The sequence below is a fragment of the Corynebacterium sp. HMSC11E11 genome (assembly GCF_001807025.1).
Taxonomy (GTDB): domain Bacteria; phylum Actinomycetota; class Actinomycetes; order Mycobacteriales; family Mycobacteriaceae; genus Corynebacterium; species Corynebacterium freneyi.
In genome coordinates, this window is record NZ_KV787127.1 from 1 (window position 1) to 53,242 (window position 53,242).

At 67.9% G+C, this 53,242-nt stretch carries 46 protein-coding genes; 24 read left to right on the top strand and 22 right to left on the bottom strand.

The window, feature by feature from the left end:
• From HMPREF3121_RS03495 to HMPREF3121_RS03510, 4 genes are all read right to left on the bottom strand, one after another.
• Window positions 1-268 (bottom strand): HPr family phosphocarrier protein (locus HMPREF3121_RS03495; protein WP_070519909.1); only part of this gene is annotated, 268 nt, incomplete at its 3' end.
• A gap of 54 nt (window positions 269-322) precedes the next feature.
• On the bottom strand, window positions 323-2,419 hold the full coding sequence (locus tag HMPREF3121_RS03500; RefSeq protein WP_070519911.1) for a PTS fructose transporter subunit IIABC: 2,097 nt from the start codon (window positions 2,417-2,419) through the stop codon (window positions 323-325).
• Between the two features lie 43 nt (window positions 2,420-2,462).
• Window positions 2,463-3,428: a 1-phosphofructokinase family hexose kinase gene (locus HMPREF3121_RS03505; RefSeq protein ID WP_070519913.1), complete on the bottom strand. Its 966-nt coding sequence runs from the start codon at window positions 3,426-3,428 to the stop codon at window positions 2,463-2,465.
• Complete coding sequence (locus HMPREF3121_RS03510; protein WP_070519915.1) at window positions 3,425-4,204, bottom strand: DeoR/GlpR family DNA-binding transcription regulator; 780 nt, start codon at window positions 4,202-4,204, stop codon at window positions 3,425-3,427. The genes HMPREF3121_RS03505 and HMPREF3121_RS03510 overlap by 4 nt, the downstream gene beginning before the upstream one ends.
• A 344-nt stretch (window positions 4,205-4,548) precedes the next feature.
• Here HMPREF3121_RS03510 and ptsP point away from each other — a divergent pair, with 344 nt between their 5' ends.
• Window positions 4,549-6,273, top strand: a complete 1,725-nt coding sequence (gene ptsP, locus HMPREF3121_RS03515; RefSeq protein WP_070519981.1) for a phosphoenolpyruvate--protein phosphotransferase — start codon at window positions 4,549-4,551, stop codon at window positions 6,271-6,273.
• Between the two features lie 78 nt (window positions 6,274-6,351).
• Here ptsP and lexA read toward each other — a convergent pair whose 3' ends face one another.
• Complete coding sequence (gene lexA / locus HMPREF3121_RS03520; protein ID WP_070519917.1) at window positions 6,352-7,062, bottom strand: transcriptional repressor LexA; 711 nt, start codon at window positions 7,060-7,062, stop codon at window positions 6,352-6,354.
• A gap of 655 nt (window positions 7,063-7,717) precedes the next feature.
• Between lexA and HMPREF3121_RS12570 the strand changes: the two genes are divergently transcribed.
• Both HMPREF3121_RS12570 and nrdR read left to right on the top strand, forming a co-directional pair.
• The gene (locus HMPREF3121_RS12570) at window positions 7,718-7,900 is read left to right on the top strand and encodes a hypothetical protein (protein ID WP_168161361.1); all 183 of its coding nucleotides are present in this window, start codon (window positions 7,718-7,720) and stop codon (window positions 7,898-7,900) included.
• A gap of 102 nt (window positions 7,901-8,002) precedes the next feature.
• Window positions 8,003-8,452, top strand: a complete 450-nt coding sequence (gene nrdR / locus HMPREF3121_RS03525; protein ID WP_035121996.1) for a transcriptional regulator NrdR — start codon at window positions 8,003-8,005, stop codon at window positions 8,450-8,452.
• Between the two features lie 3 nt (window positions 8,453-8,455).
• On the opposite strand, the gene hrpA is transcribed toward nrdR, so the two are convergent.
• Window positions 8,456-12,517 (bottom strand): ATP-dependent RNA helicase HrpA, encoded by a 4,062-nt coding sequence (gene hrpA, locus HMPREF3121_RS03530; RefSeq protein ID WP_083291247.1) that lies wholly within the window; start codon window positions 12,515-12,517, stop codon window positions 8,456-8,458.
• Window positions 12,518-12,618: 101 nt separating this feature from the next.
• Between hrpA and HMPREF3121_RS03535 the strand changes: the two genes are divergently transcribed.
• Window positions 12,619-14,073 carry a Na+/H+ antiporter family protein gene (locus HMPREF3121_RS03535; RefSeq protein WP_070519921.1) on the top strand — a complete coding sequence of 485 codons (1,455 nt, stop codon included), beginning with the start codon at window positions 12,619-12,621 and terminating at the stop codon, window positions 14,071-14,073.
• 26 nt (window positions 14,074-14,099) lie between these two features.
• Here HMPREF3121_RS03535 and HMPREF3121_RS03540 read toward each other — a convergent pair whose 3' ends face one another.
• Window positions 14,100-15,104 (bottom strand): baeRF3 domain-containing protein, encoded by a 1,005-nt coding sequence (locus tag HMPREF3121_RS03540; RefSeq protein WP_083291238.1) that lies wholly within the window; start codon window positions 15,102-15,104, stop codon window positions 14,100-14,102.
• A gap of 627 nt (window positions 15,105-15,731) precedes the next feature.
• On the opposite strand from HMPREF3121_RS03540, the gene HMPREF3121_RS03545 reads away from it, so the two are divergent.
• Window positions 15,732-16,280 carry a hypothetical protein gene (locus HMPREF3121_RS03545; protein ID WP_070519925.1) on the top strand — a complete coding sequence of 183 codons (549 nt, stop codon included), beginning with the start codon at window positions 15,732-15,734 and terminating at the stop codon, window positions 16,278-16,280.
• Between the two features lie 194 nt (window positions 16,281-16,474).
• Here the strand turns inward: HMPREF3121_RS03545 and HMPREF3121_RS03550 are convergent, their stop codons facing one another.
• Window positions 16,475-17,809 carry a lipase family protein gene (locus HMPREF3121_RS03550; protein WP_168161362.1) on the bottom strand — a complete coding sequence of 445 codons (1,335 nt, stop codon included), beginning with the start codon at window positions 17,807-17,809 and terminating at the stop codon, window positions 16,475-16,477.
• 394 nt (window positions 17,810-18,203) lie between these two features.
• Here HMPREF3121_RS03550 and HMPREF3121_RS03555 point away from each other — a divergent pair, with 394 nt between their 5' ends.
• Together HMPREF3121_RS03555 and HMPREF3121_RS03560 are read left to right on the top strand one after the other, a co-directional pair.
• On the top strand, window positions 18,204-20,294 hold the full coding sequence (locus tag HMPREF3121_RS03555; protein WP_083291240.1) for a neutral/alkaline non-lysosomal ceramidase N-terminal domain-containing protein: 2,091 nt from the start codon (window positions 18,204-18,206) through the stop codon (window positions 20,292-20,294).
• A gap of 122 nt (window positions 20,295-20,416) precedes the next feature.
• Window positions 20,417-21,523 carry an MFS transporter gene (locus HMPREF3121_RS03560; protein WP_070519927.1) on the top strand — a complete coding sequence of 369 codons (1,107 nt, stop codon included), beginning with the start codon at window positions 20,417-20,419 and terminating at the stop codon, window positions 21,521-21,523.
• A gap of 480 nt (window positions 21,524-22,003) precedes the next feature.
• Here HMPREF3121_RS03560 and HMPREF3121_RS03565 read toward each other — a convergent pair whose 3' ends face one another.
• A complete protein-coding gene (locus HMPREF3121_RS03565) occupies window positions 22,004-22,528 on the bottom strand; it encodes an alkylhydroperoxidase, AhpD family (protein ID WP_070519929.1) in 525 nt (174 codons plus the stop codon).
• A 3-nt stretch (window positions 22,529-22,531) separates the two neighbouring features.
• A complete protein-coding gene (locus HMPREF3121_RS03570) occupies window positions 22,532-23,128 on the bottom strand; it encodes a peroxiredoxin (protein WP_070519930.1) in 597 nt (198 codons plus the stop codon).
• A gap of 216 nt (window positions 23,129-23,344) precedes the next feature.
• On the opposite strand from HMPREF3121_RS03570, the gene HMPREF3121_RS03575 reads away from it, so the two are divergent.
• A complete protein-coding gene (locus HMPREF3121_RS03575) occupies window positions 23,345-24,283 on the top strand; it encodes a hydrogen peroxide-inducible genes activator (RefSeq protein ID WP_070519933.1) in 939 nt (312 codons plus the stop codon).
• A gap of 65 nt (window positions 24,284-24,348) precedes the next feature.
• Here HMPREF3121_RS03575 and HMPREF3121_RS03580 read toward each other — a convergent pair whose 3' ends face one another.
• Entirely contained in the window at window positions 24,349-26,895 is a 2,547-nt protein-coding gene (locus HMPREF3121_RS03580) for a DEAD/DEAH box helicase (RefSeq protein ID WP_070519987.1), read from the bottom strand.
• 72 nt (window positions 26,896-26,967) lie between these two features.
• Between HMPREF3121_RS03580 and HMPREF3121_RS03585 the strand changes: the two genes are divergently transcribed.
• The gene (locus HMPREF3121_RS03585; RefSeq protein WP_246816054.1) at window positions 26,968-28,314 is read left to right on the top strand and encodes a lipase family protein; all 1,347 of its coding nucleotides are present in this window, start codon (window positions 26,968-26,970) and stop codon (window positions 28,312-28,314) included.
• Between the two features lie 76 nt (window positions 28,315-28,390).
• Here the strand turns inward: HMPREF3121_RS03585 and HMPREF3121_RS03590 are convergent, their stop codons facing one another.
• Window positions 28,391-29,542 (bottom strand): PAC2 family protein, encoded by a 1,152-nt coding sequence (locus HMPREF3121_RS03590; protein WP_070519937.1) that lies wholly within the window; start codon window positions 29,540-29,542, stop codon window positions 28,391-28,393.
• Window positions 29,543-29,718: 176 nt separating this feature from the next.
• Between HMPREF3121_RS03590 and HMPREF3121_RS03595 the strand changes: the two genes are divergently transcribed.
• Window positions 29,719-30,918 (top strand): DUF4192 domain-containing protein, encoded by a 1,200-nt coding sequence (locus HMPREF3121_RS03595; protein WP_083291241.1) that lies wholly within the window; start codon window positions 29,719-29,721, stop codon window positions 30,916-30,918.
• Here the strand turns inward: HMPREF3121_RS03595 and galE are convergent.
• The 6 genes from galE to HMPREF3121_RS03625 all read right to left on the bottom strand — a co-directional run bounded on the left by galE (window position 30,875) and on the right by HMPREF3121_RS03625 (window position 36,764).
• Complete coding sequence (gene galE, locus HMPREF3121_RS03600; RefSeq protein ID WP_070519940.1) at window positions 30,875-31,858, bottom strand: UDP-glucose 4-epimerase GalE; 984 nt, start codon at window positions 31,856-31,858, stop codon at window positions 30,875-30,877. The genes HMPREF3121_RS03595 and galE overlap by 44 nt on opposite strands.
• Complete coding sequence (locus HMPREF3121_RS03605; RefSeq protein ID WP_070519942.1) at window positions 31,855-32,541, bottom strand: iron-dependent transcriptional repressor DtxR; 687 nt, start codon at window positions 32,539-32,541, stop codon at window positions 31,855-31,857. The genes galE and HMPREF3121_RS03605 overlap by 4 nt, the downstream gene beginning before the upstream one ends.
• A 222-nt stretch (window positions 32,542-32,763) precedes the next feature.
• Window positions 32,764-33,753, bottom strand: a complete 990-nt coding sequence (locus HMPREF3121_RS03610) for a sigma-70 family RNA polymerase sigma factor (RefSeq protein ID WP_070519944.1) — start codon at window positions 33,751-33,753, stop codon at window positions 32,764-32,766.
• Window positions 33,754-34,046: 293 nt separating this feature from the next.
• Window positions 34,047-34,481, bottom strand: a complete 435-nt coding sequence (gene dtd / locus HMPREF3121_RS03615) for a D-aminoacyl-tRNA deacylase (protein ID WP_070519946.1) — start codon at window positions 34,479-34,481, stop codon at window positions 34,047-34,049.
• Window positions 34,482-34,563: 82 nt separating this feature from the next.
• A complete protein-coding gene (locus HMPREF3121_RS03620) occupies window positions 34,564-36,150 on the bottom strand; it encodes a DUF7782 domain-containing protein (protein ID WP_246816055.1) in 1,587 nt (528 codons plus the stop codon).
• 14 nt (window positions 36,151-36,164) lie between these two features.
• Window positions 36,165-36,764: a DUF3099 domain-containing protein gene (locus HMPREF3121_RS03625; protein ID WP_083291249.1), complete on the bottom strand. Its 600-nt coding sequence runs from the start codon at window positions 36,762-36,764 to the stop codon at window positions 36,165-36,167.
• A 97-nt stretch (window positions 36,765-36,861) separates the two neighbouring features.
• Between HMPREF3121_RS03625 and HMPREF3121_RS03630 the strand changes: the two genes are divergently transcribed.
• From HMPREF3121_RS03630 to HMPREF3121_RS03670, 9 genes are all read left to right on the top strand, one after another.
• A complete protein-coding gene (locus HMPREF3121_RS03630; RefSeq protein WP_035121909.1) occupies window positions 36,862-37,110 on the top strand; it encodes a DUF3039 domain-containing protein in 249 nt (82 codons plus the stop codon).
• On the top strand, window positions 37,107-38,843 hold the full coding sequence (locus tag HMPREF3121_RS03635; RefSeq protein WP_070519950.1) for a DEAD/DEAH box helicase: 1,737 nt from the start codon (window positions 37,107-37,109) through the stop codon (window positions 38,841-38,843). The genes HMPREF3121_RS03630 and HMPREF3121_RS03635 overlap by 4 nt, the downstream gene beginning before the upstream one ends.
• A gap of 90 nt (window positions 38,844-38,933) precedes the next feature.
• Window positions 38,934-39,509, top strand: a complete 576-nt coding sequence (locus tag HMPREF3121_RS03640) for a hypothetical protein (RefSeq protein ID WP_070519951.1) — start codon at window positions 38,934-38,936, stop codon at window positions 39,507-39,509.
• A gap of 43 nt (window positions 39,510-39,552) precedes the next feature.
• On the top strand, window positions 39,553-39,963 hold the full coding sequence (locus HMPREF3121_RS03645) for a hypothetical protein (RefSeq protein WP_070519953.1): 411 nt from the start codon (window positions 39,553-39,555) through the stop codon (window positions 39,961-39,963).
• A gap of 6 nt (window positions 39,964-39,969) precedes the next feature.
• Window positions 39,970-41,226, top strand: a complete 1,257-nt coding sequence (locus tag HMPREF3121_RS03650) for a DUF418 domain-containing protein (protein ID WP_070519954.1) — start codon at window positions 39,970-39,972, stop codon at window positions 41,224-41,226.
• A gap of 134 nt (window positions 41,227-41,360) precedes the next feature.
• Window positions 41,361-43,028 (top strand): SLC13 family permease, encoded by a 1,668-nt coding sequence (locus HMPREF3121_RS03655; protein ID WP_070519955.1) that lies wholly within the window; start codon window positions 41,361-41,363, stop codon window positions 43,026-43,028.
• A gap of 337 nt (window positions 43,029-43,365) precedes the next feature.
• On the top strand, window positions 43,366-43,935 hold the full coding sequence (locus HMPREF3121_RS03660; protein WP_070519957.1) for an LPXTG cell wall anchor domain-containing protein: 570 nt from the start codon (window positions 43,366-43,368) through the stop codon (window positions 43,933-43,935).
• Between the two features lie 60 nt (window positions 43,936-43,995).
• A complete protein-coding gene (locus HMPREF3121_RS03665) occupies window positions 43,996-44,826 on the top strand; it encodes a GDSL-type esterase/lipase family protein (protein WP_070519959.1) in 831 nt (276 codons plus the stop codon).
• Window positions 44,827-44,993: 167 nt separating this feature from the next.
• Window positions 44,994-45,593, top strand: a complete 600-nt coding sequence (locus tag HMPREF3121_RS03670) for a hypothetical protein (protein WP_141742957.1) — start codon at window positions 44,994-44,996, stop codon at window positions 45,591-45,593.
• Window positions 45,594-45,732: 139 nt separating this feature from the next.
• On the opposite strand, the gene HMPREF3121_RS03675 is transcribed toward HMPREF3121_RS03670, so the two are convergent.
• Window positions 45,733-47,316, bottom strand: a complete 1,584-nt coding sequence (locus tag HMPREF3121_RS03675) for an RNA polymerase sigma factor (RefSeq protein WP_070519962.1) — start codon at window positions 47,314-47,316, stop codon at window positions 45,733-45,735.
• Window positions 47,317-47,664: 348 nt separating this feature from the next.
• Window positions 47,665-48,420 (bottom strand): polyphosphate--glucose phosphotransferase, encoded by a 756-nt coding sequence (gene ppgK / locus HMPREF3121_RS03680; RefSeq protein WP_070519964.1) that lies wholly within the window; start codon window positions 48,418-48,420, stop codon window positions 47,665-47,667.
• Window positions 48,421-48,455: 35 nt separating this feature from the next.
• Here ppgK and HMPREF3121_RS03685 point away from each other — a divergent pair, with 35 nt between their 5' ends.
• The gene (locus HMPREF3121_RS03685; protein WP_070519966.1) at window positions 48,456-49,352 is read left to right on the top strand and encodes an inositol monophosphatase family protein; all 897 of its coding nucleotides are present in this window, start codon (window positions 48,456-48,458) and stop codon (window positions 49,350-49,352) included.
• On the opposite strand, the gene cei is transcribed toward HMPREF3121_RS03685, so the two are convergent.
• On the bottom strand, window positions 49,333-49,926 hold the full coding sequence (cei, locus tag HMPREF3121_RS03690; RefSeq protein ID WP_168161363.1) for an envelope integrity protein Cei: 594 nt from the start codon (window positions 49,924-49,926) through the stop codon (window positions 49,333-49,335). The genes HMPREF3121_RS03685 and cei overlap by 20 nt on opposite strands.
• Window positions 49,927-50,094: 168 nt before the next feature.
• Here cei and HMPREF3121_RS03695 point away from each other — a divergent pair, with 168 nt between their 5' ends.
• Window positions 50,095-50,391: a DUF4193 domain-containing protein gene (locus tag HMPREF3121_RS03695; protein WP_070519970.1), complete on the top strand. Its 297-nt coding sequence runs from the start codon at window positions 50,095-50,097 to the stop codon at window positions 50,389-50,391.
• A gap of 133 nt (window positions 50,392-50,524) precedes the next feature.
• On the opposite strand, the gene HMPREF3121_RS03700 is transcribed toward HMPREF3121_RS03695, so the two are convergent.
• Entirely contained in the window at window positions 50,525-51,043 is a 519-nt protein-coding gene (locus HMPREF3121_RS03700; protein WP_141742958.1) for a DUF3093 domain-containing protein, read from the bottom strand.
• Window positions 51,044-51,186: 143 nt separating this feature from the next.
• Between HMPREF3121_RS03700 and dut the strand changes: the two genes are divergently transcribed.
• From dut to HMPREF3121_RS12855, 3 genes are all read left to right on the top strand, one after another.
• The gene (gene dut, locus HMPREF3121_RS03705) at window positions 51,187-51,636 is read left to right on the top strand and encodes a dUTP diphosphatase (protein ID WP_070519993.1); all 450 of its coding nucleotides are present in this window, start codon (window positions 51,187-51,189) and stop codon (window positions 51,634-51,636) included.
• A 132-nt stretch (window positions 51,637-51,768) separates the two neighbouring features.
• A complete protein-coding gene (locus HMPREF3121_RS03710; RefSeq protein ID WP_246816056.1) occupies window positions 51,769-52,569 on the top strand; it encodes a DUF3710 domain-containing protein in 801 nt (266 codons plus the stop codon).
• Window positions 52,570-52,633: 64 nt separating this feature from the next.
• Window positions 52,634-53,242: TRAM domain-containing protein (locus HMPREF3121_RS12855; RefSeq protein ID WP_246816057.1), on the top strand; the 609-nt coding region annotated here is incomplete at its 3' end.

A 53,242-nucleotide genomic window follows, 5' to 3' on the forward strand; every position in this document is an offset into this window, starting at 1 on the left:
CGTCGTCGAGGTTGCGCTCGATGAGGGCGGCGATCTTCTCCACGGCGTCGGCGTCGTCGGAGGTGACGGTGACCTGGTCGCCGTGCTCGGCGCCGAGGGCCATGATCATCAGGGAGCTGGCGGCGTCGGCGGGCTCGTCATCGTCGTCGCCGTCGACGAGCTCGATGAGGATCTCCTCGTCGTACTCCGCCGCTGCATCGGCGATGAGGGTGGCGGGGCGGGCGTGCAGGCCGACGGTGGAGCCGACGGTGACGGTCTTGGAGGCCATTGGGAATGGTCCTTTCTGTCGAGCGGATTACGTGGAAGCCGTTGGTGAACGATTTTACGCGGATGCGGCGGCCGCGGCGGGGGCGTCCGCGGGATCGGCGCTCGCCGAGTCGACGGCGGTCTTGCGGGGCCACAGCTGCTTGGCCGCGGTGACCGCAATCGCGCCGACGATGGCGCCGATGATGATTGCGACGAACCAGCCGAGGACGTTGTCGATGGCGAAGAAGACGAACACGCCGCCGTGCGGTGCGCGGGACGCGGCGCCGAAGGCCATGGACAGTGCGCCGGTGACCGCGCCGCCGGCCATCATCGAGGGGATGACGCGCAGCGGGTCGGCTGCGGCGAAGGGGATGGCGCCTTCGGAGATGAACGATGCGCCGAGCAGCCAGCCGGCCTTGCCGTTTTCGCGTTCGGCCTGCGTGTACAGCGACGGGCGCAGCGCGGAGGACAGCGCCATGGCCAGCGGCGGCACCATGCCGGCGCCCATGACGGCGGCCATGACCTGCAGGGAGGCTTCGTCGCCGGTGGACAGGCCGGCGGTGGCGAACAGGTAGGCGGCCTTGTTGATCGGCCCGCCCATGTCGGAGCACATCATCAGGCCGACGATGATGCCCAGCAGGATCGCGGAGTTGCCGGACATGCCGCCGAGCCAGTCGGTCAGGGCGTTCATCAGGGAGGTCAGCGGTCGGCCGAGGAAGAGGAACATGATCAGGCCGACGCCCATGGAGGCGACGAGTGGCACGACGACCACGGGCATGAGCGACGCGAGCCAGCGGGGCACGCTCAGGGAGGTCAGCCACAGTGCGATGAGGCCGGCGAGGATGCCAGTGACCAGGCCGCCGAGGAATCCGGCGCCGATGGCCACGGAGATGGCGCCGCCGATGAAGCCCGGCGCGATGCCGGGGCGTCCGGCCAGGCCGAAGGCGATGAAGGCCGACAGGATGGCGACGATGGCGCTCATGCCGAAGTTGCCCGTGGCGAAGAGGATGGCGCCGAGGTAGAGCATGAGGCCGGAGCGGTCGACGACGGTGGCGGTGCCGTCGTCCATGGTGATTTCGTTGCCCGGCAGGTTCCAGGGGGTGTAGGCCTGCGAGACGCGGTCGGCGACGTCGGCGACTTCGTAGCCGCCGAACAGGAAGCCGAGGGCGAGCAGCAGGCCGCCGGCGGCGACGAAGGGGATCATGTAGCTGACGCCGGTCATGACGGCTTGCTGGATGCGCTTGCCCCAGCTCAGGGAGGAACCACCCGGGCTTGACGACGAGTCGGCGTCGTCGGCGCCGGCCGTGCCGGACACCCGCTTGGCGTCGGGGTTGCCGGCGGCGGCGATGGCCTCGTCGATCATCGCGGTCGGTTCGTTGATGGCCCGTTTGACGCCGGATTCGATGACGGGCTTGCCTGCGAATCGGGCGCGGTCCTTGACGCCGACGTCGGTGGCGAAGATGACGGCGTCGGCGGCGGCGATGGTCTCGGCCGGCAGCGGCTTCACCGCCGAGGAGCCCTGGGTTTCGACGGTGACCTCGACGTCGTCGCGGTCGTCGGCGGCCTGCGTCAGCGAGTCGGCGGCCATGTAGGTGTGGGCGATGCCGGTGGGGCACGCGGTGATGGCGACGATGCGGGTCACCGACTTCGTCGGCTCGGTCGGAGCCGGTTCCGGCTTCTTCGCCGCGGCGGTCGGCTCGGATGCGGTCTTCTGGGCGGTGCCGGCGATGCGGGCGTCGACGACGTCGACGATCTCCTCCGGCGTGGCCGCACCGCGCAGGGCGGCGCGGAAATCCTTCTTGACCAGCCCGCGGGCCAGCTTGGACAGGATTTTCAGGTGGGCCTTGCCGCCGCCTGCGGGAGCGGCGATGAGGAAGACCAGATCGGCGGGGCCGTCGGGGCCCTGGAAATCGACCGGCTTCGACAGGCGGGCGAAGGCCAGCGTCGGCTCGGCGACGGACTCGGAACGGCAGTGGGGGATGGCCACGCCGCCGGGGACGCCGGTGCCGGACTTGGCTTCGCGCTCCAGGGCGTCGGCGGCCAGTTCATCGGCGTCGGCGGCGCGGCCGGCGGTGGTGACCAGCGCCGCCAGATGCCGGATGACGGCTTCCGGGGCATCGCCCGGGGCGACGTCGAGGTCGACGAGCTCCGGAAGGATGACCTGGGGTGACATTGGGAACTCCTTTTCGAAGCGTGGGAAGGGGGGCGGCGGGTGCCTAGACTTCCCGGACGACGACGGCGCCGGGGTTCGTTTGATCGGGGCGGGGGATGGTGGTGCCGGGCAAGGCGGTGGCGGCCGAACCGTAGGCGACCGCCTGGGCCAGGGCACCGGCCGCGTCGAGCCCGTCTTCGCGGGCGAGCAGGTAACCGGCCAGGGAGCTGTCCCCGGCGCCGACCGTCGACAGCGGAACGATCGGGGGAGGGGTCGCGGCGAGGGCCGGGCCGTCGTCAAGCACGAGAACCGCGCCGGCCGCACCCAAGGTGACCAGCACTTCGCCGACTCCGGCGGCGTTGAGCTTCCGTCCGGCGGCGACGACCGGGGCCAGATCGCCGGCGGCGGCGCGGCGCTCCAACTCGGCGCCGTCGATCCCGGCGAGCTGGCCCAGCTCCAGGCCGTTGGGCTTCATGACCTCGGGCGCGGCGGCCGGGAAGGCCTCGCCCAGGGCGATCAGCGGCGCATCGGAGGTGTCGACGGCGATTCCGGCGTCCGGGTTGGCCTCTCGGACGCGGCGCACGCACGTGGCCCAGAAATCAACCGGGGCACCCGGCGGCAGCGAACCGGCGAGCACCACCCAGGACGCCTGCGGCGCATGGTGAGCCAGACGGTCGAGCATCCGCAGCGCATCGGCGTCGGCCAGGTGCGCGCCCGGGGTGTTGAGCTTCGTGGTGGTGCCGTCGTCTTCGACGATGGTGAGGTTCACGCGGGCTTCGTCGGGAAGATCGATGACCTCGTGGGGGATGTCGGTCTGCGCCATCAGCCGGGAAAAGAGCCCGGACTTCGCGGCCGGGTACAGCGCCAGCGTGTCGTGTCCGGCGTTGCGCACGGCGGCCGAGACGTTGATGCCCTTGCCGCCGGGCACGTCCGACTGCATGGACAGGCGGTAGACCCCGCCGCGTTCGAGCCGGCCCTTGACGGTGGTGGTGCGGTCGATGGAGGGATTGGCGGTGAGGGTGAGGATCATTGTGCGATCATCACCGTGACATCGTGATCGCGCAGGTCGTCGATGAAGCCCTGCGGGGCCGACGGGTCGGTGATGACGACGTCGATGTCGTCGAGAGCGGCGAAGCTGACCAGGAAGTCCCGGCCGAGCTTCGTCGAGTCGCACATCACCACCACCTTGCGGGCGTTGGTGATCATGGCGCGCTTGACCGCGGCTTCCTGCGGGTCGGCCGTGGATAGCCCGTGGTCGATGGTCAGGGCGTTGGAGCCGATGAACGCGACGTCGGCGCGCATGAGCGCCAGCGTCCGCAGCGCGGTGTCGCCGACGACGGCCTGGGTGATCGCGCGGACCTGGCCGCCGAGCAACTGCAGCTCGATGTACGGCGCACCCGCCAGTGTCAGGGCGCTGGGCAGGGAATTGGTGACCACCGACCAGTGGCGCTCCTCGGGGAAGGCCGCCATGAGTTCGGCGAGCGCCTCGGTGGTGGTGCCGGCGTCGAGGAAGATGCCGCCGCCGGAGGAGGGCAGGAAGTCGATGGCCGCGCGGGCGATGGAGCGCTTGGCGTCCTTCTGGGCCTTCTTGCGGGCGTCCACGCTGACCTCGATGGTCTGGAACGACTTCGCGGCGACGGCGCCGCCGTGGACGCGGTGCACGGCGCCCTCGGCGTCGAGCTGCGAGAGGTCGCGGCGGATGGTTTCCGCGGTGACGTCGAAGTGGTGCGCGAGGTCGGAGACCGTCACCCTGCCTTCCACGGCCGTCAATGAAGCGATTTTGCGCCTGCGTTCTTCTGCGTACACGTCGTCTCCTGTGTCGAGCCGGCGTCGCCGCCGGGTGATGCCCGACCGTGGAAGGCGTATGCCCGATTTCGGAACGGGGCTTGGGTGAGCTTCATCTGCGTTGGCCTGGCGTTTGCCGTGGTGGGCGCCTTCCAGGTGAACAGTTTTTGCTACTTACGATTGTGCCCGAATGTGTGGGAAAGTCAAGTCTTATTTGGGTTTCAATGTGGGATGTTTCGCGTAGTATTCGGGGTGAGAGATTCCCGTTCGGTCCCCGCGCCGATTCGGGCCCCGCGTGGGCCGCGGACGGGGCCGGTCGGGTGAAACGAACCACGCCGTCCCGAGGAGAGATCATGTCCCCGTCCATGTCTTCGCCCGACTCCGACAACTCGTCCACCTCGTCCGCGCCCGGGTCGGTGTCGCTGCAGGCCACCGCCGTCGTGCCGGGGGTGGGTTACGCGCCGGCGGTGTGGGTGCGACCCCGGCCCGAGCTGCCGCAGGAGGGCGCGGCGATCGTCGGCGGGGACGTCGACGCCGAGATTGAACGGTTCCGGGCGGCGGCGACGGCGGTGTCCGAACGTCTTGCCGCGCGGGCGACGCAGGTGGAGGGCAACGCCTCCGAGGTGTTGTTGGCCACGTCGAAGCTGACGTTGGACCGCGGGTGGCACCGGGCGGCGGTGAAGGAGATCAAGGCGGGCGTCGCGGCGGAGTCGGCGACGGTGTCGGCCATCGAGAAGTTCGTCGAGATGTTCATGGCCGCAGGCGGCGTCATGGCCGAGCGCACGACGGACCTGGAGGACATCCGCGACCGCGTCATCGCCGAGTTGCGCGGTGACGAGGAGCCGGGCCTGCCCGCGGTGTCGGGGGCGTCCGTGTTGCTTGCCGACGACCTGTCTCCCGCCGATACGGCGACGTTGGATCCGGAGCTGTTCGTCGCCATGGTCACCAGTCTCGGCGGGCCGACCTCGCACACGGCGATCATCGCCCGTCAGCTCGGGGTGCCGTGCGCCGTGGCCGCCGGGGCGGGGCTGAATGCGATTGAATCGGGGACGTTGACGCTGGTGGACGGCGCGAAGGGCGTCATCACCGCCAACCCGGACCCGGAGGATGCGCGGGCCGCCGTCGCCGAGGCCGAGCGGATGGCGGAGAAGATCGCCGCGTGGTCGGGCCCCGGCCGCACCGCGGATGGGGAGCATGTCCAGTTGCTGGCCAACGTCGGCGACGGCAACGCGGCGCGCATCGCGGCGGAGGGCGCGGCCGAGGGCATCGGCTTGTTCCGCACCGAGCTGTGCTTCCTGTCGGCCGCCACCGAGCCGACCGTGGAGCATCAGGCGGATATCTACGCCTCGGTGCTCAAGGCGTTCCCGGAGTCGAAGATCGTGTTGCGCACCCTGGACGCGGGGTCCGACAAGCCGCTGGCGTTCGCCAACCTCGATCACGAGGACAATCCGGCGCTGGGCGTGCGGGGCCTGCGCATCTCCCGGTCGAACTCGGGGCTGATGGAGCGTCAGCTCGACGCCATCGCGTTGGCCGCGGAGAAGGCCGGTCGCGGCGAGGATGCGCCCACGTGGGTGATGGCTCCGATGGTGGCGACGCTGGAGGAGGCCGAGTGGTTCGCGGACCTGTGCCGACGACGCGGGCTCACCCCCGGTGCGATGATCGAGATTCCCGCCGCGGCCCTGATGAGCCATGACCTGATGAAGGTGCTCGACTTCGTGTCCATCGGCACCAATGACCTCACCCAGTACGCCATGGCCGCCGACCGGCTGTCGCCGCACCTGGCGTACCTCACCGACCCGTGGCAGCCGGCGGTGCTGCGTCTGATCGACATGACGTGCCGCTCCGGCAAGGACTGCGATACGCCGGTGGGCGTGTGCGGCGAAGCGGCGGCGGATCCGTTGCTGGCGTGCGTGCTCGTGGGGCTCGGCGTGACCTCGTTGTCTGCTGCGGCGACGGCCCTGCCGGGCGTGGGCGCCCAGTTGGCGGAGGTCACCGCCGCCCAGTGCGCGGACGCCGCCCGCGCCGCCCTGGATGCGTCGGATGCCGACGGTGCCCGTGCGGCGGTGCGCGCGGTGCTCGGACTGGAGTAGCGCGAACGGGGGACGCGCACGCGAAAAAGAACCGGGACCCGAGCTCATGCTCGGGCCCCGGAGGAACTAGAGGAAGAACTAGAGGCGGCGCAGGACGCTGACGACGCGACCGAGGATGGTGACGCCTGCGTCGACGGGGATCGGCTCGAAGGCGTCGTTGTGGGGGAGCAGCCACGTGCCGGAGCGATCCTCGTGCCACTCCTTCACCGTGGCCTCGCTGTCGGCGTCGCCGTCGATCATCGCGGCGATGAAGTCGCCGTTGTTCGCCGTCTGCTGGGACTTCACGACCACCCAGTCGCCGTCGAGGATGCCCGCGTCGACCATGGACTCGCCGACGACGCGGAGCATGTACAGATCACCGGACTCGACGAGCTCGGCGGGCAGCGCCATGTGCTCGTCGATGTTCTGCTCGGCCAGGATCGGGTTGCCGGCGGCGATCTGGCCGACGATGGGCACGTAGGTGGGGGCGGTCGCACCCTCCGGGACATTGGGGACGTCGGCCGACTTCGGCTTCGGGCCCGGCTTCCCGGCGTGCGTGTCCAGCTGCTGCTTCAGATCGCGGACGTCGACGGCACGGGGCTTGTGGGGATCGCGGCGCAGCGCCCCCTTCTTCTCCAGCTCCTTGAGCTGGTAGGCCACCGACGACGTCGAGTTCAAGCCGACCGCGTCGCCGATTTCGCGGATGCTCGGCGGGTAGCCGCGAAGCGACACCGCATCCTGGATGACTTCGAGGATGCGCCTCTGGCGATCCGTCAACTGGGTCTTGTTCGACTGCTTCTTCTCGGCCATGTGTCCACTCCCACTGGTTCAGGTCGTGCTCGATCGCGTCGTGCTCGGTGTCGTCGTGTCGGGGGCGTCGTGTTCGGCGTCCGTCGCGCCGGTCATTCCCGCCCGCCGTTCGAACACGACCCTACACCAAAACCACCCGTTGTGGCACAACTGTTCGAAGTTTTCGCCCCCACCTCTGGACGCGCTCCCGTGGCGGTGCTATAAATCGAACGCAGGAACGGAGTCGAACATCCGTGCGGCACGTTCGAAAGGGATTATCCGCGTCGTTTCTTACGATGCCCGCAGATTGCCGGATGGAAGGAGCCAACCGATGACCGCCTTTATCGAAGATTACCGCATCGACACCCTGACCAGGGGAGAAGAGCAGCTTTGCGACGGGGTGCCCGCGTGGGTTCAGCAGCGTCCGGCAGCGGCGTCGGCCCGTGTCGGCACGTCCGTTCGCCGGTCCGCAGCTTCCGGCGATGTTCGACGTCGTGGTGGCTCGGATCGAACGGGGGTCCGCACGTCCCGTGGCCCGTCGAACGGCCGTCCGGGTGGCGTTCCGGGGGCTTCTCGGCGTCCGAACACAGGGCGAACGTCACCGGTGCCCGCACCCGGACACGGTGTTTCGAACATCGGCCACGTTCGGGGTAGCCGTTCGGTCGTCCGGGGTCCGGTGCAGGGAGTGCGCCGCAACGCCACGTCCATGGCCATCGTCGCGGGCATCGGCGCCGTGTTCGGTCTCATGCTCCACTTTTCCGGCCTGGGGGCGCCCATGCCGGACACTCCGCCCACTCCGACGTACGTCGGGGCGTCGAGCACGGCTGCGGAACCCGTGGCAGGCGGGGTCGCGAAGTAGGGGCTCGCCACAGAGGGGGTACCACGGAGGGGGCACCACGGAGTGGGGGACGAGTAAATGGGGTTGGCCGTACAGGAGGGTGCACGCCGTATGCTCGGAAGCGTGCATTGCCAGTTTTGCCACCATGATCAAACGAAGGTCATCGACTCGCGTCTCATCGACGACGGCATGACCATCCGCCGCCGGCGGGAGTGTTTGTCGTGCGGTAAACGATTCACCACGCTGGAACGCTCCCAGCTCGTCGTCGTCAAGCGTGACGGGGTCGTGGAGGACTTCAGCCGTGACAAGGTCATCCGCGGCGTGCGGCGGGCATGCCAGGGCCGTGACGTGCCGGAAGCATCGTTGAAGTTGCTCGCCCAACAAGTCGAGGAAACGCTGCGCTCGAAGGGCACGCCGCGCGTCAATTCCAACGACATCGGCCTGGCCATCCTCGAACCGCTGCGAGATCTCGACGAAGTCGGCTACCTGCGGTTTGCGTCGGTGTACAAGTCCTTCAGCTCCGCCCAGGACTTCGAAAACGAAATCCGGTCGCTGCGCGAACGCGACGCGTAGCACCTACCGCAACTTGTCGATGGCCTTCTTCGCCCTCTGCGGCGACACCGTGCGGGCCGTACCCAGACGCTGGGCGAACAAACTGACGCGCAGCTCCTGAATCATCCACCCGATGTCGCGGACGGCAGCCGACTTTCGGCGACCCTCCGGCAACGCAGCCAGGCGCTTCTCCAGATACTCCTTGACCTTGGTGACCTCGTCCTCCAATTCCGCATCACGGTCGGGATCGAGGGCCATGTCGGCCAGACGAATCTCCATCGCCTCCAGGTACCGGGACAGATGACGCAGATTCGCCCACCCGTGACGGGCGACCGCACCCTTGGGCAGCATGAACGCAAGCTGCGACCGCATGTCGTCGATCGCCGGGCCATCCCACTCGTCCAACTGCGACACCACCCGGTGATACACCGGAAGCATCTTCGCGATGCCCACGACGAGCTGACGAACCTGCCCCGCCACCTGCGGCTTCACCGTGTCGCGCAGCGTCGCGTACTCGGCGGGATCGCGGACCGGACCGCCGGCGTCGATCATCCGGTCGCGCACGACGGTGACCCGGCAGTCCTCGACGAGGCCCTCCGCCCCGCCATGCGGCCACGCGTCGACGGCGACCCGCTGCTGCAAGGGCAGCCCCTTGACCATCGCGGTGGTCTGCACGGTGCATTCGCGCAGCAGCATCGTCAGCGTCGCCGTCATCAGCGACGCCTTCGCCTGCGCCTCCGTCGGCACGACCTTCACCGCGACGCCGTCCTTGGTGGCCACCAGCGTCGGGTAGGCGGTGACCTTCTGGCCGTCGACGGTGTTCTCCACGGTCTCCGGCACGGCGCCGAGGTTGTCGGCGGTCCACTCCTTCACCGCCGCATGCTGGGACGAACCGGCCGCCTTCGCCACGGCCGTGGTCACCTGGCCGGCGCGCCGCTTCTGCAAGGCCAGCAAATCCCGGTCCTGGTCGGTGACGTCGCCGCGCCGGTCGACGGTGGCGAAGTTGAACCGAAGGTGCGGCGGCAACTTGGTCACGTCGAAGTCGTCGGCGTTGATGCCCGTGCCGCCCAACTGGCGCAGCGCATCGGCCAGCGACTCCCGCAGCGGCCGCGCGTACGGGGTCATCGACGCCAGGGCGCGTGCCGCGAAGTCGGGGGCGGGCACGACGGAGCGTCGCAAGGCCTTGGGCAGGGTGCGGATCAGCGATTCCACCAGCTCCTGCCGCAGTCCGGCCACGAGCCAGTCGAATCCCTCGTCGCGCAGGCCGGCCAGCAGCGGCACGGGCACGTGGAGGGTGACGCCGTCGTCGTCGGCCCCGGGTTCGAAGCGGTAGGACAGTTGGAAGTCGAGGCTGCCCTGCTGCCACAGGTCGGGGAACGCGGCGGCGTCGACGTCGTGGGAATCCGGGTTGACCAGCGCGTTCGGGTCGAAGTCGAGCAGGTGCGGGTCGGATTGGGACGTCTTCTTCCACCACCGGTCGAAGTTGGCGGCCGTGGTGGCGTTGTGCGGGATCTTCGCGTCGTAGAAGGCGTACAGGGTGTCGTCGTCGACGACGATGCCGCGGCGGCGGGCCTTGTCCTCGATGCGGGCGGCGTCTTCGAGTTTGGCGCGGTTGTCGGCGAAAAACTTGTGGTGGGTGGTCCACTCGCCGTCGACGAGGGCGTGGCGGATGAACATTTCGCGCGCGGCGGCCGGGTCGACGCGGTGGTAGGGCACGGCGCGGTCGACGACGACGGGCACGCCGTAGAGCGTCGACTTCTGGTAGGCCATGGCCGCGCCGCGCTTGGTGGACCAGTGCGGTTCGGAGTACTGGTGTTTGAGCAGGTGGGAGGCGAGCTTTTCCACCCACGCCGGTTCGATGCGCGCGGCGTCGCGGGCGAAGGTGCGCGAAGTTTCGACGATTTCGGCGGCCATGACCCACCGCGGCGGCTTCTTCGCCAGCGACGACGACGGGTGCACGAGGAACTTGGTGTTGCGGGTGCCGGTGAATTCCTTGCCTTCGCCTTCGCGCACGCCGATCTGGGACAGCAGGCCGGCCAGCAGCGATTGGTGGATGGCGTCGGGGGAGGGGTCGTTGCCGTCGACGGACCAGTTCCAGCCGAGGTCGGCGACGACTTGGTTGAGCTGGCGAATCAGGTCCTGCCATTCCCGCACGCGCATGTAGTGCAGGAATTCGCGTTGGCACATTTTGCGGAATTGGTTGCCGGACAGTTCGGCGCGCTTTTCCCGCAGGTGTTCCCACAGTTTGAGGTAGGACAGGAAGTCGCTGGTGGTGTCCTTGAATCGCGCGTGGGCCTGGTCGGCTTGGGCTTGCTTTTCCAGGGGGCGTTCGCGCACGTCCTGCAGGCTGAGGGCGGCGACGATGACGGTGACGGGTTTGAGCGCGCCGTTGGCGTTGGCTTCCACCAGCATCCGGGCCAGTCGGGGGTCGACGGGGATGCGCGCCAGTTCGCGGCCGGTCGGCGTCAGGGACAGTGCGTTGTCGGCGCCGTCGCCGTCGCCGTGTGCGTCGCGGGTGCCGGTGCGTTTTTTGCTTGACGACGTCCCGGCGGTGTCTTTGGCAGAGGCCAGTGCCCCGAGTTCGTCGAGAAGTTGCACGCCGTCGCGGATGGCCTTGTGGTCGGGGGCGTCGACGAAGGGGAACGCCGCGACGTCGCCGAGGCCGAGGTTGGCCATCTGGAGGATCACCGACGCGAGGTTGGTGCGCTGGATCTCCGGATCGGTGAATTCCGGGCGGGACAGGAAGTCCTCTTCGGAGTACAAGCGGATGGCGATGCCGTCGGCGACGCGGCCGCAGCGGCCCGAGCGCTGGTTGGCGCTGGCCTGGCTGACCGGTTCGACGGGCAGGCGCTGGACCTTGGTGCGGGTGGAGTACCGGGAAATGCGGGCTGTGCCGGTGTCGACCACGTAGTGGATGCCCGGGACCGTCAGCGACGTTTCGGCGATGTTGGTGGCCAGGACGATGCGTCGTGAAGCATGCGGACCGAAGACCCGGTGCTGCTCCGCATTGGACAGGCGACCGAACAGCGGCAGCACCTCCACGCCGCGCCACTTCTGGCCCTCGATGGCTTCCGCGGCCTCGCGGATCTCGCGCTCGCCGGAGAAGAACACCAGGATGTCGCCGTCGCCTTCCCGCATGAGCTCGCGGCACGCGGCGACGACGCCGTCGATCTGGTCGATGTCGGTGACGCGGGTTTCGGTCTGTCCGTTTTTGCGGGTGACGGTCTCCTCGACGACCAGCGGGCGGTAGCGCACCTCGACGGGGTAGGTGCGGCCCGATACCTCGATGATCGGCGCGGGTTTGCCGTCGGCGTCGGCGAAATGCTCGGCGAAACGCTCCGGGTCGATCGTCGCCGAGGTGATGATGACCTTCAGGTCCGGGCGCTTCGGCAGCAGCCGCTTGAGGTAGCCCAGCAGGAAATCGATGTTGAGGCTGCGCTCGTGGGCCTCGTCGATGATGATCGTGTCGTACTCGAGCAGCAGCCGATCACGCTGGATCTCGGCGAGCAGGATGCCGTCGGTCATGAGTTTGACGCACGTGTCGCGGCCGACCTTGTCGTCGAAACGGATGGCGTAGCCGACGTGGCCGCCGATCTTCTCGCCCAGCTCGTCGGCGATGCGCTCGGCGACGGTGCGGGCCGCCAGACGGCGGGGCTGCGTGTGGCCGATCTTGCCCAGCACGCCGCGGCCGAGGTCGAGCAGGATCTTCGGGATCTGCGTGGTCTTGCCGGAACCGGTTTCGCCGGCGATGACGGTGACCTGGTTGTTTTCGATGGCCTCGGCGATGTCGTCGCGGCGGGCCGACACCGGCAGCGACGCCGGGTAGGTGATCTCCGGGATCGACTCGCGGCGTTCCTCGACGCGCAGGCGAGCCAGCTCGATGTCGTCGGCGATCGCGTGGATCGACGCCGGCGCCGACGCGCGCTTGAGGCGGCGGCGGAAGCTGCGGGCTTCCGCGTGGGGCACCCCGTCCAGGCGCGCGTAAATGGGCCGCTTGTCCACGTGGGGGCGGGAATCGGGGGAGCGGCGGCCGCGTCGCTGACCGCTGCGAGGGGCGCGGCCGGAATTCTCGTTGTGCTCAGACATGGTTGCCAGCAAGGGTAGCCGCTGGCGGCGTTAGCAATCTCACTGGCACGGGCGGGGCCGTGATGCGGGAATGAATGCCATCGTCATTTAAGGTTTTTCTCATGAACTCCGTGTTGATCGCCGTTTTGGTGATGCTCATCCTCGCGATATCGCGCGTCCATGTTGTCCTGGCGCTCTTCATCGGCGCCCTGATCGGCGGTTTGCTCGGCGGCCTCGGTTTCGACGGGACGCTGGTGGCGTTCCAGGAGGGCCTGTCGGGTGGTGCGCGCATCGCGCTGAGTTACGCCTTGTTGGGCGCCTTCGCCATGGCCGTCGCCCAGTCGGGTCTGCCGCAGTTGCTGGCAAACAAGATCGTCGGCACGGTCACCGGCAAGGACCCGGAAGAAAACGCCAAGGCGGTCGGCGTCGTGAAGTGGTCGATGCTCGGCGGTTTCACCCTGATGGCGGTGCTGTCGCAGAACCTCATTCCGGTGCACATCGCGTTCATCCCGTTGATCGTCCCGCCGCTGCTGGTGGCCATGAACAAACTGAAGATCGACCGCCGGGCCGCCGCGTGCGCTCTGACGTTCGGCCTGGTGACCACCTACATGTTCATCCCGCTGGGCTTCGGTTCGATCTTCCTCAACGACATCCTGCTGGGCAACATCGAAAGCGCCGGCCTGGACACCAGCGACATCAACATCCTGCAGGCGATGGGCATCCCCGCCGCCGGCATGTTCACCGGCCTGCTCGTCGCACTGTTCATCAGCTACCGCAAGCCCCGCACCTACGCCGATGAGCCCATCGCCGACACGGGCGCCCGCGGCACCGCCGACGCCGATCGGGGCGAGCTGTTCCCGGCCGGTGCCGCCGATCCGGACGCCGCCGGCGACTACGCCGCCGTGGACACCATCGCGCGTGCGGCAACCGAGCCGATCGAGCGTCGCAAGGTGATCATCGCGGTGGTCGCGATTTTCGCCACCTTCGGCATCCAGGTGTGGATGCAGTCGACCGATTTCGAGGCCGACTCGCTGCTCATCGGCGCGCTGGCGGGTCTGGCGGTGTTCATGATCACCGGTGGCGTCAATTGGCGCGAGGCCGACGACGTGTTCACCGCGGGCATGAAGATGATGGCCCTGATCGGTTTCATCATGATTTCCGCCCAGGGCTTCGCCTCCGTGATGACGGAGACCGGCGACGTCGAGCCGCTGGTCGAGGCCACCGCCGAGATGTTCGCCGGTTCGCAGGCCGCGGCGGCGATCGCGATGCTCATCGTCGGTCTCATCGTCACCATGGGCATTGGTTCGTCGTTCTCGACGCTGCCGATCATCTCGGCGATCTACGTGCCGCTGTGCGCTGCGCTGGGTTTCTCGCCGCTGGCCACCGTCGCCATCATCGGCACCGCCGGTGCGCTGGGTGATGCGGGGTCGCCGGCGTCGGACTCCACGCTGGGCCCGACGGCCGGCCTCAACGCCGACGGACAGCACGACCACATCCGCGACTCGGTCATCCCGACGTTCATCCACTTCAACCTTCCGCTGCTGGCGGCGGGCTGGATTGCGGCGATGGTTCTGTAGGAAATCCGCGGCCGGTGCCCGCGTAGCTAGTACCTGCGCAGGGCTCCGAAGGGATTGCCGTCGTTCAACTCGTCGACGGCCCAGACTTCACCGGAGGTGTGCAGCACGTTGCAGATGGCGTCGTCCAAATCACGGGCGTAGGCGGGCTGGTCGAGTGCCTGCTCGGTCACCATCAGCGTGCCGATGCGCCCAACCTCGGAGGCGTTGACGATGTATTCCGGGTTGGCGGTGGCCAGGCCGGTGCCGATGGCGGCCGCGTAATCGTCGGTAAGCACGCTCGTGTGGCGCTGCACCTCACCGGCGCCCAGGGGCCAGGCCTTTTCGTGGATCTGCTTCGCATCCAGCTCGTCCGGATTGCCCGGTGCAACACCGAGGATGCGCACGTTGTTGATGTGCGTCGACAGCAGACCAAGGTATTCCTGCACCGATGCCAGCACGAGCGGGCGCTTGTCGTTGGAGAAACGCTTTTCCACCGCGCGGCCGGTAACGCGCAGGAACGCCTCGAGAACATTGTCCTCGCCGGTGCCGTGGCCGTGGTACAGGGCGTGCCTGCCGGTCGAACCCTGCGATTGCAGTTCCGGCTCCCGGGTGTACGCGCCGGCGACGTCGTCCTCGGAGGCCGGGATGTCGCCCAAAGGCAATTCCGTGACATGTGCTCGGTCGGCTTCGAACAGGCGAACCTTCGCGCGGCTGATGGCCAAAATGACGAATGGCACCTCACCGGTGACCAGCGGCAGCACGTGGCGGAAATTGAAGCTGTCGCCGACGGTCGCGTCCTTCGGGAAGGAGCGGTCGGTGCGGAAGCGGCGCATGCCATCGGGGGAGGAGAATACGACAAGGCCATCGCCCTGGAACTGCCAGAAGCGCCGGGAGCGGGCGAGCGATTCCACGGGCACGAGAATCGACTCGGCGTCGGCGTCCGGGTAGTTTTCCGCCAACTGCGTGCGGGCGTCGTCGATGAGGTGCCCGAAACGCTTCGAATCGTTCAGGGTCTCGTCGGTCGCGCGGTGCGTCGACATGTGGATGGTCACGCACGGACCAGACCATCCCGCGAGGTCGGCGAGATCGTCATGGCGAAGTGCATCGGAATGACTGATAACTTGCGTGGTAAACATGCTTCGCGTCTACCGATAAATGAAATTCCCCGCCATTACCTTTAATTGCAGTCACCGAGATCCGTTCGTACCAGCGTGGCTTGCGGCACTGCTCGGGGGGATGGGTGACGCGTGGCTGATGAGCCGACGACGGCACCGTGGCAGGCTTCGGAAAACCGGATGATTCGGCACCCGACGTCGTGAAGTCGCTGTCGAGACGTCCGAATGGCATCGAACTCGCCGGTAACGGCACCGCATTCGTCAGCTAGGGCTTCGCCGGCGCCGTGTCGCCGGAAGGGGGCCTGAAAGCCGGTCAGACGGTGTCCTTCGAAAGGGCGATGTGCGGCATGGTCGACGATTCGACGCTGAAATGCCGCGAGTGCGAGGCGGGGTCTCCATCGCCGGATCTAATCGCGTGATCAAGGTGTGCGAGGGGGCTCCACAAGTAATGTGGCCACAACCTCCCGATGTGGAACTACCGATGGTCGTGTCGTCGGGGGTCTGGTTGAATGAGCGCAAACTAGTCGTCATCAACGTCTTTATCTCGGAAAGGTGGTTCAGCCTGTGTCGTTCTCTGACTTTAACTGGGAAGTGGCTGCCATTGTTGTCACGGCAATCCTGGGCTTCTATGCGCTGAGGTCGTCACTCTATATTCGTCGACGAGAATTCGAGGACATCTACGTCCAACGATACTGGGAGATCAACGACCGACTTCCCGTCGAAGTCCGGCTGAAGCTCATGGTGCAAGAGAGCCACCCGTTCGACGTTGCGGATGAAGGTACTCGGCGTGCGATCTGGGATTATCTCATGCTGTGTGAAGATGAGATTGACCTGCGTGCCCATGGACAAGTCACTGACGAAACGTGGAGTATCTGGTCGGATTCCATTACGGGGAGCATGAAGCGCTACCCCTATAAACAGATGTTTGAGTGGATCGAATCTGAGTTTGATGTCCTTGACGAAGGGCGAAAGTCTGCGGCCGATCGCCCTTTCGTGAATCTTCGAAGGATTCATCAGCGTGAGATCGACGAGGCAAATTTCGATCCCCTGAAGCGCAGTCGATTGAGGAACTACCTCGAAGGACGAAGGGAATCATTGTTCTTTTCGGAGTAGTGCCCGACGTCCCGCAGGGGGTTAGCGGATATCCGGTGACGGTCTGAAAAGGGATGGTCGATGCCCGCAACGATTGCGCGGCGATACTCATCCCGAGGGGGATGCGGGAGCCCACGGGCCTGAAAACACCTCGACCGCGCACGGTGTCGGATCCGTGCGCGGTCGTGGTGTCTTTGGGCCGATGATCGGCGCGGCTAGATCGAGCCGGACGAAGCGTCGGCCGACGAGGACGCGGGGACGTCGACTCCGTTGAACTGGCCGATGAGCCAATCCTTGGCGTCGACGAAGCCCACCGGCATCGGGCCGAGATGGCCGATCGAGAAGCGCGGCAGCACGGAGGGCAGCGGCATCGAACGGAACTCGACGTCGGCACCCAAGTCCGCCCACCGCTGCGCCAGGGCCTCGGCCTGATCATGCGGGATGGCGTCGTCGTTGACGTTGTTGACCACCAGCACCGGGGCGTTGGGCTTCAACGTGCCGATGAGCTGACGATCCACCAACGCCTTCAGCGTCGGGTTGGTGCGGATGTGCTCCTGAATGGATCGGCCATCCTGGGTCAACTCGCCCGTCGGGTTGGGGTGGGTGGTGCCCATCACGCCGAAGGAGACGACGCTGTCGACGATGCACTGGGTGCGGGTCTTCTCCACGACTTCCCGTCCCTTGTCGTTGGTGATGGCGTCGATCTCACCCCGGATCTCCGGGTGGGCCTCCAGCAGACCGTTGATGGTGTAGCCGAGAACGCCGACGATGATGTTGCGATCGACCGCGCCGGCGACGACCTCCAGATCCGCCGGGGGAGCACCGGCGTAGGTGCCCTTCACGTCGAGCTCCGGCGCGTAAGACTCCGCCAGCTCGGCCGCCGCCGCAGCGGCACCCCCGCCCTGGGAGTAACCCCAGAAACCGACGGGAGAGTGCTCCCCGGTCAGCGCCGGCACGACCCGCGCGGCATCGAGCATCGCGTGTCCCTGATCGACGCGGTTCATGTAGGTGTGAACCCCCGGGGTGCCCAGACCGATGTAGTCGGTCATCACCACGCGCACGCCGTCGCGAAGCAAAATGTTGGCGAACATCAGCTCGTAGTTGATGCCGATGGACGGCTGCTCCACATCCAGGCCGAGCATGCCCGTCGCCAGACGCGACGGCGCGCACTGGTCACCCTGGCCGATGGTTCCGGAGCCGATGACCACCGTCGGACGCGCGCCCTCACCCGTCCACTCCGCGATCGGATCCATGGCGAAACCGGTCACCGCGACGATCTCGTCACGGCTGTTGAGCGAGGTGTACATGAACCGCTCCGCCTTGCCCGGCCACGGCCCATCGACGTTCGGCAACGTGACATTGAGATCCATCGGCTCGGACCGGATCAACTGGCCCGGCGCGCCGGGAAGCTGCTCCGGCGGCATGTAAAACGCGTTGGCCCCCGTGAAGTCGGGGGACATGTCCAGGGAACCCAGCGACGGCGCGGGAACGTCCTGGGCCGTGGCATGGGGAGCCGCGAGAAGAGACGCGCACATCGCGGCGGCGGTCAACGAAGCGAAGGCGACGGAACGGGATGACTGGCCGAATCGACGACCGAAAGATCGACGGCGGCAAGACGAAGACGGCGAAGACAAGGAAAGCTCCTGGCGGAAATCTGCGATCGCCCGCGGGCACGTGCGGGCAACCGGGGGGTGCTGCGTGGGGAGAAAGGGGCGGACGAAGGCCATGCGTCCGGGTGCGGCGCCGGTTCCGTCCATATGATTAGCCCCGGTGAAAGGTTAAGCGATGGCAATAGTCTCCACCCGGAAGGGGTCTCATCGCTGGATTTTGACCAAAAATTACATATATGAGTGTCGCGTCACACTAAGGTGCCGCCAAGAGTTCGGCGACGAACGTTTCGTCGCACGACCGCACACGAACCACCATCGTCGAGGGGAACCGCACATGACCGACGTCGCCCGAATCATCCCGACCCTGCCGCGCCGGGCCTTCCTCGGAGCCACCGCCGCCACCACTGCGCTGGGAGCCGCCCTGGCCGCCGATTGGGGCGGGCTGGCCCCCGCCGCAGCCCAACCCGCCGGCGACGCGGCAACCCCCGGGGCGTCGTCAAGCATCCCCATGACCGTCGGCCGCGGCATGGCCGACATGACCGGCGAACCCCTCGGCGCCGGCATGAACGGCTACGCGGTGCTCAGCCAGCAAACCAGCGGCCTGCGCCAGCGCCAATTCGCCCGCGCCTTCGTCTTCGACGACGGCAACGGCGGCCGAGTCGCCCACGTCACCGCCGACATGGGCCTGATGTTCCAGTCCATCCAGATGGAAGTCCTCCGCCGCCTGCGCGCACGCTTCGGCGACGTCTACCACGAAGGCAACGTGCTCATTGGCGCGTCCCACACCCACGTCGCTCCCGGCGGCACCTCCGGCCACCTCATGGTCGACCTGACCACCCTCGGCTTCCGGCCCGTCACCTTCGAAGCCACCGTCGCCGGCATCGTGAAGGCCATCGAACGCGCCGACGCAGACATGGCCCCCAGCCACATCGCCCTGACCCGCGGCACCGTCGCCGACGCCGGCGTCAACCGGTCCAAGACGGCCTTCGACAACAACCCCGACGCCGACAAGGCCGCCTTCCCCGACGGAGTCGACCGCGATTCGGTCACGCTGCACGTGCTTCGCGACGGCAAGGCCATCGGCCTGATCAACTGGTACGGCATCCACCCCACGACCTTCGGCCCGGAACACACCATCGTCTCCGGCGACAACAAGGGATACGCCGCCTGGCTGGCCGAACACCGCGCCGGCGTCGACCACACCAATCCCGCGACGGCGCCGTACGTCGCGGCGTTCGCCATGTCCACCCCCGGCGACATCAGCCCCAACCACGGCCTGGTGCCCAACTCCGGGCCCGGCGACGGCAACGAATACGAGTCCGCCCGCATCCTCGGCCGCCGCCAGCTCGACGGCGTGGCGGGCCGCGCGGTCCCGCTGGCCGGCGGCGGAATCGACGCCCGCCACCAGTGGGTCGACATGCGCGACGTCAAGGTCGACGGCCGCTTCACCCCGGACGGCCAGCCCGGCACCACCGGACCCGCCATCCTCGGCGCGGCCTTCGCCGCCTCCTCGCAGGAAGACGGCGGCGGCGAACCCATGCTCGGCTTCAACGAAGGCGCCCGCGGCGGCACTCCCTGGGTGCGACAGGTCAACCAGGTCGTCGTGCCCGCCTCCGCGTCGGCCATCCACGGCGCCAAGGAAAACCTCCTGCCCGTCGGCTACATCTCCGGCCTGGTGCAGCAGACCCACGTCTTCCACCTGCACCGCATCGGAGGCATCACCATCGCCTCGCTCGCGTTCGAACCGACCACCGTGGCGGGCCTGCGCATGCGCCGCGCCATCGCCGAAGCGCTCGGCGTCGACATGGACACCGTCATCGTGCAGGGCTACACTTCCGGCTACGGCCACTACATCACCACGCCGGAGGAGTACGACCAGCAGGACTACGAGGGCGGCGCCACCATCTTCGGCCGCCTTACTCTGCCCGCCGCCACCCAGGTTTTCGACGGCCTCGCCTCGGCAATGGCCGCCGGCATCCCCGTCGACTCCGGCGCCGCCGAAGGCGACCTCACCGGCAAGATCCCGCCGTCGCCGGCCGGCAACCCCTTCGTCGACGCCGCCCCGGTCGGCAAGAACTTCGGCGACGTCCTGACCGGCCCAGACGGCCCGGTCGCCGTGGGCACCCACGTCGCCGTCGCCTTCGTCGGCGCCAACCCCAACTCCGACCTCCGCCACGAATCGGGCTTTCTGTCCGTGGAAAAGCTCGGCGGGGATAACGGCGAAGGAACCCGCATCGCCGACGACTCCCACGAAGCGACCGTCATCGAATTCGCCAACGAGGGAGCCTCGACGACCACCACCATCACCTGGGACACCAGCGACTTCGAGCCTGGGGAGTACGTCATCCGCTACCGGGGATCCTCCCGCGGTGCGGGCGGCGAGCTCACCGCCTTCGAGGGCGCCGCCGACGTCACCGTCGTCTAACCTTGGACGTCATCGTCGTCAAGCACTGATTGATCCGGTGTCCGCCGACGTCGACGCGTTGCTGCGGCCCACCGGCCGGAGTTTTACACTGGAACACCTCATCGACCGATGGAGGATTGCACATGACCGATGACAACGGCCGTCCCGGCGACGGCAACGACCCCTACGGCCAGGACCCGTACGGCCAGCAGGGCTACGGCCAGGACCCGTACGGCCAGCAGAGCTATGGCCAGGACCCGTACGGCCAGCAGAGCTATGGCCAGGACCCGTACGGCCAGGCTGGCTACCAGGGCTACCAGGGCTACCAGGGCTACCAGGGTTACCAGGCGCCGGGACAGGGCTACTGGCAGCAGGGTCAGCAGGGCCCCGGAGATCCGGGCGTCGGCGTCGGGCAGCCCGGCGGCGAGGCCCCGCCGACGTCGCCCGTGATGTCCGGCGAAGCCCCGTTCAACATCACGCAGCCGATTACGACGGCGTTCAAGCGCGTCAACGCGAACATCGGCACGTGGCTCGGATTCATGGCGGCGGCCGGCGGCGTGATCGCCGTGGTCATGTTCCTCTTCTTCGGCGTCATCTTCGGCGGCATGTGGTCGAGCCTGTCCAACTACAACCCGTCGGACCCGTACAGCAGCCCGACGGACGCCGGATTCGGAGCAGCCGTCGGCGCGATCCTGTTGATGTACCCGGTGCTGTTCGTGCTCATCTTCGCGTTCACGGTGTTCGCCTACCGCGGCGCGTTCGAGGAAATCGACGGTCGCAGGCCGTCGTTCGGCACGTTCTTCCGCGTCACCCGGTGGGGGTCGCTGGTCGGCGTGTGGTTCTTCACCAGCATCCTCGGCATCGTCGCCCAAATCCCGGGTGTCCTCATGATGTTCGCCGCCGGTGCCGTGGCCGAACGTTCCTCCGCCGCGGGCATCGTGGTGACGATTTTGGCGTACGTGCTGCTCATCGCCGGCTCCGTCGTGATGATGCCGATCTCCGTGATGATGCAGATGCTCGTCATGGACGGCCGCGCCAAGGTGCTGGAGGCCCCCGCCGTGGCGTGGAACCTGGTCAAGGCGCGGTTCTGGCCGGTCCTCGGCGCGCTGGTGCTGGCGAGCATCATCGGCGCGGTCGGCGTTTTCCTCTGCTACGTCGGTGCGTTGTACACCCTGCCGATTCAAATGGTCGCCTACGTCGAGATCTACCGCCAGGTCGTCGGCGGTCGACGCCCCGTGCCGATGCCGTAGTTCGCCGCGGCCCCGGCCCCGGCGTGCGCCTCGTTTTCGCACGCTTTCACGGACCCATCACCCCGAAGTTGCCCGCCGTTCATGGCGCGGCCGCTTCGGGGTCATGTGTTTCGGGGATGATCGTCGGGTCCCGCGGGCGTCGCGCTGCACCGGCCATCCCTAAACCACGGGGTCGGTCCGCCCCGTTCCTGAACCACGGGGTCCAAACTGCGGGGTCTCCTGTTTTTCGGCGCTAAACCACGGGGTCGCCATCGAACCCGTGGTTTAGACCCCGTGGTTTGGAAGACGGTGAGCTGACCCCGTGCTGTGTCGGCATTCGTGCCATTTCGGGCTTTGCGACGGTCGTCGTCACGCACGCCGGCCACGAAACACGGACAGCGCCCACGAAAAAACCGCCGCACCCGACCCGGGCGAAACCGGGGGAATGCGGCGGCCTTCTCGACGCCGTGAGGCTATCGCTGCCGTGAGGCGAGGAAACGCTTAGCGCGCGCCCTCGACCTGGACGGTCTGGGCGACGGCCTGGACCACCGCGGCGATCTTCACGGCCTCCCAAACCTGCTCCTTGGTCAGACCCTCCTCGCGGACGGTCTTGTCGTGGGCGACGGCGCAGTGCTCGCAGCCGTTGATCGTGGACACGGCCAGCGACCACAGCTCGAAGTCGGCCTTCTCCACGCCGGGCTTGGCGATGATGTTCATACGCAGGCCGAACTTCACCTGGGCGTAGTCGTCGCCGAGCCAGCCCTTGGCGCGGTAGGCGACGTTGTTCATCGCCATGACGGTGGCGGCGCCGAGCGCGGCCTCGAAGGCCTCGTCGGACAGGTGCTCCTTGGCCTCCTCGGAGATCTCCGAGAAGACGGTGTCATTGCGGGTCGCGGCCGCCGACGCCAGGAGGGTGCCCCACAGCTGCTGCTCGTTGAGCTCGGTGGAACGGGTCAGGGTGCCCAGGTTCAGCTTCTGATCCTTGGCGTACTCCGGCAGACCGGAGCGAAGGTTGTCAATGCTCATCTATTACTTCAGCTCCTGCTTCAGGACGTCCATCTTGTCGATGTTCTTGGTGGGGTCGTTCTTCTGCCAGTTGCAGGCGCAGACCTCCTCGGACTGCAGGGCGTCGAGGACGCGCAGGACCTCGTCGACGTTGCGGCCCACGGCGTCCGGGGTGACGGAGACGAACTGGATGATGCCGTCCGGGTCGATGATGAAGGTGGCGCGGTCGGCGACGCCGTCGGCGTTCTCGACGCCGAGCGCACGCATCAGGTCGTGGCGGATGTCGGAGAACATCGGGAACGGGATGTCGAGCAGTTCCTCGTGGGTGGCGCGCCAGTTGAAGTGGGAGAACTCGTTGTCGCCGGAGCCGCCGAGCACGATGGTGTCGCGGTCCTCGAACTCCTCGTTGAGCTTGCCGAACGCGGCGATCTCGGTCGGGCAGACGAAGGTGAAGTCCTTCGGGTAGAAGAAGACGATCTTCCACTTGCCCTCGTACGAGTCGTTGGTGACCTGCTCGAAGTAGTCGTCGGGCGAAGCGGCGTTGGCCTCGCGCAGGTTGCCGCCCTTCAGGGCGGTCAGGTTGAACTCGGGGAACTTGTCGCCAACGGTGAGCAGAGCCATGTGAATCCTCCTAGGGGATTGGCTTGAAGTCGGTGTTCGTACGGCGCAGACGGCGCGGTGACGATTTTCCCGCTCGGCCACCCGCCGGGGGATGGTGTATCCGCCCTGGTGGTGGTGCCGGCGGGGATCGTCCCATCCGGTGCATCGCCCATTATGCCTATGAAACCTCGGACTGTCAAGAGGTAATTTGAAATAGTCTCGTGTACGCTCATAGGCATGCGTAATCGCGAATACCGCCCCACCCTCCCGCAGCTTCGCGCTTTCGTCGCGATCGCTGACACCGGCCACTTCGGTCAGGCCGCCCAGCGAATCGGCATTTCCCAGCCCTCCCTGTCCCAGGCCCTGTCCACGCTCGAAGGTGGTCTGGGCGTCCAGCTCGTGGAGCGTTCCACGCGCCGTCTGCTGGTCACGCCGTTGGGTCGCAGCATTTTGCCGTATGCCCGCCAGGTGTCGGAGATCGTCGACGACATCGTGGCCCGTGCGTCGGGTCGCGCCGATGAGCTCGCGGGTCCGTTGGCCATTGGTTTCATTCCGACGGTCGCGCCCTACATCCTGCCGAATTTTCTGGTCAACGTCCGCGAGGAGTTGCCGGAGCTGGAGCCGCGCATCGTGGAGGAGCCCACGGCGCACCTCATCGAGGCGTTGCGTTCGGGTGCCATCGACGCGGCGGTGCTGGCGTTGCCGTCGGGGGTGTCGTCGTTCGAGGAGACTCCGCTGTACGAGGAGGAGTTCCATCTCGTGCTTCCGGAGGGCCATGACCTGGCCGGCCACGATGATGTGCCGTTGGATGCGCTGACGGATTTGAATCTGTTGTTGCTTGACGACGGCCACTGCCTGCGTGACCAGGTGCTGGATCTGTGTCGTCGGGTGGATGCCCATCGCGACGACAGCCTGGGGTTGGAGACGCGCGCTGCGTCGTTGTCGACCGTCGTGCAGTGCGTCGCCGGCGGGCTGGGCGAAACCCTGGTGCCCGAGTCGGCGCTGAAGGTGGAGGCGCAGCGCCCCGGTCTGGCCACCGCGCGTTTCGAGGGACCGACGCGCCCCGGCCGCACCATCGGACTGGTCCACCGGGCGTCGTCGGTGCGCGGCGACGAGTTCATCCGCATCGGTGAGCTGGTCAAGGCTGCCTACGACCGGGCCGTGTCGGAGAACTGAGACAGCGGCGAAGAACTAGCGGCGAAGAACGGAGGCCCGCGGAGAACTGATCCGCACCCGCCGGGTCAGCCCGCCTTGACCTCCAACGACCGCAGGCGGACCTCGCCGGCGGCGTCGGATTCGGCCAGATCGACGTCTGCGACGATGCGCCAACCGCGGTCGCCTTCGGGGTCGAGGATGGTCTGCTCGACGCGCCACACGCCGCCGTCGGGGGCTTCGCCGGTCGCACGGGAGTCGTCGACGCGGAAAAGCTCCGGGCCGCGGGCGGACGGTCCCAGGTCGACGTCGTCGTATTCGTCGAAGTAGTCGTCCATGAGAGTCGGCCAGTCCGGCGCGTCGTCGAGGTAGGAGTCGAGCTCCTCCAGTTCGCGTTCCTTCTCCAGGGCGAAAAGCTGGACGTGGCGGAACATGAGGTTGCGCACCATGCGGGTGAAGGCGCGGGTGTTGCCGGTCAGCGGACGGGATTCGTCGCCGCCGAACGCCGCCTCGCGAAGAGTCTCCTCGTCGACCGGTTTGTCGGGGTCGGCCATCTGCGCCCACTCGTCGACCAGCGAAGAGTCGACCTGCTGGATGAGTTCGCCGAGCCATTCAATGACATCGGCGAGCTCGTCGTTGGCGGCCTCCCGGGGCAGGGTGTGCCGGAGGGTGCGCCACGCATCGGTGAGGTAGCGCAACAGCACGCCTTCGGCGCGGGCGATGCCGTATTCGGAGACGACGTCGGAGAAGGTCATGCCCTTTTCCACCATCTCGCGGACGACGGACTTCGGCGACAGTTCGAACTCGCGCACCCACGGGTGGCCCTTGGCGTAGGTCTGGTACGCCTGCTCCAGCTCCTCGTCGAGGGGCTTGGGCCAGGTGATGTCCTCGACGATGTTCATCCGCTCGGTGTAGTCGACGCCCTCGGCCTTCAACGCCGCGATCTCCTCGCCGCGCGCGGCCTTCTGCTGCGCGGCAAGCAGCGGTCGGGGATCGTCGAGGATGGATTCGAACACGGAGATGACGTCGAGCGAGTAGTCCTCGGCCTCCGGGTCGAGCAGTTCGAGTGCGGCCAGGGCGAAGGGGGCCAGCGGCTGGTTGAGAGCGAAGTCGCGCTGCAGTTCCACGGTCAACCGCGGCCGGATGTCGTCGTCGCCGCCGGGCCCGGTGGTCTCCTCGACGATGCCGGCGGCGACCAGGCCCCGGTAGAGCTCGATGGCCGTGAGGATCGCCTGGTTCTGCTGGTGGCGGGTGTCATGGTTGCCGCGCAGCAGGTCTCGCATGTTGGCGTAGGTGTCGCCGCCGCGGGCGATGACGTTGAGCAGCATGCCGTTGCTCACCCGGAACCGGCTGGTCAGGGCCTCCGGCGGCTGCTCGACGAGCTTGTCGAACGTCTTCTCCGACCACGTCACCTCACCCTTGGGGGCGGCCTTGAGGCGGAGCTTCTTCATCTTCGCCTCGTCCTGTCCGGCGCGGCGGCGCAGCTTGAAGTTCTCGATCTCGTGGTCCGGGGCCTGCACGACGACGGTGCCCTCGGTGTCGTAGCCCGCCCGTCCGGCGCGGCCGGCGATCTGGTGGAACTCGCGGGATTTCAGGATGCGCTGGCGCGTGCCGTCGTACTTGACCAGGCCGGTCATCAGCACCGTGCGGATGGGCACGTTGATGCCCACGCCGAGGGTGTCGGTGCCGCAGATGACTTTGAGCAGCCCGGTCTGCGACAGCCGTTCGACCAGACGCCGGTACTTCGGCAGCATGCCTGCGTGGTGGACGCCGATTCCCCGGCGCACCAGTTTCGACAGCACGCGGCCGAAGGACGTCGTGAAGCGGAAGTCGCCGATCTCCTGGCGGATGCGTTCCTTCTCCTCCGCGTTGAGCAGCGTCAGGCCGGTGAGCGCCTGCGCCCGTTCGATGGCCTCGCGCTGCGAGAAATGCACGACGTAGATCGGCGCCTTGCCGTCGGCCAGCAGCTCGTCGAGGGTGTCGTGGACCGGGGTGTAAACGTAATGGAAGTCCAGCGGCACCGGGCGGGTGGTGCCGGTGACCAGCTCGACGTCGCGGCCGGTGCGTTCCTTCAGGTCGCGGCGGAACATGGACACGTCGCCGAGCGTGGCGGACATGAGCAGAAACTGCGCGCGGTGGAGAAGCAGCAGCGGCACCTGCCACGCCCAGCCGCGGTCGGGCTCGGCGTAGAAGTGGAACTCGTCCATGACCACCTGATCGATGCGCGCCTCCGGGCCCTCGCGCAGCGCGATGTTGGCGACGATTTCCGCGGTGGCGCAAATGATCGGGGCGCCGCCGTTGACGGTGGCGTCGCCGGTCATCATGCCGACGTTCTCCGCGCCGAACACCTCGCACAAGGCGAAGAACTTCTCGCTGACCAGCGCCTTGATCGGCGCGGTATAGAAGCTGCGCTGCCCGCGCGCCAGGGCGACGAAATGCGCGGCGATGGCCACCATCGACTTTCCCGAGCCCGTCGGCGTGGCCAGGATGACGTGGTCTCCTCCGGCCAGGGCCAGCGTCGCCTCCTCCTGCGCGGGGTAGAGCGTGATGCCCGTCTGCCTGGTCCAGGCGATGAAGGAGTCGACGATCGCGTCGTCGATCAGCGATTCGGGGACGTCGGCGAGGTCGGGGAGCATGGCGGAGAGGGACACGCCGTCCACACTATCCAATTGCCCGGATGGACAGGCCCGCCGTGGTTACATGTTCATATGCAAACTGGAAACGGATTCAGGCGCACGGTGGCGGCGCTGGTGGCGGCGGGAATGTTCACGGCGACGGCGGGGGCGGTGCTTCCCGGCACGGCTTCGGCAGGCGATGGCGGGGCTGATGCGGCCTCGCTTTACGACGAAGACCTCCCCATCGTCGAAGCGGCCCCCGGGACCGTGCTGTCGTCTCGACCCGCCCCGTCGCCGTCGGGAAGCATCGGCGGCGGAAGCTCGGCCAACGGCTCGGGCGGAGGGGAATCGGTGGAGTACACGGCGCGGATCTTCAGGTTCGCCACCCGCGACGGCGCCGGCCGCGGTCGCGAGGTCGGGGGAGTCGTCGCCGTGCCGGACGTGCCGTGGGAGCACGAGGGGCCGCGGCCGACGGTCGTCGTCGCACCGGGCACCGTCGGGCAGGCCGACAAGTGCGCGCCGTCGGCGACGTTCGGCGAAGAGGGCGGCGGACAGATCGACCAGGTCGAACCGCTGCTGGAGCAGGGTTTCCGCGTCGTGGTCACCGATTACATCGGGTTGGGTGCGCCGGGCGTGCACACCTACGTCAACCGCGTCGACCAGGGGCAGACGGTCCTCGACGCCGCCCGCGCTGGCCTTGCCATCGACGGCCTGCCCGCCGACTCGCCGATCGCGTTCTGGGGTTACTCGCAGGGCGGCGGCGCCACCGCATCGGCCGCCGAGCTGGCGCAGACCTACGCGCCGGAACTCAACGTCGTGGTCACCTTCGCCGGTGCCCCGACGGCCGACCTGTCGCAGGTGCTCACCCGCATCGACGGCAACCTGATCATGGGGGCCATCGGCTACGCGGTCAACGGGTTCCTCGCCGCCGAGCCGCACCTGCGCCCGCTCATGGACGACATCGCGTCGCCCTACGGCAAGCGGATCCTGTCGGAGCTGTCGGAGGACTGCATCGACGATTCCGTGGCGCGCGTCGGCCTGCACCGCACGAACTCGTGGACGGTCGACGGCCGCTCGCTGTCGGATCACTTCGCCGAGCACCCGGAAATCGTCGACGTCCTGGACGGCAACCGAATCGGCCGCCTGAAGCCGAATGCCCCGGTGCTGGTGCTCAACGGCCGCAACGACGACGTCATCCCGTTCGGGCAGGCCGAGCAGCTGGCCCGCGACTGGTGCGCCCAGGGCGCTGAGGTCACGTTCGTGCCCGCCGAGATTCCCCGCCTCGCACCGGGTCTGGGCATCGGCCACGCCGCGCCCATGATGACCGGCTCGGAGCTGGCCACCCATTACCTGGCGGCGGCGTTCGGCATCGCGCTGAAGGAAGCCTCCGTCAACGGTTCCTCCTCCGACATCGAGCTGCCGGGCGCCTGCCAGTTCTAGCCGGCAGCCGGTAACAGTCGGCCAATGTCGACGGCCGCCCCGAACCATCAGGTGATGGTCGGGGCGGCCGGCGATTCTAGAAGCGGAACCAGGGGCGGCGCGGTCGTCGGCCACCCGGGTTGTCGGGACCGTCGGAGTCATCGGAGTCGTCGGGGCCATTGGAGGCGTCGGAGTCGCTCGAGTCATCGGACTGCTCCGAATCGTGTGCGTCGCCCGAATCTGCGCCATCGAATCCGCGCACTTCGTCTTCCACGGCGTCATCGACCGAATCGGCGGGGGAGTCGGAGGCCTGCTCGTCGTCACGCGAAGGCTCGCCGATCTGCGACGCCAGGAACCGCTCGAACTCGGCGCCCAACTCATCGGCCGACGGCATGGTCCCGTCCTCCCGGACCAGCGGGTTCGACTCCAGCGTCGCGCGGCGGCGCTCCTCCTCGTCGTGCTGGCGCTCGAGCATGTGGACGATCCCGGCGACCTCCTCCGACTCCTGGGCCTGCGTGGCCAGCAGTTCGGCGACCTTGTCCGCCTCGCGTTCCAGGGCGGTCAGCGGAAAGTCCAGGTCACCGGCGTCGGCGACGGCCTCGAGCAGGCGCAACGCCGCCAACGGGTAGTCCGACGCCGCGACGTAATGCGGCACCTGGGCGGTGAAACCGCAGGTCTTGCGGCCGCGGCGGGTCAGCTCCAACTCGATGCGCAGGCTCGCCGCACCGGGCACCGTGACCCGCTGGCCCCACGTGCGGTGGCCGGACAGCAACTCGGGATCGTTGCCATGGGCGATGACGGTCAGCGGCCGCGTGTGCGGCACGGTCATCGGCGCCGAGTACAAGGACACGGTGCGCTGCACGTCGAAACGCTCCGCCAAGTCGGCGACCGCCTCGGAAAACGCGTCCCACCGCAGATCCGGCTCCGGGCCCGACAACAGCAGGAACGGCTTGCCCGCATTGTCGCGCACCACCTGCAGCGTCAGGTCCAAGTCGGCGCTTTCGGCGACCTCATCGCCCACCATGGTCACCGCCGGGCGGCGCGAACGGTAATCCACCAGTTCGTCGTTGTTGAAGTTCACCAGCGGCCGGTGGTCGAGCGCATCGGTGAGGTGACCTGCCGAACCCGCCACCGCCAGCCCCGCGTCGGCGTAACCCTGCAGGGCGATGACCATGGTCAGACCACCGTTTTTGGGCCCCACTTCCGGGGCGGGGAACTGCATTTCGTACATCTCGTGTCCCTCGTCCATGGTGTGCGCCTCCTTACTCACCGGTTCGGGTGAAACATCGTGCCACTGTCGGCAACTGAACCGTGCAACCACCGTTGCCCCGCAAATATTCCACAGGTCGGGTTTTCTCCACATTAGGCGGTTGCCGGACTGCTTTACGACGAGCCCCTCAGCGGCGCGTCACGCATCCTGCGGCCATGACCACACGAGGCCAAGACGCCGACCGGAATGCCCGCCCGCCGTACCCGATGGGGCCGACCATGAACCCCGCCGATGCCGTCGACATGCTGACCAACCTGCCCGGACTGCTGGGCTACCACCCGAGGGAATGCCTCGTGCTCGTCTTCGGCGACCGGTTCCTGTGCGAACCGGGGCCGGTGCTGGTGCGCGGCATCGACGGCGCGGACGTCGACGCCGTGCGGCTGGCGGCCGGCGAAATGGCCGCCGAAGGCCACGAGCGCGCCGACGTCTACGTGATTTCCGAAGCGTGGCCCGGCGGCGGTGACGGTGACTGCGGCGGTACGGATGACGGCCACGGCCTTCGTCGTCGGTGCGACGGAATCGTGGCGGCGCTGGAGGACTTCGACATCGACGTCGTGCAGTTCGCGGGAGTCGACGCCGTGTACGCCGGTGCGTCGGTGACCGATGCCGACGGGTACCTGCTCGGCGTCCTCGGCGACCCGGCGGCGTCCTGGGCCTCCGACAGGCTGCATTCGAGCGGGGAGGCCATCGCGGCGAACGTGGAATCGTTGCGGGAGCGGTTTCGCCCCGAACCCGCGGGTCTGCGGATCGCGGCGGGGGAGGCGCTGCGCCGCGCCGACGACGACGTCCGGGGGCTTCGGCGCGCCGGCGGTGGGTCCGGGGCGGAGGCGATGGAGCCGGTGCGCGAGCACCACCTCGAATGGTTGTCCCTCGTCGGCGCGGTCGACCGGGGCGACATCAGCGTCGACGATGCGCTGACCGAACCGATGCACCTGCGCACCCTGGCCCGGCCGTTGGTCAGCTTGTTGCTGCGCGACCTGACCATGTGCGAGATCCTCGGCGACGCCGAAGACACCGTCCGGGCGCTGTGGCTCGGCTGCGCCCGCATCTTCCGGGGAACGGCGCGGGCCAACGCCCTGGCCTGCTACGCCATCGACCGCCACGTCCACGGCAACGCCACCATCGCCCGGGCCGCACTCGACGCGGCGCTGCTCACCGACCCCGGGCATTCGCTGTCCCAGCTGCTCCTGGTCGCCATGACCTCGGGGCGGGGCGAGGAAGCCCTTCGGTCGATGCTGGAGGCCACCACCGCCATCCTCGGTGAGGTGCATCCGGAAGACGGCGAGTACTGGTCCGACGAAAAACTGTCGATCAGCGGCGGGCGGAATGCGCGCGGTCGCCGAGGGACTCGGTGAACTTCCACGCGTCGGAGACGATGGTCTTCAGATCCGTCAACTTCGGATCCCACCCCAACTCGGAAATGGCGCGGGCGGACGAGGCGATGAGGGTCGCCGGGTCTCCGCCGCGGCGCGGGGCATCCTCCGCCGGGATCGGGTGGCCGGTTACCTCGCGGCAGGTGTCGATGACCTGGCGGACCGAGTACCCGTCGCCGGAGCCGAGGTTGAAGATGCGGTGCGTGCCCGCCTCATTCGAGCCCAACGCCAGCAGGTGGGCGTCGGCGAGGTCCTTGACGTGGATGTAGTCGCGCACCGCAGTGCCGTCGGCCGTCGGCCAGTCGTTGCCGAAGACCATGATCTTGTCGCGGTGACCCAACGCCACCTGCAGCACCAGGGGGATGAGGTGCGTTTCCACGACGCGGTTTTCGCCGTGACCGTTCCACGCGCCGGCGACGTTGAAGTACCGCAGGCTCGTCGCCCCCAGCCCGTAGGCCCGGGCGTAGGAGGTGATGGCGTAGTCGATGGACAGCTTGGTCGCACCGTACGCGTTGGTCGGGGCGGTGGGCATGTCCTCGGTGATCGGCACCTGCGTCGGCTCGCCGTAGGTCGCGGCGGTGGAGGAGAACACCAGGTTGTTCGTGTTCGTGTCGCGCATCGCGTCGAGCAACGTCAGCGTGGTGCCGACGTTGCCGTGCCAGTACTCCGCCGGCACCTCCACGGATTCTCCGACCAGGGAACGCGCCGCGAAATGCAGCACCCCGTCGAATGCGCCGTCGGAAAGCACGTCGCCGATGACGTCGGCGACGTTGGCCTCGATGAACTCGGCGCCTTCGGGCACGCCGTCGCGATTGCCCGTCGACAGATCGTCGAGGACGGTCACCTCGTGGCCCTCGGACAGCAGGACGGCGGCGGTCACGCCCCCGACGTAGCCGGCACCACCCGTCACCAGGAGTTTCACTTGTCGTGCACCACCATCACCGCGTGGGAGAGCGTATCCGGGATGTCCAGCGAATGATCGCCACGCGCCAACGTCACACGCCCCGGATGGAGCTCGACCTCGGCTTCGGCGCCCGGCATGATGCCGGCGGTGTGAAGTCGCTTCATGTAGGTCGGCTCGACCTGAAGAATCTCGTTGATCTGCAGCACCGTCACGTGGTGCGGGCCGCCCTCGGGCAGCTCGGACAGGCGGACGGCGTCGGCCGGCAGGTCGGCCGCGGCAGTCGAGTCCAGTTCCTCCAGCCCCGGGATGGGGTTGCCGAACGGCGACACCGTGTGTTCGTCGAGGACGTCGAGCAGCTTGCGCTCGACCTCGTCGCTCATCACGTGCTCCCACCGGCAGGCCTCGTCGTGGACCTTGTCCCACTCCAGCCCGATGACGTCGGTGAGCAGGCGCTCCGCCAGCCGGTGCTTGCGCATAACCGCCGTCGCGCGGGCGCGGCCCTCCTCAGACAACTTCAAGCTGCGGTCCGGGGCGACCGACAGCAGGCCGTCGCGTTCCATGCGGGCCACCGTCTGGCTCACCGTCGGGCCGGACTGCTCCAGCCGCTCGGCGATTCGGGCACGCAGGGGGATGATGCCCTCTTCTTCGAGCTCGAAGACGGTGCGCAAATACATCTCCGTGGTGTCTACCAGGTCCTTCACTGCTGTCCTCCGGGGGCTCAAAACGTCTGCCCGCGCGCGTGCGCGGCGGCGCGCCGCGCCATCGACGTGGCGACGGGCGGCGCGAGTACTTCAACAATAACCGCAACCGGGGTTCGTTTGTTCCCGACAAAGCGGCGCGCCCCGTCACCGAGCGGATGCGGTGACGGGGCGGCGGATGTTCCCGCGGGGATCCCGGCGACCGGGAACTCCGGGGAGTCGGGGCTACTTGGCGTAGGCGCGCAGCTTGTCGGCGCGCTCGCCCTCGCGCAGCTTGGCCATGACCTCCCGCTCGATCTGGCGGACGCGCTCGCGGGACAGGCCGAAGTGGCGGCCGATCTGATCGAGGGTGCGGGGCAGACCGTCATCGAGGCCGTAGCGCAGCTTGATGACTTCCTGCTCGCGGATCTCCAGCGTCGACAGCACGCGGCGGACGTCATGGTGGCGCAGCGACGCGACGACGGCCTCCTCGGCGTCGGTGGCCTCCGAGTCCTCGATGAAGTCGCCCAGCGGCGCTTCTTCGTCGGTGCCCACCGGCATGTCCAGGCTCACCGGGTCGCGGGACTGGCGCAGCAGCATCTCGATCTTGGCCTCGGGGATGCCCGACTCCTCGGCCAGCTCCTCGTTGGTGGCCTCACGGCCCAGCTGCTGGTACAGCTCGCGCTTGATGCGGGAGATCTTGTTGACCTGCTCGACCAGGTGGACGGGCAGGCGGATGGTGCGCGACTGGTCGGCCATGCCGCGGGTGATGGCCTGGCGGATCCACCAGGTCGCGTACGTGGAGAACTTGAAGCCCTTGGTGTAGTCGAACTTCTCCATCGCGCGGATGAGGCCCAGGTTGCCTTCCTGGATGAGGTCCAGCAGCGGCATGCCGCGGCCGGTGTAGCGCTTGGCCAGCGACACCACCAGGCGCAGGTTCGCTTCCAGCAGGTGAGCGCGGGCGGCCTTGCCGTCCTTGGCGATGATCTTCGCGTCGCGCTTCTTGGCGCGGGTCATCTTCGCGCCGGTCTTCAGCAGGTGTTCGGCGTAAACGCCGGCTTCAATGCGCTTGGAGAGTTCGACCTCTTCCTCCGCACTGAGCAAGGCCGTCTTGCCGATTCCGTTGAGGTACACGCGAACCAGATCCGCGGAAGGGTTGTTGTTGTTCCCGCTGCGGCGCCCGGCATCTCGCTCCCGGGTTTCGCGTTCGTCAGTTCGGACATCGGCACTAGTCATGTGATCCGGCCTTTCCTTGGGAAGTCGACGATCTCAACCGGTTCAACGGCCCGGCGCCTCGGTTTGTTCCCGCCGCGGCATATCGGTGACGAGTCGAATGGGGGATTTCGGGTCGACCTTTGTGTTTCTTCGGCAAAACTGCAGGTGAAGTGCGTCACGTCGCCGATTTCGCACTACCGGGAAGCGTTCCACGTCGTCTTTTGGTGCCCCATTTCGGGGGAGGGGCAATGCTTTACGACGGTGACACCTGGGAGCCGTTCAGTGTGCCGGCGCCAGGCTCGACGGGTGTCGGATCAACATTCCACGAGCACGGTAAAGGGACCGGAGTTGACCGACTCGACGTCCATCATCGCCCCGAACCGTCCCTCGGCGACCTCGAGGCCGCGTTCGCGCAGTCGGCCGACGATCTTCGCGATGACCGGCTCGGCCACCTCACCCGGTGCGGCGTCGGTCCACGACGGTCTGCGGCCCTTCTTCGTCGCGCCCATGAGCGTGAACTGGCTGACCACCAGAACCGGAGCGCCCACGTCGACGGCCGACTTCTCGCCGTCGAGGATGCGCAATTCGGCGATCTTGCGCGCCATCGTCTCCCACGCGTCCGGATCGTCGTCCCGCCCGACGCCGACGAGGGCGAGCAGCCCGCCGGTGTCGCCGCCGTCGATTTCCCCGACGATTTCTCCGTCGACGCGCACCGCCGCACGCGTCACCCTGGTCACGACCGCCTTCATGTGTTCGCCGTCTCCTTCTCGTTGGTCTCGATCGGCTGGTTGGTCTCGTTCGACGTGTTTGTGGCCGCGTCAGGCGCGTCGGCTACTGGTCGTGGGCGTCGGCGTCGTCAAGCAACTCGGCCGGCAACAGCAGCCCATGCCGGACCAGGTCGACGACGACGGGGACGAGCGCCTCCTTGACGTCGTCGAGGCCGTCTTCCGGAAGCGCGCCGAGCATGGCCATGACGTCGAGGACGGTGGCCAGCGGCGCGTCCGGGGTGATCGCGGACAGGATGCGCACGACGGCGTCGTCGGTGTCATGGCTCCACCGCGGCCCGTCGGTGCGCGTGATGCGCAGGGCGGCGGGGGAGAAGCCCTGCTCCGGATCGGCCTCGGTGCCGGCCAGCTCGACGCGCTCGACGGCCACGCCCGGTCGGACCCGGTACCGGGCGCCGAGAATGTCCCCGGCGTTTCGGTCGCGCAGCCAGGCGGTGCGCAGCAACCACTCGGCGGCCTCGTCGCGGAAGGGCCCGCCCAATGGCTGCGGCATGTCCTCGCACGTGATCGACGACTGGCCATCGACGCGCTGCAGCGTGATGTAGCCGAAACCGATGCCCACGACGTCGTTGGCGGCGAAATGGTCGAGCCACCGGCGCGTCTTCGCCCGGCCCTCGGCGTTGCGCGGGTCGATGGACTCGTCGCGAAGCCACGTGCCCACGTAGGCGGCCGGGTCGACGACGTCGCGCTGGATGATCCACGCCTCGACGCCCTCCTTCGGCAACCACGACGCCACGCGAGAGGCCCAATCCGCCCCATCGCCGGAATCGACGTGCGCCCACGCGCCCAGCAGATGCGCGGTGCCGTCGGGCTCGAGGCGATCCGGCACCTCGCGCAACATCAACTCGGTGGCGCCGTCGAGGTCGAGACCGGAGTCGCGGTAGACGTGGCCGACCTCCGGCACGCCGACGACGAACGGCGGGTTGGCGACGATGCGGTCGAAACGGCGACCCGCCACCGGCTGGAACCACGAGCCGACCAGAACCTCCGAGGAGTCGGCCAGACCCGCCGCGGCCAGCGTCGCCTCCGCGAACAGGCACGCCCTGGGGTGGACGTCGGTGGCCGTGATGGAACCGGCGCCATGCTGTCCGAGCGCCTGCACCCCGCATCCGGCCCCCAGATCCAGGGCGGAGCCGACGGGATCCATCGGCGTGATGTCCAACAGGGACCGCGATGCCCGGCCCACCCCCAGAACGTGGTCCGGGCCGGGAACATGATCGGTCATGGAGGCGTCGCGGTCGGAGAAGACCAGCCGCTCCACGCCGTCGACCTCCACGGGGCGCACATCGATGGCCGCGGCATGACGGGGACGTTGCGCCGCGTCTCCAACGTTGCGCAGCACTCCGCAGCGAATGCAGTCGGCGACGAGTTCTTCACCCAGCCACGGCACCAGGTCCACGGCATCTCCCACGATGAACGCGGAGACGACCGCGGCCAGCCCCGGCCGGTCCAACGCGAGATCGATCTTGCACACCACCGCCTCCGGTTCGCCCCGGTCGAGGGCGGCCAGGCCGTCGTCGTCAAGCAACTGACGCAGGCCGGACACCCCGTAGCCCAGGTCGCGCAACGCATCGGCCAAGCGCGGGGCGAGGGCCGGCAGCCCGGCAAGCTCCTCGTCCGAGGGCGGGGTCACGATCGGATCGGTGGTCACTTGTTGCGGTTCTCCCGTGATTCGGTGGTTGGGTTCTGGTCGGCGTCGGCCGGGTCATCTGCGTCCGCGTCATCGTCTTCCATGTCGATGATCATCGACGGATCGAAACCCCCGTAGGGGCCGACGTCGACCTCGTCGCCGCGAACGGCCGGCAGATTCACGTCGCGCGGATCGGCGTCGGAATCGCTGGTGGCACCGGACCCACCGGCGGTCAGGGCGTGGGAGGGGCCGTCGGAAAGCCGGGCCAGCCGTTCCCGCTGCGCCTCCTCCCACCGGCGATTCTGCTCGCGCACGACGCCCGGCTTGTACACCCGCGGCGACCGCTTGTCCGCCGGCTCACCCACGCCATTGGCGATGACCACAGCAATCCACGGCATCGGCACCGACAACACGGTGAGAATCGCCGCCAACCACGCCAGGTCCCACCACAGGAACGCTGCGGCGGCCAGCAACAGCAACGGAATGCGCGACCACTGCAACACCGCGTAGGTGTGCCGACGGTAGTTGTAGTTGCGAATGCGGGACTGCCGCGCGTCCGTGATCAGCACCGCTTCGGGGCCGCGCCTGCCCCGGCGGTTCGTCCGCCGATTCGCCATGGCCACAACGGTACTCGCCGCGCAAACTCCCGCAGTGCCGGGCGGGTTCCGGGGCCGGGCGCCTGCCGATCCGGCCGATGGTGCACAATCGGGAACCGTGAGCACGCCCCTGAAGACCACGAAGACCATCGAACGGACCGACACCCGCGTCGACGAGACGACGCGCGACGACACCCCGAAGTTCTTCCATTACGTCAAGAAGGACCGGATCGTCGACTCCGCCGTGTCGGGCAGCTACGTCGTCGCCCTGTGCGGCGAAACGTTCCCGGTGACCAAGTCGGCCAAGCCCGGCTCGCCGGTGTGCCCGGACTGCGAGCGGATCTACAAGACCCTCCGCCGCAAGTGAGCGGGCTGCGCAAATGGCAGCAGGAGGCGCTGGACAAGTACCTGTCCACCAACCCGCGTGACTTCCTGGCGGTGGCGACCCCCGGCGCGGGCAAGACGACCTTCGCGCTGCGCATCGCCGCCGAGCTGCTGGCCCGCCGCATCGTCGAGCGGGTGATCGTCGTCGTGCCCACCGAGCATCTGAAGGTGCAGTGGGCGGAGTCGGCGGCGCGGTCGGGCATCGCCCTGGACCCGGCGTTCACCAACGCCAAGGGTGTGGTCAACCCGGCCTACCACGGCATCGTGGTGACGTACGCCCAGGTGGCGGTGCACCCGTTCAAGCACCGCGCCGTCGCGGATGCGCGGCCGACGCTGGTGATCCTCGATGAGGTCCACCACGGCGGCGACGCGAAGAGCTGGGGCGACGGCATCGCCGAGGCGTACGGGGGCGCGGAGCGTCGCCTGTGCCTGACGGGTACGCCGTTTCGTTCCGACGACGCCGCGATTCCGTTCGTGCGGTACGCCGAAGACGGCGAGGGGCACCTGAAGTCCGTCGCCGACCACGTCTACGGGTACGCCGATGCGTTGCGTGACGGGGTCGTTCGCCCGGTGGTGTTCCTGGCGTATTCGGGCGAGGCCCGGTGGCGGGATTCGGCCGGCGAGGAGTTCGCGGCGCGGCTGGGCACGATCATGAGCCCGGAGGAGACGACCCGGGCGTGGCGCACGGCGCTGGACCCGGGCGGCGATTGGATTCCGTCGGTGCTGCGGGCCGCGCACACGCGGTTGCTGCAGATGCGCAAGCACATTCCGGATGCCGGCGGGTTGGTCATCGCCACGGATGCGACGACCGCGCGCGCCTACAAGCGGGTGCTGGAGCAGCTCAGTTCCACTCCGGTGGCGTTGGTGCTTTCCGACGAACCGGGTTCGTCGGAGCGGATCCAGACGTTCTCCGATTCCACCGACGAGTGGATGGTCGCGGTGCGCATGGTGTCCGAGGGCGTCGACGTGCCCCGGTTGGCGGTGGGCGTGTATGCGACCAGTTCGTCGACGCCGCTGTTTTTCGCGCAGGCCATCGGCCGGTTCGTTCGTTCGCGCCGCCCCGGCGAGACCGCGTCGGTGTTCCTGCCGTCGGTGCCGGTGTTGTTGGATTTGGCGTCGCAGATGGAGGTCCAGCGCAACCATGTGTTGGGCAAGCCGCACCGTCCGAGCGAGGGCTGGGACGATGACCTGGTCGCCGAGGCCAACCGCACCCGCAACGAGCCCGATGAGCTGCCGGCCTACGAGTCGTTGGGGGCCGACGCGGAGCTCGACTATCTCATCTACGACGGTTCCTCCTACGGCACGGCCACAATGGCCGGTTCGGAGGAGGAGGCCGATTACCTGGGCTTGCCGGGGCTTCTCGACGCGGAGTCGATGCGCACTCTGCTGCGGAAGCGCCAGGAGGAGCAGTTGAAGGCGTCGACGGCGAAGGCCGAGCACGAACGGAAGACGGGTGAGCTCGACGCGGCGGAAGCGAAGCCCGAGTCCGGTGGCGCGCCGGAGGTGCCCATGCCCCGGCCGGGCGGGGTGGCCAGCGACGTGATCCCGAAGTTGCGCAAGGAGCTCAACACCCTCGTCGCCATGACGGCGGCGCGCACGGGCCGCAAGCACGGGCAGATCCACAACGAGGTGCGCCGCAACTGCGGTGGCCCGCCGACCGCCCTGTGCACGGAGCAGCAGTTGCGCGACCGCATCGGTTACCTGCGCAACTGGTGATGACGCCCGGCGCGCCGGGCCGGGTGGGGTACCGTTGGCACCCGCAGGAGAATGAGCCGCAGGAGTCAACCACCGCAGGAAGGAATCCCGATGTCGCGACCCGATAACGCCGGATACGACCCGTTCGACACGCCGCAGCCCGGGCAGGGCAACGGTTTCGGGCAGGGGCAGGGGCAGGGATTCCCGGGCGCCCAGGGCTTCGACGCCGGTGCCGGCTACCAGGGCAGCTACGACTATTCGTCGAACAATCCGTACCAGGCGCCCGTCGGTCAGCCGATGGCGCCGATGGCCTCGACGGCTCCGGCGGTGTCGACGGGTACGGGCCTGGCGGTCACGGCGCTGATCCTTGGTTTGCTCTCCATCCCGCTGGCGCCCGTGATTTTCGGCGGTGTGCTGGCCATCGCGGCGATCGTCTTCGCCATCTTCGCCCTGCGCGCCGCGTCGAAGGCCCGCAAGCTCGGGCCGGTGCAGACCGGCGGCACCACGGCGATGTCGATAATCGGCATCCTCTTCTCGCTCGTCGGGTTGTTCATCGCCGCCTTCATGCTCTGGGCGGTGTGGCTGGGCACCGACGCGGTCTCGGGGTGCGAGCACCTCATCGACGACCCTGATGCGTTCGATGCGTGCGTCGAGGACGAGATCTTCGACCGCCTCGGACTGAACTGATCCTTCCCCGTCTGACCTTTCGACCAACAGGAGCACCACCGCAATGAGCAATCTCGCCACCGACGGATACGGGCCCGACGGCATCGACGGTTCGTCCGTCGGTCGCCAGCTCGGACTCATTTCCCTGGTCACGGGTCTCGGCGGGCTCATCACGTCGGCGTTCATCATCGGTGCGCCGGTGGGCGCGGTCGCGGTGATTCTCGGGCTCATCGCGATCGTGAAGTCCATCCGCGCGCACAAGCGCATCGAGGCCGCCGGCCGCGAACCCCGCACGGGCGGCGCGTTCGGCATGGGCCTCATCGGAGTCATCACCGGCGCACTGGCCATCGCCATTTCGTTGGCGCTGATCGTCGCCGCGCAAAACGTCATCGAAGAAGCCGACGAAAAGTGCGGCCACCTGGGCAACACCACACCGGAGTACCTCGAGTGCGTGCGCGATAACGTCGGACGGTAGCGGACGATGGAGCGAATCCTGGCGCCGGACGTGGCGCGCGGCTTCATGCTGCTGGGCATCGCCGTGGCCAATGCGGTGACGGCGTGGCTGATGATGGGCTCGCCGTCGACGGGGGACGAGCGCTCCCTGCCCACCGACGAATTCGTCATCGTGCTCAACGACGTCCTCGTGCACACCCGCGGGCTGCCGATGTTCGCGACGCTGTTCGGCTACGGCATCGGCATGCTGGTCATGCGCGAGTACCGGCGCTGCGCCCCGTGGCCTGCGGCGCGGGCGCTGTTGTTGAAGAGGTACGGGTGGTTGGCGCTGTTCGGAGTCATCCACGCGATCTTTCTTTTCTTCGGCGACATTCTGCTCCTGTACTCGCTGTTGGGGCTCATCGTCACGTTCCTCGTGCCGCTGAAGAACAGGACGCTGCTGTGGATCGCCGGCGTGCTCGGCGTGGTGTCCATCGGGATCAGTTTCCTCACCGCCGGAATGAACGGTGACATCGAAGACGCCGTGTTCTCCGGCGCCGACGACACCTTGCTGCCCTTCATGGGCGAAGGCTTCGTGGGCCAACAGCTCGTCGTCGGCGTCATCGCCGTCGTGTCCTCGCCTTTCGTCATTGCGATCGCCGGGCCGCAGCTGATGGCGCTGATGCTCGTCGGTCTCGTCGCCGCCCGGATGCGGGTGCTGGAGGAATCGGCCGCTCACGTTCGGCTGCTGTCCATCGTCGCCGCCTTCGGCATCACCGCCGCAGTGGTCACCGGTGTGCCGGCGGGACTGGACACGCTCGGGGTCGTCGACGCGGCCTGGACGCAGGGGCTCAGCGACGCCGCCGGCCTGTTCGCCGGTCCGGGGCTCGTCGCCCTCATCGCGCTGGTGTGCCTGCCGACGCAGCGCCGCATCCGCGAGGCCGCCGCCCGGGGCGACACCCTCGCGCCGCCGTTGCCCCTGGGCATGTTGCAGGCGCTGGGCCAGCGGTCCATGTCCGGCTACGTCACCCAGTCGGTGTTGTTCCTCGTGCTCGCCGGATCGTGGAGCCTGGACCTGTTCACCGATGAGTCGGTGACCATCATCTGCCTGTGGGCCACCGGCGTGTGGCTGTTCACCCTCATCGCCGCATGGCTGCTGGCCAAGGCGGACAAGCCCGGGCCGCTGGAGGCCGTCCACCGGCGCCTGACCTACGGGTCGAAGAACGGAAAGGGCGGGCGTCGCCAAGCAATGCCGCCCATGCCGGGACCGCACGCCGGAGGAGCGCCGGGCGCGGCAACACCCTGATTCGGGGGCACCCTCGGGCGGTGATAGGCCACGGTTGTCAATGCGATATTGTGGGTTTGTACCACGTTCATCCGGCGCCGTGACGGACTACACCGATCGAACGGCGGCGCCCGTGCAGAGGGAGCGACGTCACGATGTCGACCGCACACCCAACCGGACGGACCTCGGCCAGCGCGGCCGCGGAGTTGTCACCGGGCCAGCAGGATCGGGGCGACGGCCCCCGCGAACTATTCCGCAAAAGATTCGGACTGATCACGGGCGTGGTCCTCGCCCTGGCGGTGTACTACTTCATGCCGTCGGATCTCGACCACATGCTGCGCGGCACCGCGGCGATCGCCGTGCTCATGGCCGCGTGGTGGATGTCGGAGGCCATCCCGATCACCGTCACGGCGCTGCTGCCGCTGGTGCTGTTCCCGGCGCTGGGGATTGCGAAGATCGGCGACTTTTCGGGGCAGTACACCGCCCCGACGATCTTCCTGTTCATGGGCGGGTTCCTGCTGGCCCTGGGCATGCAGCGGTGGAACCTGCACAAGCGCGTGGCGCTGTGGGTGCTGGTGGCCATGGGGTCGTCGCCGAAGATGCTGATCCTGGGCTTCATGATCGCCACCGGCTTCCTGTCGATGTGGGTGTCCAACACCGCCACCGCCGTGATGATGCTGCCCATCGGCGTGTCCGTCCTGTCGCTCATCGTGGGCATGCTCCGGGATGAGGCGAAGGCGGCGAAGGAGGGGGCCCCGTCCCGCACGGGCGGTTACCGGGACGCGTCGCTGTCCGAAGGCGAGGCCGAGATCCTCGAGGCCGACGGCGACGCCGTGGCCGACGAGGCGGGGGAGCAGCAGTACGAGCACTCCACCGACCCGGAGCCGCAGTCGAACTTCGGCATCGCGTTGATGCTGGGCATCGCGTACGCGGCGTCGATCGGTTCGCTGGGCACGATCATCGGCACTCCGCCGAACGCGATGTTGGCGGCGTACATGGCCGAGCAGGGCGTGAACATCGGCTTCGGCCAGTGGATGCTGCTCGGTGTGCCGGTGGCCGTGGTGCTGATGGCGGCGGCGTGGTTCGTGCTGACGAACGTGATCTTCAAGCCGGAGATCGACCACATTCCCGGTGGCCGCGCCCTGATGCGCGAGGAGTTGGGCAAGCTCGGCGGCATGTCGCAGGGCGAGCGTCGCGTGCTGATGGTGTTCTTCGTCGCCGCGGCGGCGTGGGTGTTCGTGCCCGTGCTGTGGCCGGAGACGATGATCGCCGACGCCGTCATCGCCATGGCGGTCGGCATCGCGCTGTTCATCATTCCGGGCGGGCCGAACGGCGTGAAGCTGCTGCGGTGGGAGGACGCCCTGGAGTTGCCGTGGGGCGTGCTGTTGCTGTTCGGCGGCGGCCTCGCGTTGTCGAAGCAGTTCACCGAGTCGGGCCTGTCGGACTGGATCGGCGACCAGATGTCGAGCCTCGGGTTCCTGCCGATTGCCCTGTTGGTCGTCGCGGTGGGCCTGGTGGTGCTGGTGCTGACGGAGTTCACGTCGAACACGGCGACGGCTGCGACGTTCCTGCCGTTGGTTGGTGCGATGGCCATTGGTCTGGGCATCGATCAGATGCTGCTGGCGGTGCCGGTGGCGTTGGCTGCGACGTCGGCGTTCATGATGCCGGTGGCCACCCCGCCGAACGCCATCGCGTACGGCTCGGGTTACGTGTCGATGGGCAACATGGTTCGCGCCGGCATTTGGCTCAACATCATCGCCCTGGTGGTCGTTTCCGCGGCGGCCATGACGTTGTTGGGCTGGGTGTTCGGGGTCGTGTACTAGAGGTCCCGGCCAGAAGGTCCGGCATGGGCCCTGAGCAGGGCCGTTGCGTGACGACGAGGCGGCGCACCGGTGGGGCGGTGCGCCGCCTTTGGCATGGTCGGGTCGTGATCGCCGGGTGATGTGCTTCTCAAGCCGATCTGCCGGCGACGAAAGGTGCGCCTGGCCCGGAACTGGCTGGGATTATTGCAAAATGGGGGGCCAATTCAAAGTCATGTCTAATGAGTTGTGGAACTCATCTGCGGGGGCACCCGAACGGCGCTCTTTAAGTATCAAATTAAATAACGCTTTCGTAAGATTCAGTAGTCCGTCAAGAATTGACCGCCGGAAGGAAGCTAGTATGAAGAAGATCACTCGCCGCGTCGCGTCCGTGGGTGTCGCGACGTCGATGCTCGTGTCGGGGGCGGCGATCGCCGCGCCGACTGCTGGAGCGCAGGCGCAGTCCGGCCTGGACATCGCCGCCATCGTCATCGGGGGTTCGTCGGCTCTCGGTTCCTCCGCTCTGGGCTCCTCGGCGCTGGGTTCGTCCGCCGCTGGGTCCTCGGCGCTGGGTTCGTCGGCCCTGGGTTCGTCTGCGGTTGACTCCAGTGCCGCCGGCTCCGCTGCCCTGGGTTCCGCTTCGCTGGGCTCCGCCAACCTGGACACGCCGGGCATTGAGGTTCCGGAGCTCCCGGTGCCAGAGAAGCCCGAGGCTCCGGCCGAGGAGGAGGCCCCGGCTCCGGAGAAGCCGGAGGCCGAAGACAAGGCTGCCGAGGAGACCAAGCCGGCTCCCGCCGAGATCAACAAGGCCGCCGAGGCTCCCTCCGGCCTGGCTCAGACCGGTGTCGAGGCGTGGATGTTCCTCCTGGCTGGTGGTCTCGCCGCCATGCTCGGTGCTGCTCTGATCGTCCTCCGCAAGTTCGCGAAGTAGCTTCCTGCGGGCATTTGCTTTTGTGACGGCATCGATCTAGAGAAAGAATCACGAAATTCAATGACCAAGCGATCCGTGTGCAAGCGGGCACTGTCGGTGGTTGGCGTCGCCGGACTGGTGGTTGCCTCTGCATTTGTCGCCCCTCACGCCATGGCGTCTCCTGCGGGCAATTACGTCGCGTTCGGTGACTCGTACCCCGCTGACGCGGGGCAGATGTCTCCCGTGGAGGTGGGGGCCGGCGGCTGTGCGCAGTCGGTGCGCAACATCTCCCGGCTCGTGGCGAACCAGGTTGACCTGGAACTGAGGGACTACACCTGCAACGGAACGGTGGTGTTTACTCCAACACCGAAGTACCTGAACAATCAGGTCGACGCTGCTGTCAGGTCCGGAGCCCTGGATTCGGACACCAAATTGGTCACGCTGCTCGCCGGGGCCAATGACGCCTTCCAGGCATCGTGGACGCCCACGGCGTTCCAAGATGAGATGTTCCACACGGCCATGGTGATGGCGGTGGAAAAGGTCCAGCAGGCTGCGCCCAACGCGAAGATCATGATCGTCGGTTATCCGGAATTCACTTCCCGGGATGGTTCGCATTACGGATGTCCGGTGAACGTATTCGGGTTTGCTCCTCAGGTGTCGATGCCGATGGTCAACGCTGCGGAGAATGCCGTGCAGAACAGGCAGGTGAGGGCGGCAGCCGAAACGGGCGTGATGTTCCTCAATATGAAGGATCGCTCCAACGTTGAGGCGGGAATGTGCGCGCCGGATGGCGAACGCAACGTTTCTGCGGTCATCGATTCCGATGTGTACCAGTACAACATGGGAAATCACTTGACCTTCAAGGGTAGTGGCGTGTTCGCGGACGCAATTGCCGAGGCGTATAGGGGCTAGCCTTACGTAGGGTGCGCTAGTGGTTCGCCTCACCCACTTAATGCCCCCGTTATGGTTACGTGATACCCCCGTTAAGGTATGGTAATCATCACATAATCGTTTTATAAAAGGTCTGTGTGGTAATTTTACCGAGTCCATTGGGAATTGACCTCTGAAAGGAATTCAACATGAAAAAGTTTGGCCGCCGGGCTCTTGCCGCAGGTGTTGCGGCGTCGATGCTGCTGGCGATGGCGCCCTCGGAGGCGTCGGCGGTAAGTGACTCCCGACGTCTGCCCATCATCATCGGTGGCGTCGTGGCCGGTTCGGCCGCGCTGGGTTCGTCTGCATCCTCTTCTGGTTCGTCGTCTCTCGGCTCTTCCGCGCTCGGCTCGTCGGCGCTGGGCTCCTCTGCTTTGGGATCGTCGGCCGTCGGCTCCTCCGCTGCCGGGTCTGCTGCGGGCTCGTCCGCCCTGGGTTCGTCTGCTCTCGGTTCGTCCGGCCTGGATACCCCGGGCATTGAGCTGCCGACCCCCGAGGTCCCCGAGGTCCCGGCTCCGGAGGCCCCCGAGGCTCCGGCCGAGGAGGAGACCCCGGCTCCGGAGAAGCCGGAGGCCGACGGCAAGGGTGCCGATGAGACCAAGCCGGCTCCCGCCGAGATCAACAAGGCTGCCGACGCTCCGTCCGGTCTGGCCCAGACCGGTGTTGAGGCCTGGATGTTCCTGCTGGGTGGTGGCCTGATCGCCATGCTCGGCGCCGCCCTGATCGCGGTTCGCAAGTTCGCCAACTGACGGCCGCTCTGCGGTTGAGCCAACCGCCGCATTGCGGCGGGATCAGCGGCCGCACCGCGACGCAAAAACATCGCGCCCATCACCAACCGGTGATGGGCGCGATGTTGCTTCGTACGCGTAGGGGCGGGGGAGTGCCGCCCTATTCCAGGTAGTCGCGCAGCACCTGCGAACGCGACGGGTGGCGCAGCTTCGACATCGTCTTCGACTCGATCTGACGGATACGCTCACGGGTGACGCCGTAGACCTGGCCGATTTCGTCGAGGGTGCGCGGCATGCCGTCGGTCAGGCCGAAACGCAGGCGCACCACGCCGGCTTCGCGCTCCGACAGGGTCTCCAACACGTCGCCGAGCTGATCCTGCAGGAGGGTGAAGCTCACCGCGTCGACGGCGATGACCGCCTCGGAGTCCTCGATGAAGTCACCGAGCTGGCTGTCGCCTTCGTCGCCGATGGTCTGGTCCAGGGAAATCGGCTCACGGGCGTACTGCTGGATTTCGAGGACCTTCTCCTCGGTGATGTCCATCTCCTTGGCCAGTTCCTCCGGGGTGGGCTCGCGGCCAAGGTCCTGCAGCAGCTCGCGCTGGATGCGGCCGAGCTTGTTGATGACCTCCACCATGTGCACCGGAATGCGAATGGTGCGCGCCTGGTCGGCCATCGCGCGGGTGATCGCCTGACGAATCCACCACGTGGCGTAGGTGGAGAACTTGTAGCCCTTGGAGTAGTCGAACTTCTCCACCGCGCGGATCAGACCGAGGTTGCCTTCCTGGATGAGGTCCAGGAACGCCATGCCGCGGCCGGTGTACCGCTTGGCCAGCGACACCACCAGACGCAGGTTCGCCTCCAACAGGTGGTTCTTGGCGCGCTGCCCGTCGCGGGAAATCTCCCGCAGATCGCGGCGCAGAACATGGGCGAGGCGTTCGCCGGACTCCTTGGCCTGATCGATCTTGTACTGGGCGTACAGGCCGGCCTCGATGCGCTTGGCCAGCGAGACTTCTTCCTCCGCCGTCAGCAGCGCGACCTTGCCGATCTGCTTCAGGTACGCGCGCACCGAGTCGGCCGATGCGGTCAGCTCGGCGTCCTTGCGGGCCTGGCGCAGCGCGGCGGACTCGTCTTCGTTCCACACCTCGTCGACGGTGTCCGACTCTTCCTCGGTGTCGTCGTCGGAGTCGTCGCCCTCGTCGAGCTCGGGGTCGAACTCGCCGTCGATCGACAGGTCGGAGTCGTCCTCCTCGAGCTCTTCGTCCTCGAGGGCTTCGGCGGCCAACTTGTCCTTCGCGGCCGCGCTGGTGGCCTTGGCTGCGGTCTTTTTCGCCGCCGTCTTCTTCGCCGCGGTCTTGCGCGCGGTGGCCTTCTTCGCCGTGGTCTTCTTGGCGGCCGTCTTCTTCGCCGCGGCCTTCTTCGTGGTCTTCTTCGCCGTCGTCTTCTTGGCGGGCGCCTTCTTCGCCACCTTCTTGGCCGGTGCCGCGGTTGCGGTGGTCTCCGCCTCGCTTGACGACGCCTCCGTGGCGGCAGTCGCCGCAGTGGCCGGAGCCGCCTTCTTCGCGGCGGTCTTCTTCACCGCCGTCTTTTTGACCGCGCTCTTCTTCGCGGCGGTCTTCTTGGCCGCCGTCTTCTTCACGGCCTTCTTGATCGCCTTCTTCACGGCCTTCTTGGCCGGGGCGGGCGAGTCGGCGGAGCCGCCCGCAGTGCCCTGGCCGTTCGGCTGCTCGGATTCTTTGGCTGTCACGAAAGCCCTTTCACGATGATGTCGATTGCCGCCGGCGAGCCGGACTGAACCGGTGCGCGGCCCCGATGATCCCTGACCCGGTCACCGGGGGACGGGGCGCCCGATGAGCGCCACCGCCGGACAAATGTCTGCAATGTCGATGTTTCGTGCCACGAATCTCGGTTGCCGTATCGCGGGTGCCGGCCCTGCCGCCCCGCCTTAGTCATGTTCAACCGTCCGTGAATCAACTCCCCAGTGTAACCCAATGGGGACGATCACCTCGGCGTCCCCCCGTGCGGGGTTGCCTTGGCAATGCATGAATCGGTCATCGGGACCCGCCTCAACGAGGGGAGACGAGCCCCGAAACTATTACGGCAGCAGTCCGGTGGCCGCCGCCAACGCGGCACCTGCGATACCGGCGTTGTTGTGCAACTTCGCGGGAACCACCGGGGTGCGGCACTCCAGCAGCGGCACCCACTTCTCGTGCTTTCGGCTGATTCCGCCGCCGACGACGAAAAGATTCGGCCAGAACAACGCCTCGTAGGTCCGCAGCACCTTGGACACGCGCTTGGTCCACTTCTTGTAGCTGAGTTCCTCGCGCTCCTTCACCGCCGCCGATGCCATGTGCTCGGCTTCGGTGTCGCCGATGTACAGGTGGCCCAACTCGGAATTGGGGTACAGCAGGCCGTCGTGAAGCAACGCCGAACCGATGCCGGTGCCGAAGGTCAGCAAAATCACCGACCCCCGCCGGGCCTCCTCGTTGCCGAAGCGAACCTCCGCAAGACCCGCGGCATCGGCGTCGTTGAGCACGTGCGCCGGATTGTCGGGCAGGTGCTCGGCGAACAACTCGCGGCAATCCGTGTCCACCCACGACTTGTCGATGTTCGCCGCCAACAGCGCCGTCTGGTCCCGCACCACCGACGGCAACGTCACACCCACCGGGCCCTCCCACCCGGCGATGCGCACGATCTCCGCGACGGTTTCCGCCACCGCATCCGGAGTCGCCGGCTTCGGGGTGAAGATCTTGATCCGATCGCCGACCAGCTCGCCCGTGTCCAGGTCGACGACACCTCCCTTGATGCCGGAACCGCCCACGTCCACGCCAAAACCGATGTTGTCTGCCATATGACCGATTGTACGAAAACGAGCACAATGGGCCCATGACCGTCAACGACCCCGAAGCCGCCCACACCTCCGACTACGCCGACGCTCCGGCCGATCTGCGGGCCATGGCCGTACTGTTGGCCTCGGCGGCAGCCGACCACATCCGGGTTCGGCGACGGGAATTGGGCGTCGGCGGTGGTCGGGCCGAGGGGACCGACGTCAAGTCCAGCCGCGTCGATCCGGTCACGGTCGTCGACCGGGAATCCGAGAACCTCATCCGCCGTCTCGTCGCGTCGCTGCGCCCCGGCGACGTCGTTTTCGGCGAGGAGGCCGGCGGCGCCGGAGCCCGTGCCGAGGGCGTGCGGTGGATCGTCGACCCCATCGACGGCACCGTCAATTTCCTCTACGGCATCCCCGCCTACGGCGTGAGCATCGCCTGCGAGAAGGACGGCCGCATCGTCGCCGGCGCCGTGGCCGACGTGGCGGGAAGCCGCATCTTCCATGCCGCAAAGGGAGGGGGAGCGGTCATGCGCGACGCGTCCGGGCGCGAGGAGCCGCTGTCCTGTTCCGCCCCGACGGACCTCGGCGTCAGCCTCGTCGCCACCGGCTTCGCGTACGCGGCGCAGCGCAGGGCCGCGCAGGGTGGCCTCATCGCCGATTTGCTTGCCGACGTCCGCGACATCCGCCGCATCGGTTCAGCCGCCCTGGACCTGTGCCTGCTGGCCGCCGGTGCGGTGGACTGCTACTACGAGCATGGCCTCAACCTGTGGGATTGGACCGCCGGGGCGCTGATCGCCGAGGAGGCCGGCGCCGTCGTAAAGCGCCCGGCCACGGAGGCGGGATCCGCCGACGGCGAACTGGTCGCCGCGGCCGCACCGACCGTGGCGGAGGAATTCTTCGCGGCGCTTCAGTCGCGGGGTGCGCTGGAGTCGATCAACACGCTCGGCCGCTGAGCGACTGCAGCGTCGCGGCATCGACGTCCTCGCCGGACCGAAGGGTCTCCATCGCCGCACGAACCGGGCCGGAATCGTCCAGCCCCCGGAAACCCGTGCCCAACGCCACGTCGACCGACCCGTCCTCGCGGGCGTCGTGGACGAGCTCCAGGCATGGGAACACCGCATGCAACGTCGCCCCGTGGGCCGCGAAGCCCGCGCCGAAGCGCAGTTGGCCATAACAATCCAAATCTAGGTTCGGGGTCAAGGGATCATTGCCGACCCCGCCTTCGGCCGCCGTGAAGCCCAACCCGGCCAGCCCCTCCGACACCGTCGTGGCCTGCCCCGACTCGCCATTGGCGTTGAACACCCGCACCGGAATGTCGCCGGGGGCCGCCGGCGCCTCGCCGAGCAGGTCCGTCGACGACACTACCGCCCCCGCATCGGGGTGATGGCACGCGACGTTGGTGACCTTCACCGGACGGGTGAACGCCACCGACCACGCGACCACGGCGAGCACCGCGACGACGCCGACGATGATCCCGTACGGCAGGCCTTTTCGGCGCGGGGGAGGGCTCGGCAGACGGTGCGACATGCGCACCATGTTAGTCGGGGCGGCGTCGACACCGTTCAGATGCTGGATTGCCCGCTCAAAACACCTGGTGATCTGCGGATATGACAGATTCTTAGAGTTGACCTAGTATCCGCGGGGAATACGGCGCACGACACGCTGCGCCGCGACCCGACGGAGGAGGGCCGACAGATGGCTGTCGATTACGATTCGCCCCGGACGCGCGAAGAAGAGGACATCGCCACCGATTCGCTCGAGGGGCTGCAGGCCGCCAGCGAGAACAATCGCATCGCCGATGACGACGACGGCGAGATCGTGGAGCCCTACGAGCTCCCCGGCGCCGACCTTTCCGGCGAGGAGCTGGAGATTTCCGTCGTGCCCCGTCAGGACGACGAGTTCACCTGCGGGTCGTGCTTCCTGGTGCAGCACCGCTCCATGATGGCCCACGACCCGGGCGACGGATTCCCCATCTGCCGCGATTGCGCCTGAGTCCGGGCGGACCAGAACAAACGCCCCGGGCGACCCGATCCAATGGAATCGGAGTCGCCCGGGGCGTTGGCGTTTTGCCGAGTCGTGCGTCGCGGTCGGAGAACCGACACAGGGTGGCGCTTCCGGGGTGACGCTAGGCCGACGGGCGGTCGGTGCCCAGGAAGGCGTCGAGAAGCTCCTCCGGCCGCCTGGTGGACACCAACCAGTACGGGGTCGGATCGTCCGGGTCGTCCAGGACGAGCAGCACCATCGTGCGCACCCAACTGTGCGTGACCAAAAACGCCGCCGGGTCGAGCTGACGGCCCAGCGCGTTGCGGTGCGCGGATTCCGGCACGGCCAGCGACTTCGACACCACCGAGGCCGGCAGCACCGCCGTGCCGGCGTGCAGCCACCGTTCGCCGGTGGAATCGACGTCGACGGTGATCTTCGTCTTCGACAGGGTCACCAGGATCCACACGCCGATGAGGGTGATGATCACCGCGCCGACGATGAGCCAGATGATGCTGCGGTTGAACGCGACCTGCGCGGTGCACACGACGACGGCGGGAACCGCCAACGCCCAGTACCACCAGGGCACCCACAACTGTTCTCGATAGAGAATGTTGCCGGAGGCGGCCGTCACGGTGCTGTCGTCTGAGGTGCTCACGGGCATCGAGTCTACCCATCCCGCCCCCGCGGGGGACCGGGGAGGCCGCGGTGCGTATCGTCTGGTGCGTGAACGACGACGCGACCCGAAACACCGCCCCCGCCGACGCCGACGCCACCGCCGCGACCACCGCCGCCGAACCGGCGCCGGTGCGCGTGCGACTCCTTTCCCCGGATGCCGTCGCCCCCGTCCGGGCGCACCACGACGACGCCGGCGTCGACCTCGCCTCCGCCGAAGACCTCGTCCTCGAACCCGGCGAACGCGCGCTGGTGGGCACCGGAATCGCCATCGCACTGCCCGCCGGCACCGTCGGCCTGGTCCACCCGCGGTCGGGTCTGGCCGCCCGGGCCGGACTGTCCATCGTCAACGCGCCCGGCACCATCGACGCCGGTTACCGGGGCGAAATCAAGATCAGCCTGATCAACCTGGACCCGCGCGAACCGATCACCATCGCCAAGGGCGACCGCATCGCGCAGCTGCTGGTGCAAAAGGTCGAGCTCAGCCCCTTCGTCGTGGTCGACGGACTCGACGCCACCGATCGCGGCGACCGCGGCCACGGTTCCACCGGAGTGGCCGGCGCCCCGACCGGCCGCCCCTGAGGCCCGACCGCACACGCGCATCCCGGGCACTTCGCCCGCCCAGCGGTGCGGTTGCCGTTACCCTGAACACCACACGCCCGAATCAACGACGAATGAACGTCGGGCGACGCAGACGCCATTGATCCCCGATCAATGCCAGCGACAGTCGACGACACGAGGGAGACCCCGGCCATGTGGCCCTTTGGCAAGAAGAAGAACGACGACACCGCCCCCGCCGCCGACGCCGGCCGGGCCGCCGAAGCCGACCAGGCGGCTGAGACGGCCGACAGCGCCATCGATGGCGGCGCCGGCGCGGTCACCGCGTCTGAGCAGGCCGCCGCTGGCACCGCGCTACCCACCGAGTCCGGTCCGTTCGACGTCGCCGACGCCAAGCCCGAGGAGTTCGACTTCTCCGACTTCGCCAAGGCGAGCGTCAACCTCGGTTCCGTTCTGCTCGCGGTGCCCCACGTCGGCGACATTCAGGTCGAGATGGGCCCGCAGGGTCCGACGATGCTGCACGTGGTCACCAGGGCCGGCCGCATCACCCCGGTCGCCTTCGCCGCCCCGACGTCGGGTGGCCTGTGGGAGACCTCCAGCCGCGAGATCGCCGAGGGCCTGTCCAACGACGGCCTGCAGGTCCACCTGGAGGAGGGCCCGTGGGGCGACGAGGTCGTGGGCGTGCGCGACGAGATGCAGATGCGCATCATCGGCGCCGACGGCCCGCGCTGGATGATGCGCCTGACGCTGTCGGGCCCGGTGGCCTCCGCCGACGAGCTCGCCGACATCGGCCGCGGCGTCATGGCCCGCTGCTTCGTCAGCCGCGGCAACAACCCCATGCCCGCCGGTCAGCCGCTGCCGGTGACCCTGCCGGTGCAGATGGCCGAGCAGATCCGCCAGGCCTACGCCGCCCAGCAGCAGGCGCAGCAGGGCCAGCAGAACCAGCCGAACCAGTAGGGCGGCACCGGTCGGCTGCCCGCGCCGGCCGGTCCACACCATCCCCTTTCCAGGAGAACACCCCATGAGCACCCCGGCCATCGGCCCCACCATCGTCGAGGCGGTCGTCGACCGGCCGGCGCACGGCGGCGAGTCCATCGCACTGCTCGACGGCAGGGTGATCCTGGTCCGCGGCGCCATCCCGGGGGAGCGGGTCCGCATCGAGCTTGACGACGCCGACGCCAAACTGTGGAGGGGCCGGGCCGTCGAAATCCTCGATGCGTCACCCCACCGCATCGACCCCGTCTGCGAGGCCGCAGCCGCCGGCGCCGGATGCTGCGACCTCGGGTTCGTCGACCCGGCCCACGCCGTGGAGCTGAAGCGGGACGTGCTGCTCGACGCCCTGCGCCGCATCGGCCGCTTCGACGCCGACGAATTGCCCGAGCCCACCGTCACGGCACTGGCCCCGGCCACCGGGTGGCGCACGCGGGTGCGGCTCGGCGTCGACGACAACGGCCGGGCGGGACTGCGCAAACGCCGCTCCCGCGACCTGGTCGTCGGCCACGACTGCGCCCAAAACGTCGCCGGGCTCACCTACGGCCTCGGCGAGCCGGGTGCCGTGCCCGCCGGGGGAGAGCTCCACGTCGTCCACGACGCCGACGGCACCCGCCACGTCCTCCACGTCATCGGCTCC

Bases quoted from the DNA above. Each gene is read 5' to 3' on its own strand.
- ppgK (WP_070519964.1), bottom strand. From the start codon at position 48,420: ATGGCAGACAACATCGGTTTTGGCGTGGACGTGGGCGGTTCCGGCATC.
- HMPREF3121_RS03505 (WP_070519913.1), bottom strand. From the start codon at position 3,428: ATGATCCTCACCCTCACCGCCAATCCCTCCATCGACCGCACCACCACC.
- HMPREF3121_RS03570 (WP_070519930.1), bottom strand. From the start codon at position 23,128: ATGGCTCTGCTCACCGTTGGCGACAAGTTCCCCGAGTTCAACCTGACC.
- HMPREF3121_RS03595 (WP_083291241.1), top strand. From the start codon at position 29,719: ATGACCACACGAGGCCAAGACGCCGACCGGAATGCCCGCCCGCCGTAC.
- HMPREF3121_RS03535 (WP_070519921.1), top strand. From the start codon at position 12,619: ATGAACTCCGTGTTGATCGCCGTTTTGGTGATGCTCATCCTCGCGATA.
- HMPREF3121_RS03710 (WP_246816056.1), top strand. From the start codon at position 51,769: ATGCCAGCGACAGTCGACGACACGAGGGAGACCCCGGCCATGTGGCCC.
- HMPREF3121_RS03695 (WP_070519970.1), top strand. From the start codon at position 50,095: ATGGCTGTCGATTACGATTCGCCCCGGACGCGCGAAGAAGAGGACATC.
- HMPREF3121_RS03645 (WP_070519953.1), top strand. From the start codon at position 39,553: ATGAGCAATCTCGCCACCGACGGATACGGGCCCGACGGCATCGACGGT.
- dtd (WP_070519946.1), bottom strand. From the start codon at position 34,481: ATGAAGGCGGTCGTGACCAGGGTGACGCGTGCGGCGGTGCGCGTCGAC.
- HMPREF3121_RS03565 (WP_070519929.1), bottom strand. From the start codon at position 22,528: ATGAGCATTGACAACCTTCGCTCCGGTCTGCCGGAGTACGCCAAGGAT.
- HMPREF3121_RS03640 (WP_070519951.1), top strand. From the start codon at position 38,934: ATGTCGCGACCCGATAACGCCGGATACGACCCGTTCGACACGCCGCAG.
- ptsP (WP_070519981.1), top strand. From the start codon at position 4,549: ATGTCTTCGCCCGACTCCGACAACTCGTCCACCTCGTCCGCGCCCGGG.
- HMPREF3121_RS03660 (WP_070519957.1), top strand. From the start codon at position 43,366: ATGAAGAAGATCACTCGCCGCGTCGCGTCCGTGGGTGTCGCGACGTCG.
- HMPREF3121_RS03670 (WP_141742957.1), top strand. From the start codon at position 44,994: ATGAAAAAGTTTGGCCGCCGGGCTCTTGCCGCAGGTGTTGCGGCGTCG.
- HMPREF3121_RS03575 (WP_070519933.1), top strand. From the start codon at position 23,345: ATGCGTAATCGCGAATACCGCCCCACCCTCCCGCAGCTTCGCGCTTTC.
- HMPREF3121_RS03590 (WP_070519937.1), bottom strand. From the start codon at position 29,542: ATGGACGAGGGACACGAGATGTACGAAATGCAGTTCCCCGCCCCGGAA.
- HMPREF3121_RS03625 (WP_083291249.1), bottom strand. From the start codon at position 36,764: ATGGCGAATCGGCGGACGAACCGCCGGGGCAGGCGCGGCCCCGAAGCG.
- hrpA (WP_083291247.1), bottom strand. From the start codon at position 12,517: ATGTCTGAGCACAACGAGAATTCCGGCCGCGCCCCTCGCAGCGGTCAG.
- HMPREF3121_RS03650 (WP_070519954.1), top strand. From the start codon at position 39,970: ATGGAGCGAATCCTGGCGCCGGACGTGGCGCGCGGCTTCATGCTGCTG.
- HMPREF3121_RS03685 (WP_070519966.1), top strand. From the start codon at position 48,456: ATGACCGTCAACGACCCCGAAGCCGCCCACACCTCCGACTACGCCGAC.
- HMPREF3121_RS03665 (WP_070519959.1), top strand. From the start codon at position 43,996: ATGACCAAGCGATCCGTGTGCAAGCGGGCACTGTCGGTGGTTGGCGTC.
- lexA (WP_070519917.1), bottom strand. From the start codon at position 7,062: ATGGCCGAGAAGAAGCAGTCGAACAAGACCCAGTTGACGGATCGCCAG.
- HMPREF3121_RS03700 (WP_141742958.1), bottom strand. From the start codon at position 51,043: ATGCCCGTGAGCACCTCAGACGACAGCACCGTGACGGCCGCCTCCGGC.
- HMPREF3121_RS03580 (WP_070519987.1), bottom strand. From the start codon at position 26,895: ATGCTCCCCGACCTCGCCGACGTCCCCGAATCGCTGATCGACGACGCG.
- HMPREF3121_RS03585 (WP_246816054.1), top strand. From the start codon at position 26,968: ATGCAAACTGGAAACGGATTCAGGCGCACGGTGGCGGCGCTGGTGGCG.
- HMPREF3121_RS03555 (WP_083291240.1), top strand. From the start codon at position 18,204: ATGACCGACGTCGCCCGAATCATCCCGACCCTGCCGCGCCGGGCCTTC.
- HMPREF3121_RS03655 (WP_070519955.1), top strand. From the start codon at position 41,361: ATGTCGACCGCACACCCAACCGGACGGACCTCGGCCAGCGCGGCCGCG.
- cei (WP_168161363.1), bottom strand. From the start codon at position 49,926: ATGTCGCACCGTCTGCCGAGCCCTCCCCCGCGCCGAAAAGGCCTGCCG.
- HMPREF3121_RS03500 (WP_070519911.1), bottom strand. From the start codon at position 2,419: ATGTCACCCCAGGTCATCCTTCCGGAGCTCGTCGACCTCGACGTCGCC.
- HMPREF3121_RS03610 (WP_070519944.1), bottom strand. From the start codon at position 33,753: ATGACTAGTGCCGATGTCCGAACTGACGAACGCGAAACCCGGGAGCGA.
- HMPREF3121_RS03560 (WP_070519927.1), top strand. From the start codon at position 20,417: ATGACCGATGACAACGGCCGTCCCGGCGACGGCAACGACCCCTACGGC.